We start from the raw sequence: 54496 nt of genomic DNA on the forward strand, positions 1-54496 counted from the left end.
GCGGCAAGAAGAGCTGCCGCTAACCGGTCTGCAGGAGAGGATGGCGGCGCGCCCGGTCAACGAGCCGGGCGCGCCGCCTTCGTAAGGCACGCCGGACATTAACCCTTGCCCGTTATAGCAGCGCGCATGCTCCGCGTGCTCATCCTCTCGACGCTGTTCCCAGATGCGTCGCGCCCCAATTTCGGCATCTTCGTCGAGCGCCAGACGCGCTCGCTGGTCGAGCGGGGGGATGTCGAGGTCCGCATCGTCGCGCCGCGCGGCCTGCCGCCCGGCCCGCTTGCCCGCCTGCCCCGCTACGCCGCCCTTGCCGCGCTGCCGGAGCGCGAGGACTGGCACGGCCTCACCGTCCACCGGCCGCGCTTCGTCAACCTTCCCGGCACCGGCGGGCGCTTCCATGCCCGAGCCATGGTCGCGGCGCTCACCCCGCTGCTCGCCGAGATCCGCAAGGACTTCGCCTTCGACGTGATCTCCGCCGAGTTCTTCTTCCCCGACGGCCCCGCCGCCGTGGCGCTCGGCAGGCGCTTCGGCGTGCCGGTGTCGATCAAGGCGCGGGGGTCCGACATCCACGACTGGGGCCGCCGCCCCGCCACCTCCGCCCAGGTCATCGCCGCCGGCCAGGCCGCGAACGGCGTGCTCGCGGTCAGCGAGGCGATGCGCCAGGACATGATCACCATGGGCATTCCCGGCGACAAGATCGAGACGATCACCACTGGCGTCGACCTCACCCGCTTCGCCCCGCGCGACCGCGCCGCCGCCAAGGCCGCGCTCGGCGTGGCCGGCCCGCTGATCGTCTCGCTCGGCGCGCTGATCCCGCTCAAGGGGCATGACATCGTCATCGACGCCGTCGCCACGCTCCCCGGCGTGCAGCTGTGGATTGCCGGCGAGGGCGGCGACCGCAAACGGCTTGAGGCGCAGATCGCCCGGCTGGGGCTGGGCGACCGCGTGAAACTGCTCGGCTCGGTTCCGCCCGACCGCGTCGCCGCCGCGCTCGCCGCCGCCGATGCGATGGCGCTCGCCTCGGAGCGCGAGGGCCTCGCCAATGCCTGGCTCGAAGCGCTGGCGAGCGGCACCCCCGTGGTCATCCCCGATGTCGGCGGCGCCCGCCAGGTGGTCACCGCTCCCGCCGCCGGCCGGATCGTCGCGCGCACCCCCGCCGCCTTTGCCGCGGCGCTGGGCGAGATCATCAGCGATGCGCCTGCCGCGGCGGCCGCCCGCGCCGTCGCCGAGCCCTTCACCTGGGCCGCGAACAGCGCCAGCCTCCAAGGCTTCCTCTCCCGCCTCGTCCGTCCCTGAGGGAGCAACCGAGGGAACCGCCGCGCCTCGCCCGCTGTTTGTGTCCGGGGCGTGACGGAGAGAACGACGATGGAACCCTTTCGCAATCTGCCGGAGCCGCCCGCCGATGCGCCGCCTGTGGTCTATTACATCCTGCCGCAGGAAGAGGCCCCGATCGGCCCCGGCGACCTCGAGATCGAATTCGAGTTCGATCCTGAATCGGATGATGACGACGAATGATCCATTTCCGCGTTGACTAGCCCGCGTCGCTCCCTGACATTCGTGACAGTGCAGTTACTATGGGCGGAGACGAGCTGATGGCGGGCAAGAAGGACAAGAAGGCCGCGGAGACCAAGCCGGACAAGACCGGCTTTCTTCCCAAGACCATCGCCGGGATGAAATTGCCCAAGCAGCTGCGCAAGCAGCTCGATGCGCTGGCCAAGCATCCGGTGGTGAACGACCTGCTCGCCGCCGGTCTCGTTGCGCTCGCCGCCCGGCTAAAGCCCGAGGCCAAGGCGGAAGCCGCCGCAGAGCCTGCTCTCGCTCCCGCACCCGCCGCCACTCCGGCTGCCACAGCCGCCAAGCCGGTGGTGAAGCGCGTGCGCAAGCCGGCCGCCGCCGCCGCAAAGCCCGCCGCCAAGGCGCCCGAGAAGACCGAGGCGAAACCCGCCGCGGCCAAGGCGCCCGCCAAGGCTGCTCCGGCAAAGGCGAGCAAGCCGGTCGCTGCCAAGGCCGAAGCGCCCAAGGCACCCACCGCGAAGCCCGCGGCAAAGGCGCCCGCCAAGCCCAAGGCGCCCGCCGCCGCCAAGGCCGCAGCCACGCCGTCCGCCGCCAAGGAAGCCCCCGCGCCCGCTCCCAAGCCGCGCAAGCCCGCCGCGGCCAAGGCACCCGCCGCCAAGCCGCGCGCCACCACGCGCCGCGCCAAGCCGACGACGCCCAAGACGACGCGCTGACCTTCTGCTAGGCGCAGCGCCGAATCAAAGGGGGCAGTTGAATGAAGCCGAAGCAGCCGCACGCCGACGCACCGGCGCACGGGCTCGAGCGCATGGCGTTCTTCTCGGACGCGGTGTTCGCGATCGCGATCACGCTGCTGGTGATCGAGATCCATGTGCCCGAAGTCGCGGCGCCTTATACCGACATGGCGTTCCTCGAGGGACTGAACGAACGCATCCCCAATTTCATCGGCTTCTTCGTCTCGTTCTTCGCGATCGGCGCCTTCTGGGCGAGCCACCACCGCGCATTCGACTGCGCGCGCCACTGGAGCACGAAGCTCTACCTGCCCAACCTGCTGCTGCTCTGCGCGATCGCGGCGATGCCCTTCTTCACGGCCTTTTCCGCCGAGCATTTCGGCTACCGCGTGCCCACCGCCTTCTACTGCGGCTGGATGGTGGTGATCTCGATCTGCAACATCCGGATCCAGCGCATCCTCACCAGCCCACCGGTGGTGGGCGAGCATGTCTCCGAGGAGCATCGTCGGATGATCCGCCAGCGCGGGCAGTCGGCGCTGCTCGGTTCGCTCACCGCATTCGTGACCAGCCTGTTCCTGCCCTTCCTCGGCCAGGTGATGCTGATCACGATCCCGCTATGGCGCCTGGTGTTGGTCCGCCTCGCCCGCGCGCCGAAACAGGCCTAGCGCTTCGCCCAGGCGGCATATTGCCGCGCGGTCAGGTCGACCAGGTCGCCCTGCGCCAGGTTCATGTCGATCAGGTGCAGCCCCCAGTCCTTGAGGATCACATTGCCCACCTTCACGTCGCCCGCGATCGTGTCGGTGCGCGGATCGGCGGGATCGGCATTCACGGTGACCGCGAGATAGTTGAACCCGTCCTGCTTGACGCACTGCGCCGACAGTAGCCCCGGCACGCTGACGAACGGCGTGGTCACCGGCGCGCCGCCCTTGCTCCAGGCGTCGCCGGGGGATTCGACCAGCATGTTGCCGCCGGCGTTGAGATAGGCGTGCGTATCCGCCTTGCCCCCGCCCAGCGCCGCCGGGTTGGTGCATCCTGCCTCGGTGCCGGGCCGGTCGCCCTGGGCGAAGCGGCTCGCCTTGGTCGGCGGGCTGTCGGCACGGAAGCTGGCATAGGTGACGACGCAGCCGGCCTGGTCGGCGCTGCGGCACAGCGGGATCGTCGGGAACACGCCGCCGACATCCTTGCCGATGGGCACGGGCACGGAGCTGCCGATCAGCATCGCCGAGATCAGCTGCTTCTGGGCAGGCTTGCCGTCGATCGCCGTCGCAACCAGGCGGGTGAGCACCAGCGAGCCCTGGCTGTGCCCGACCAGCACCACGCCGCGGCCCTTGTTGTCGTGCGCAAGATAGTCGTCCCACGCCGCCTTCACGTCGTTGAACGCCATTTCGCGATCTACCGGCACGGCGGCGCCGCCCATGATCCCGCGCAGCGCGGTGAGCGTCACCTGGCGATAGACCGGCGCGAACACCCGGCAGTTCTTCGCGAAGCGCGCGATCTGGAACTGGGCTACGCGCTTTTCTTCCGGCCCGGGCACCATGTCGCTGTTGGGCGTCTTGTCGAGCGAGATGGTCGGGTAGACGTAGAAGCAGTCGAACTTGGGGTCGCTCGCCGCCTTGAAGGGCTCGACCAGTTGCTTGCCGTCCGCCGCGACCAGCGTGGCCGAGAGGTCCGCCGCACACGCATCCGCGCGGCCGGGGCGGCAGAGCCAGTTGTCGGGGTTGCGATAGTCCGGCGTGTCCTGCGCGGCCATCGCCAGCGCGAGCGCGAGAATCATCATGCGAGCCTCTCCCTTTGGAGAGGAGCTTAACTGCGGCTGGCGATCAGTCCAGCGGGTAGAGCGCGCCGGCGATCCAGCGCAGCTCGGCGCGCAACACGCCCCAGGCGCGGGCGGCGGCGCGGCTGTCCATCGCCTCCACGCCGATGCCCCTGGCGCCCAGCGCCTCGACCAGCGCGCGCGGCGGGCGCACCAGCGTCGCGCCGGTGCCGAGCAGCAGGAATTCGGCGCGCGGATCGAGCGCCAGCAGGGGCGCCAAGTCAGCCTCGGCCAGCTCGGCGATCGGCGGCGGCGACCAGCCATCGGCGCGCTCGGGGGTGATCAGCAGCCCCTCGTACACGCCCTCGTCGACGCGGAACCCGCGTCCGGAGAAGCCGGAGATCACCGGCCCCTCTGCACTGGCGCGCTTCACTTCCATTACGAGCGCCCCTGCGCCTGCACGTCAGAGCCCTTCGCGCGGGCCCACGCGCTCGGCGCCGCTCGCCGCGTTCGGCTTCTCCTCCCGCGGGCCCGGCTTCAGGCCCAGCGAGATCAACAGAGACGACGAGACGTAGATCGACGAATAGGTGCCGACGACGATGCCGAGCATCATCGCCGCGGTGAAGCCGCGCAGCACCTCGCCGCCGAAGAGCAGCAGCGATGCGAGCGCGAGCATGATCGTCAGCGAGGTCATCACGGTGCGCGGCAGCGTCTCGTTCACCGAGAGGTCGATCAGCTCGCTCATGCCCATCTTGCGATATTTGCGCATGTTCTCGCGGATACGGTCGTCGATCACCATCTTGTCGTTGATCGAATAGCCGATGATCGTCAGCACCGCCGCGACGATGTTGAGGTCGAACACGAGCTGCGTCAGCGCGAAGAAGCCGAGCGCCATCAGCACGTCGTGGATGATCGCCACCGCGGTAGACACGCCGAACTGCCACTCGTAGCGGAACCAGCTGAAGATCGCGATGCCGATGATCGCGAGCACCACCGCCAGCACGCCGTTGCGCACCAGCTCGCCCGAGACCTTGCCCGAGACGGTGGAGTAGTTGGTGAACTGCGCGTTGAACTTGGTCTTCAGCGCGGCCTTCACCGCCTCGACCATGGTATTGGTCGCCGCCGGATCGCTCGAAGGCGGCACCGGCAGGCGGATGGTCACGGTGTTCTTGTCGCCGAGCTGCTGCAGCGCCGCTTCGCCATAGCCGAGATGGTTGACTGTCGCGCGGACCTGGTCGAGCGGCGGCGGCGAGGGGAATTTCTCCTCGATCGAGACGCCGCCGACAAAGTCGACGCCCATGTTGAGGCCGTGCAGGCCGACCAGCGCGACGGCGCCGATCGTCAGCAGCATCGTGATCGCGAAGGCGATGTGGCGGACACGCACGAACCCGATGTTCGTGTTGTCCGGGATGATCTTGAGGAGCCGCATGCGCGTCGCTTCCGTTAAATGTGGATTTCGGTCGGCCGATTACGGCGCAACCAGATGGAGACGAGCATGCGGGTGAACACCACCGCGGTGAACACCGAGGTAGCGATGCCGATGATCAGCACGACCGCGAAGCCGCGCACCGGGCCGGAGCCCAGGATCATCATGATCACGCCGGCGATCGCGTGCGTCACGTTCGCCTCGAAGATCGTGCGGCTGGCTTCCTTGTAGCCCAGCTCGATCGACTGGGTCACGCTGCGCCCGCGCCGCCGCTCTTCGCGGATGCGTTCGTTGATCAGCACGTTGGCGTCCACCGCGGTGCCGATCGTCAGCACGAAGCCGGCGATGCCGGGCAGCGTCAGCGTCGCATTGAGCAGGCCCATCACCGCCAGGATCACCAGCACGTTGATGATCACCGCCAGCGTCGCATAGATGCCGAAGCGGCCATAGGTGAGGATCATGAAGGCGATCACTGCCACGACCGCGATGATCGACGCCGTGATGCCGGCGCGGATCGAATCGGCGCCGAGCTCCGGGCTCACCGTCGATTCCTGCACCACCTTCAGGTCCACCGGCAGCTTGCCCGATCGCAGCGCGATCGCGAGCTGGTTGGCGCTGTCGACGGTGAAGCCGCCATTGATCACGGCGCTGCCGCCGAGGATCGGCTCGTTGATGTTCGGCGCGGAGATGACCACGCCGTCGATGATGATCGCAAACGGCTTGCCGGTATTTTCCTGCGTCACCTTGGCGAAGCGCTTGGCGCCCGCACCGTTGAGCTGCAGCGTCACGCCGGGCGCGCCGCTCTGCTGGTCATAGCTCTGCTTGGCATCGACCAGCATGCCGCCGTCGATCATCACCTGGCGCTGCACGGCGACCTTGCCGCCGGCCTGATAGGGCATGATCACATCGCCGGCCGGCGCTTCGCCGCGCTGCACCGCGTTCGGATCGGCGCCGGTATCGACCAGGCGGAACTCTAGCTTGGCGGTCTTGCCGACCAGGTCCTTCAGCGCCTTCGGGTCCTGCAGGCCGGGGACCTGCACGACGATGCGATTGGTGCCTTCGCGGATGACGGTGGGCTCGACCGTGCCGAGCGCGTTGATGCGCGTCTCGATGACCTGGCGGGCATCGCCCATCGCGGTGTCGATCGCCTCGTTGAGGCCGGCCTCGGTCGGCGTCAGCACGAACTGCGAGGAATTGACCACGGCGACGTCCCACTGGCGCTGGCCGGTGGTGCCGACGCCCGAGCCGGTGATCGCCAGCAGCTTCTCGCGCGCCGCGTCCACCTTGGACGGGTCGCGGACCATGAAGCTGACCTTGCCGCCCTGGATCGAGATATCGCCGATATCGACCTTCGGGTCCTTGCGCATCTCGACTTTGACCTGCTCCTGCATCTGCGTGAGCTTGGCCTGGCGCACATCATCCGTGTTCGCCTCGAACAGCAGGAAGCTGCCGCCGGCCAGGTCGAGGCCGAGGTTGATCGCGGGCTTGGGCACCCAGCTCGGCCAATGGTCGCGCGCGCTCTTGGGGAAGAAGCTCGGCACCGACAGCGCGATCATGATCGCGATGCCGACGAGGATCGTCGTGATCCTCCAGCGGGGAAAGTCGAGCATCAGTCGTTCGCAGGCTTGGCGCCGCCGGCGGGCGCGACGCTGGTGAGCGTGGCCTTGATCGCGCGGACCTTGACGTTCGGCGCGAGCTCGAGCTCGACTTCGTTCTCGTCGACCTTGGTCACCTTGCCGATCAGGCCGCCGCCGGTGACGACCTGGTCGCCCTTCTTCACGGCGTTGATCGCGCCCTGGAGGTCCTTCATCCGCTTCTGCTGCGGGCGGATCATCAGGAAGTAGAACGCCACGAAAATGAGGACGAGCGGCGCAAGGCCAAGGACGCCGCCCATCGGGCTGGCCTGTGCCGCTGCGCCTGCGGCCTGTGCATGTGCTGGGGTGATGAGCATGGTGTCCTGGGATTGGCTGGTGGTCGGCGCGGAATCCGCACCGTTCAAGCGCGGCGCGCTAACATGCGACATGGGCATGCGCAACTATTGTCACCAGTGGGTTGCATCCCGCGCCGCACCGGCCTAGAGGCCGCAACCTCGGTCGGGGCGTAGCGCAGCCTGGTAGCGCATCACACTGGGGGTGTGGGGGTCGCAGGTTCGAATCCTGTCGCCCCGACCATTACAACAAATCCCACACCAATCCCATAGCGGCTGCCGCCGGCGCCGCCCGAATCGGCGCGCGCGGCCGGAACGCGTTGCTTGGCAAATCGCGAGCGGGATGCGACGAGGGGCGCTTCGGCCCCGGCCCCGGCACTTCGCGGAGACATCATGCGCATCTGGATCACCGCCTCCCTGCTCTCGGCGATCGTGGCTGCGGCCGCCGCCACGGCACTCGCGGCGGACAAGCCGGGCGGCTATCTCTCGGCCGGCGAGTTCGACGTCACGCAGGTGCTCGAGCCCGCGCCGCGCGCCGGCGATCCGCGCTACGAGACCGACCGCAAGATCTTCCGCGCGACTCGCGCCCTGATCGGCAGCGATCGCTGGGCGCTCGCCACCCGCGATGTCGAGCTCAACACCCCCGCCCTGCTGCGAGACTTCAGCTGCGCGGTCGGCACCGATCTCACGCCCGAGAACGCGCCCAGGCTCGTCCGCCTGCTGGTCCGCGCCGGCACCGACACGGCAGCGCAGAGCGGCCACGCCAAGGACGTCTACAAGCGGGGCCGCCCCTTCACGATCGATCGCGGCCAGATCTGCCAGCCCCAGTCCGAGCTGTTCGACAAGCAGGCGAACCGGATGAGCTACGATTATCCCTCGGGCCACACCACGCGCGGCTGGACCTACGCGCTCGTCCTCACCGCCGCCGCGCCGGACCGTGCCCAGGCGATCCTCCAGCGCGGCCGCGCCTATGGTGACAGCCGCTTCATCTGCGGCGCGCATAACGAAAGCGCGGTCGAGGCCGGCTTCCTCTCGGCCTCGGCGACGATGGCGCTGGTATCGACCAAGCCCGACTATCAGGCCGATCTCGCCGCCGCCCGCGCCGAGCTCGATGCCGTCCGCGCCTCGGGCAGCAAGCCCCAGGGCTGCGAAGCGGAGGGAGCGCTGATCGCCCAGCGCGTCATGCCGCGGCTCGACCGGGCGCACTGAGCGCCAACATGCACGCCCGCGCGCGGCTGCTGCTCTTCGCCTTCGGCGACTTCGCGTTCAATCTCTACTGGCAGAGCATCATGCTCTTCCTGCTGTTCTACTATACCGAGGCGCTGGGGCTGAAGGTGGCGACCGCGGCCGCGGTCTACACCATAGCCTCGGTGTGGGACGGGCTGGCCAATTTCCTCGCCGGCGCGGTGGCCGACCGGCGCGAGCCCGGGCGCGGCTATGGCCGGTTCCTGATGCTCGGCAGCATCCCCCTCGGCCTCGCCTTCGTCCTCACCTACGTGCCGCCGCTCGCCGCCGGCTGGTGGGGCATCGCCAGCATCTTCCTCGGCCATTTGCTGTTCCGCACCGCCTATGCCGCGGTCAACGTGCCCTATCTGGCGATGAGCGCGCGGGTGAGCCGCGACAGCCGCGACCGCGCCTTCCTGGCGGGCATGCGCATGCTGTTCGGCACGATGGCCGCGGTGCTGGTCGCGCGCGGCACGCTGCCGCTCGGCGCCCTGCTCAGCGGCAGCGTGGTGCCGGCGCATGCCTATCTCGGCGCGGCGATCCTGTTCGCGCTCCTCGGCACCGCGATCCTGATGCTGGTCGGCGCCTTCTACCGCGAGCAAATGGTGCCCGTGCGGACCGCCCCGCCCTCGATCGCCGCCAGCCTAAGCAGCCTCGCCACCAACCGCGCCTTCGTCACGCTCAATCTCGCGATGATGGCGATGATCGTGGCGGTGACGATCCTCAACAAGTCGGTGCTCTATTATTTCAAGTACTTCGTCGGCGACGACGTGGCCGGGCAGAGCGCGCTCGCCTGGATGGGCGTGGTCGGCGCCGCGGCGGTACCGCTCTGGATGCTGCTCCAGCGGCTGCTCGGCACCCGCGGGCTATGGTTCCTTGCCGCCGGCCTGTGCATGGCGGGGCTGGTCTTCTTCGTTGGCGTCCATATCGACCGGGCCGGGCCAATGCAGCTCTTCCTCGTCGCGATGCAGGCGGTGATCGTCGGGCTGCACTTCGCCTATTGGGCGATGCTGCCCAACACCGTGGAATATGGCGAGCGCGCCACCGGGCTGCGCGTCGAGGGCGCGGTGTTCGGCATGGCGGCATTGCTCCAGCGCATCGCGATCGGGCTGGCGACCGCGCTGCTCGCCGCCGGGTTCGACGCGGCCGGCTATGTCGCCAATGTCCAGCAGAGCGCCGCGACGCTGGCGACGATGCGCGGCACGATCGCGCTGGTGCCGCTGGGCTTCCTGGCGGTGTCGGTGGTGGTGATGTGGCTCAACCCGCTGGGCAAGGGCGCGCATGCGAAGATCGTGAAGGATCTGGAGGAAAGGGGCGGCTTATGAATTCCTCCCCGAGCTTGTCTCGGGGAGGGGGACCGCCGCCGAAGGCGGTGGTGGAGGGGCTGGCGGGCGCCGCCGCGTTCCGCGGCAGCCCCTCCACCATTCGCTATGCGAATGGTCCCCCTCCTCCAGCAAGCTGGGGGAGGAATTGGGAAATCACGCCACCAGCGTGAACTGCCCCTTCACCCCTTCCGCTTCGGCAGACGGCGCGATCCACAGGTCGAACAGCCCCGGCTCCACCGTCGGCTTGTTGTCGCGCCCGATGAACAGCAGCTGGTCGCGACGCAGCTTGAAGGTCACCGTCGCGCTCGCCCCAGCTGCCAGCGCCAGCTTGCGGAACGCCTTCAATTCGCGCACCGGCCGGGTCACGCTCGCCACCCGGTCGCGGATATAGAGCTGCACCACTTCCTCGATCGCATGCGCACCCGAATTGGTGATCTTCGCCGAGACGCTGATCTCGTCGTTCCACCCGAGCGTCGCCGGTACCGACGGGTCCGAATAGCCGACCTTGCCATAGGTCAGCCCGTGCCCGAACGGGAACAGCGCCGAGTTGGGAATGCCGCGATAATGCGCCTTGTAGGGCTGAAGCGGCCCCTCGGGATTGGGCCGCCCGGTCTGCTTGTGGTTGTAATAATAGGGCTGCTGACCGGGCGAGCGCGGGAAGCTGCACGGCAGGCGGCCGGCCGGGCTATAGTCGCCGAACAGCACGTCGGCGGTGGCGTTGCCGCCCTCCGAGCCCAGGAACCAGGTGACCAGGATCGCCGGCGCCGCCAGCACCGCGCCGTCCAGCGCCAGCGCGCGGCCGTTCTTGAGCACCACCACGATCGGCTTGCCCGTTTTCGCCACGGCTTCCGCAAGCGCCATCTGCGGCGCGGGAATGACGATCTCGGCGCGCGACTGCGCCTCGCCCGACATGTTCTCCGCCTCGCCGATCGCCAGCACCACCACGTCCGCCGCGTTGGCCGCCGCCACCGCCGCGTCGATCCCGCCGGCCAGCGGCGCCTCGACGCCCGAGCCGAGCGTCACGCTCACCGCATTCTTGTCGGCCACTGCCGCGCGCACGCCGCTCGCCAGGTCGATCGCCTGCGCGTTGTCGCCATAGACCACCCAGGGCCCGTTGATGTCGTGCTTGCCCTCGGCGAACGGCCCGATGATCGCGATCTTCTTGCCGCGCTTGGGCAACGGCAGCAGGTCACCGTCATTCTTGAGCATCACGATCGACTTGCGCCCGGCCTCGCGGGAGAGCGCAATCGCCTGGCTCGTGCGCGAGCGCGCCTTTTCGCGCTTCACGTCGATGCGGCGGAACGGATCCTCGAACAGGCCGAGCTTCGCCTTCATCGCCAGCACCCGGCGCACCGACTCGTCGACCCTCGCGATCGGCACTTCGCCCTTGGCGACGAGATCGGGCAAATGATCGCGGTAATAGCCGCTGGTCATGCTCATATCGACGCCGGCCAGGAAGGCGATCTTCGCCGCCTCGTGCGCATCGGCGGCGAAGCCATGGTCGATCATCTCCATGTCGCCGGTATAGTCCGACACCACAAAGCCCTCGAAGCCCCATTCGTCGCGCAGCAGCTTGCGCATCAGCCAGTCATTGCCGGTCGAGGGCACGCCGGAAATCTCGTTGAACGAGGCCATGCCGGTCAGCGCGCCGGCGTCGATCGCGGTCTTGAACGGCGGGAGGTAGACTTCGCGCAGCGTCCGCTCGGAAACGTCGACGGTCGAATAGTCCAGCCCGGCCTCGGCCGCGCCATAGGCGGCGAAATGCTTGAAGCACGCCAGCATCGCGTCGTTGGCCTTCAGGTCCTTGCCCTGGAAGCCGCGCACCCGTGCCGCCGCGATCAGCTCGCCGAGCAGCACGTCCTCGCCCGCGCCTTCCATCGTCCGGCCCCAGCGCTGGTCGCGCGCGATGTCGACCATCGGCGCGAAGGTCCAGTCGATGCCCGCGCCGGCGCCCTCGAACGAGGCCATGCGCGCGGTCCTCTCGGCCAGCTCGGGCTCGAACGAAGCCGCCTCGCCCACCGGCACCGGGAAGATCGTGCGGTGGCCATGGATCACGTCGGCGGCGAAGAGCAGCGGGATCTTGAGCCGCGACTTGGTCATCGCCGCGCCCTGCATCCGCCGCGCCATCTCGGCGCCGTTGCCGTTGAACACGCCGGTCAGCCGCCCCTTCTCGACATCGGCCAGCTGCTCCTCGAAGCTGGGTCCGTTGCTTGGCGGGTTGAGCGCGGTGGCGACGCCGCCGCCCCAGGCCGCGGGCAGCAAGGTGAGCTGCCCGGCCTTTTCCTCCATCGTCATCTTCGCGATCAGCGAATCGATGAAGGCGGGCACCGGCAGGCGGCCGGCTTCCTGCAAGATCGCACGTGCCGGGCTCGCGGCCCAGGCCGCAACCGCACCGGCCCCCATCAGCGCCGCGCGTCGCGAAATCCTGGTGTCGAACATGTCCATTCCTCTCCTGATCCCGTCGCCCAGCTAGAACGGGCATTGTCGCAATGCTGCCCGCGCGTGAAACTTTTTTGCTTGTCGCGGTCAACCGTAACCGGTTACATAACTCGGGCACGGCTTGCATTGCAATCGCCGAAGCGGTCTGGAACGCAGGAATACGCTGCGAGCGGCCGGGGAAGAAGGGACTGAAATGGGCGAGGCCACCATCCGCGATGTCGCACGCCGCGCCGAAGTTTCGGTCGCATCGGTGTCGCGCGCGCTGAACGGCCTCGACAATGTCCGGGCCGAGACGCGCGAGAAGGTGATCAAGGCCGCCGCCGATCTCGGCTATGTCCCCCACGCCGGCGCGCGCAGCCTCAGCCTGGCGCGCGCGCATGCGATCGGCGTGGTGCTGCCCGACCTCCACGGCGAGTTCTTTTCCGAATGCGTGCGCGGCATGGACCGCGAGGCGAGCCGGCGCGGCTATCTGCTGCTCCTCTCCAACATGCACAATGACGGCGACCAGGCCGCGGTGGCGCTGCGCGCGATGCGCGGCCGCGTCGACGGGCTGCTGGTGATGGCGCCGCACATCGATCCCGAGACGCTCGAGCGCGCGCTGCCGCCGGCCTTGCCCTCGGTGATGATCAACAGCCACCGCGAGCTTCCCGGCCGCCCGTCGCTCCGCCTCGACAACCGCGCCGGCGCCGAGGCGATGATCGACCATCTCGTCGCGCGCGGCTATCGCCACATCGTCCACATCGCCGGCCCGGAGGGTAATGTCGACGCGCAGGAGCGCGCCGAAGGCTATCGCGCCGCCTGCGCCCGTCACGGCCTGGCGCCGCGGATCATCGCCGGCGACTTCAACGAGGAAGCCGGCGAGGCCGCCGCGCAGCAGATCCTCGCCAGCTCCACGCTCACCGACGCGGTGTTCGCCGCCAACGACATGATGGCGATCGGCTGCCTCCACGGGCTGCGCCTCGGCGGCAGGCGCGTGCCCGAGGATGTCGCCGTCGCCGGTTTCGACGACGTCCCCCTTGCCCGCTTTCTCGCGCTCAGCACGGTGCGCGTGAACATCGCCGAGATGGGCGCCCGCGCCGTCTCGCGCCTGATCGACATGCTCGACGGCAAGGATCAGCTCCGCGCCAGCGAGACCCAGACCCCCGAGCTGGTGATGCGCGCGACCACTGCGCCCCGCGCCGGAGCCGCGAATGCATGACGGCGGCTCCTTTCTTTTCGGCGCGCCTTTTTTCGGCGCTTGCCTGTAACCGGTTCCATGGCCCCCTTCTCCATGGTTACACCCCCCTTGGGGGCGGCGCCCCGGGCGCTGCCCCCGGCTTTTTCGGGACGGATTTCTTGAAGGCGGGGCGCAATCGCCCCCTGTTCTGGTGTATGAGGTAGTGACATGATCGACCGGCGCGCGCTCCTTTCGCGGTCTTCGCTCCTGCTGGCGGGCTCGGCAGTGCCGGGGGCGGCGATCGCCCAGGCCCGCACACCGGCGGCGCGCACGCTGCCGCCCTTCTATGCCGATATCGAGGAGCGCACCTTCCGCTGGTTCTGGGAAACCGCGCGCCGCGATAACGGCCTGGTGCCCGATCGCTATCCTTCGCCCAGCTTCTGCTCGATCGCCGCGGTCGGCTTCGCGCTGACCGCCTATCCGATCGGCGTCGAGCGCGGCTGGATCACGCGGGCCGAGGCGCGCGACCTGACGCTGACCACGCTGCGCTTCTTCTGGGAGACTCCACAGGGCCCCGAGCCCGAGGGCAAGATCGGCCATGCCGGCTTCTTCTACCACTTCATCGACATGATCAGCGGCGCGCGCTTCCGCGACGTCGAGCTCTCCAGCGTCGATACCACGCTCTTCCTGATGGGCGCGCTGTTCGCCGGCCAATATTATGACCGGGAGGACGCGCGGGAGCGCGAGATCCGCGACCTGGCGCACAAGCTCTATGCCCGCGCCGACTGGAACTTCTTCCGCAGCGACGGCCGCAAGGCGGTGTCAATGGGCTGGCACCCCGGCCGCGGCCTGATCGAGCGCAACTGGGATGGCTATAACGAGGGAATGTTCGTCTACATCCTGGGAATGGGCGCTCCGGAGCACCCGCTGCCAGTGGACAGCTGGGAGGCATGGACGGCGCCGTACGAGCGCTTCTGGCGCGGCGAAGGACCGATGCGCCACCTCGCCTTCGCGCCGCTGTTCCCTTTGCACTACAGCCATATCTGGATCGATTTCCGCGGCATCCGCGACGCGGCGATGCGCAACGCCGGGTTCGACTATTTCGAGAACAACCGGCGTGCGACGCTCTCCAACCAGGCCTATTGCATAGCCAATCCGATGGGCTGGGATGGCTATGGCGCCCAAAGCTGGGGCCTCGCCGCCTGCGACGGACCGGGCAATTTCCGCCTCGATTACAAGGGCGAGCGCCGCGAGTTCTTCGGATATAGCGCGCGCGGCCCGATCGACGAGCCGGATGGCCGCGACGATGGCACGATCACGCCGAGCGCTTCGCTCGGCTCGCTCCCCTTCGCGCCGGAGATCGTGATTCCCACGGCGCAGGCGCTCCGCCGCGAGCATGGCGACCTGCTCTACGGCAAATACGGCTTCCATGATGCCTTCAACCCCAGTTTCCGCTGGATCGACAAGCCGGTCGAGCGAGGCCGCGTAGATCCGGCCAAAGGCTGGTACGGCACCGACTATATCGGCATCGACCAGGGCCCGATCCTGCTCCAGGCGGCGAACTACCGCAGCGACTTCGTCTGGCAGCGCATGCGCAGCTGCACACCGATCCGGAAAGGGCTGAAGGCAGCGGGGTTCACGGGCGGGTGGCTCTCCTAAACGGTCACTCCCCCATCCGTCATCCCGGCGAGCCGGGATCTCGGGCGGCTCTTCCCCCGCCATTGAATTGCTCGTCATCCCCGCGAAGGCGGGGATCCAGAGTCATGAAGGACATCGCTCTGTCACCCTGGATCCCGCCTTCGCGGGGATGACGGCTATTTGACGCGGATCGCCCGCGTCCGCTTCGAAACCCCATTCTCGTCGAACGCCTCGACCGCCACCCAATAGCCCACGCCCTTGTTCAGCGCCCGCAGCTCGAGCGCAGTCCCCTGATCCGCCCAACGCTGATAGGTCAGCGTCAGCCGATCCGGCCGCACGCCCCACAGCACATTGTAGCCCACCGCGCCCGCCACCGGCTTCCAGGTCACATGCGCGTCGCGCGCATCGCCGTCGCGCACCGCGGCCACCCCCGCAGGCATCGCCGGCGCCTTGCCCCCCGCATTCCCGAACACCCGCAGGTCGCTGATCGCCAGGTTCGCGCCGCCGACATGGCCGTGAACATAGCGCACGAACCGCGCCCGTACCGGCGCCGGCAGCTGGAAATAGGCGTTGGGCCGGTCGCGCCGCGGCGCCTCGGTCCGCGCCAGCGGTGTCCAGGCCTTGCCGTCGAGCGAGGACTGCAATTCGAATTCGGTATAGATGTCCGGCGCATCGCCGAACCGTTCGGACTTGTAGTCGGCAAAGTTCACCTGCACCGCGCGCAGCGTCTTCGCCGCGCCCAGATCCACGGTCAGCGTCTCGCCCGGCTTGTTGGCGCCCGCCACCCAGAAGCTGCGCGGATTCTCGTCGGTCACCCGGTCCGCGGAGAACGCGCCGAGCGTCGAGCTCGCCAGCGCCGCCTTCCGGTACGAAAGCAGCATCCAGCCGGTGAACAGGCTCTCGGGGTCCTCGACCTTCGCGGTCGGCGTATAATGCGGAAAGTCGCCGAAGCGGGTCGAGACCGCCATCTGCCCGTCCGGCCAGAATTTCGCCGGCCACATCCCGATCCGCCGCTCGAAGGTCCAGTTGTTGCCGATCCACGGCGTGCCCGTGTTCCACCAATTGCCGTGCACGTCCTGGAAAGTCGAGCCATGCCCCGCGCCCTGCACGAACCCGCCGGGCTTGTACGCCACCGGATTGTACGGCGCATAAGCGAACGGCCCGAGCGGCGTGTCCGAAACATACGTGCCGTTGGCATAGGCGTTATATTCGGTGCCCGGCGCGCCATACTGGAGATAGTAGCGCCCGTTCACCTTGGTCATCCAGGCGCCTTCCATGAAAGGCTTGATCGGCGTGCCGTCGGGCAGCGTGCCCGAATGGTCCTGGCCGAAGCGCTCCCAGCCATGATCGTCGGGATGCAGCGCCAGCATCGGCCTGGGCTTGCCCTTGTAGAGCAGCTTGCCGTCTTCGAACGCGATCTCGATCCCGTAGAGCGGGAAGACGTTCGACGAGCCCCAATAGAGGTACCATTTGCCGTCATCGTCCTTGAAAAGCGCGGGGTCCCAGGGGCCGGGCGGTACCTTGTCCTCGCCCTCCGCCGGAACGTGCCCCTCGCCCACCGAATCGACCAGCTCGGGCATCCGCCGCACCCAGAAATCGAGCGTGCCGCTGTCGGGATCGCTGGTCGACAGGATCGATTCCGCCCGCGTCATCGAAGGCTGGATCAGGATGCGCGCGCCATCGGCCCATACCGCGGGCGCGACGATCGAATTGAACGGCCAGCGGCTCGGCGTGACGAAGGTCCAGTGGGCGAGGTCGGAGGACGACCAGTATCCGTCCGCCAGCGTCTGGAAGAGGTAGTATTTGCCCTTGAAGGTCACGACCGCAGGATCCGCACCGGTGCGGTACGACACGCCCTGGTTTACCTGCTCGAAATTGTATCGGTAATCGATGTCGATCGGGTTGGCGTAGGTCTGCCGGGCCTCCTGCGCCTGCGCCTGCGCCTGCGCAGCACTCGCCACTACCAAGCCCGTCAGCAGAACCCCGAACCGCATCGCACTTCCTTAAAAAAGAAAAGGGGGAGGAGAGCCGAAGCCCGCCTCCCCCTCAAATCACACGTTCAAACCAGGCTTAGAACTTGTAACCCAGGCGGAACTGGATGCGGCGCGGCAGCGTGACCGTGTTGTTGCCGATCCGGCCCGGCTCCAGCGGATCGGTCAGGCTGAAGAAGCCGTCGAAATCCTTGAAGTTCTTGTTGTTGAAGGCGTTGAGCACGTCCACCGCGGCCTCGACTTGGCCGATGCCGTGGATCTTGAAGCGGTTGCCCAGCGTCAAATTGACTTCGCAGAAGGCGAACAGCCCCTCGATGCAATTCTTCTCCGGATAGGCCGTGGTCAGCTTGAGCTTGCCCACGTCGAAGCCCTGCGTGGCATCGGTGACTAGATAGCCCTGCCCGCTACCCAGCGTGGTCAGCGTCGAGAAGGTGAAGCCCAGCGGCAGGTCGACCATGCCCGAGATCACCACCCGGTGGCGCTCGTCGCCCGGCCGGGTGCGCCAGCCATAGGCGTCCGGCGTGATGCCATCGAGGCTGAACAGGTCGTTGCCGTTCTGCTCGGCCTTGGACAGCGTATAGGCGACGTTCAGGCCCCAGCCCGATGCCTTGGTGTAGTTCTTGTCGAGCGTGAAATAGAGCGCCTTGTAGCGCGTATCGAGCCCGTCATAGCCGATCAGCACGTTCGCATAGCCGAACGGCGTCACGGTCGAGGTGTCGCAGCAATTGCCGAGGCCGTTGTTCTGCCGGGTGGCGAACAGGTTGGTATAGCCGTTGCGGCCGCGCTGGTACGAGCCGGTGATCGACGCCTCGAACACCCCGAAGCGCTGGCGCACGCCCAGGCTGAACTGGTCGTTGACCGGCGGCTTCGCATCGTTCTTCACCGCGAACAGCTCCGGCAGGCCGGCGCCCTGGGCGCTGGCCTGGAGCGCGAGCAGCCCAGCGCGGGTGGCATAGGCCGGGTTCCACGCCACGGTCGGCAGGCCCGAGCGCGGCGCGCCGGTTGCCGAGAAGCGGAACACGCCCACCGGGTTGAGCACGCGCGAGAGCTCGTCAACCGTGTTGTTGAAGTTGTTGCGGTCGTAATAGCGGCCCCAACCGCCGAAGATCACCGTCGAGCGATCGCCCTTGATGTCGTACGAGAAGCCGACGCGCGGCGCGAACGCGCCCGCGAACGGCTTACGGTCGTGCCCGTCGGTGATGTAGTTCTCGGGGTCGAAATAATAGGTCTTGGGCAGCGAGCGCAGTGCCGCCGCGGCGCTGGCCGGCGTCACATAGTCGTTGTTGAAGCCGTTGGTCTCATAGTCCCAGCGCACGCCGAGGTTGAGCTGGAGCTTCGGGGTGAGGTTCCAGTCGTCCTGCACATAGACGCCGACCTGGGTGTTCGACGCCTGGATCAGCGAGCTGCCCAGGCCGAGGCGCGCCTCGCTCGGGAAAGCGAAGCTGAGGTCGTCGGTCGGATCGAGCGGCGTGCCGTTGTTGCCGTTGTCGGTATAGGTGTAGTGCGGCTGGACATAGCTGTGGTCATCGAAGGTGATGTCGGTCACCTGGACGCGCAGGCCCGCCTTGAACACATGCCCCGCCAGGCCCGACCAGGTGAAGTCGTTGCGGAAGGTGTAGCTGTTCTGCACTTCGTTGCGGGTCGAATCCTTGCCGCCCGCGATGATCACGCCGGCATATTCATATTGCGGCAGCTCGGGGTGCAGCGAGGTCGGGTTGAACGTGTAGTTCAAGTAGCTGGCGTTGAATTCGTTGACGAAGTTGTCGCCGTTATACGCCCATTTGAACTGGTAGGTGTCGACCCGGTTCTTCTTGTTCTCGGCCGCCTCGTAGGAGACGTTGTTGCCGAAGGCTTGGATGTCGCTCTCGTCGCGGCGGCTGAACGACAGGTCGAAGGTCTGGCGGTCGTCCGGGGTCAGCGTCAGCTTGCCGAAGTAGAAGTCGCTGCGGAACGGGCTGACGAACGCGCCTTCCAGCGTGTGGATGTCGCGGCCAAGCGAGGCCGATGCCGCCGCTTGCAGCGCGGGCGTGCCGCCGGCGACGACGTTGAACGCGCGGTCCTGGTCATTGCCTTCATAGGCGCCGAAGAAGAACAGCTTGTCCTTGATGATCGGGCCGCCCAGCGCCGCGCCATATTGCTTGCGCTCGAAGGCGGGCTCGGCGCGGTTGTTGCGCTTGTCGAGATACGCCTTCTCGCTCAGGCTCTTGTCGGTGTACTGGCCGAACACCTCGCCGTGGAACTCGTTGGTGCCCGACTTGGTGATCGCCGTGACGATCGCCGCGCCGGCCTGCTCGTACTCGGCCTTGTAGTTCTGGGTGAGGACGCGGAATTCCTGCACCGCGAGCTGGCCGAACGGGTTGCCGCGGCTGTTCTGCTGGCCGGCGACGCCGCCCTCGCGCAGCTGGTTCTTCAGGCTGACGCCGTCGATGAACACATTGACCTGGCTGGCGGTCGAGGCGCCCGACGAGAAGCTCTTGTCGGTCTCGCTGTCGTTGTAGCGCACGCCCGGGGCGAGCGCGGTGAACGACAGGAAGTTGCGGTCGGTCTGCGGCAGCCGTTCGATCTGCGTGGTCGAGACGTTGGTCGCGACTTCGCTGGTGCGCACTTCGCGCACGCGCGTGCCGGTGACGACGATCTGGCCGCCTTCGGCCGGCTCGGCCGCGGCGGCGGGTGCGCCGCCCAGCGTCAGGTCGAGGCTCGCCGATTCGCCGATGCCGACGATCACCGTCTGGCTGACCGTCTCGCTGCCGGACGTGGCGATCACTTCATACTGGCCCGGGCGCAGGCCGTTCAGCACATATGCGCCGCTCGAATCGGCCACGGCGCGCGCGGTCTGGTTGGTGCCGGTGCTGCGTGCGGAGACCTGCGCGCCGGCCACGCCGGCACCGTCGGCGCCGATCACCTGGCCGCGCAGGCTGGCGGTGCTCACCTGGGCCGACGCCATCGTCGGCAGCAGCACGGCGCCGGTGGCAACCAGCGTTGCCGCTGCCATCGCCGAAACCGAGATCCCGCGCTTCAGGGCACGGCTATTCTTCTTGATAATTCCCACTGTCATTCCTCCCCAGCGAGGTTGTAACCGGTTACAAACTTCGGCGGCGGTTGTTCTGTTCTTGGTGTTCGCCGGAAACTCCCATGAAACCGGTTTCATGAAACTGTCAATCCTGCGGATGGGTCAGCGTTGTCGGGAGTGTTTTTGCTGCACTGCGATGTGTCGCGGATGCAACAGTGGCGCCGATGCATGTTCGATCCGGCGCGCCTCTTGCGGGCCATGCCACCGTCTCCCCATATCCTTCCCATGAGCGAAACAAATGCGTGGCACGGCACAACGATCCTCTCCGTGCGAAAATCCGGTAAAGTGGTGATTGCGGGTGACGGCCAGGTCTCGGCCGGCAACACCGTGATGAAGCCCAATGCGCGCAAGGTGCGCCCGCTGGGCGACGGCAAGGTGATCGCGGGCTTTGCCGGCGCCACCGCCGATGCCTTCACCCTGTTCGAGCGGCTCGAGGCCAAGCTCGAGCGCCACAACGGCCAGCTGCTCCGCGCCGCGGTCGAGCTCGCCAAGGACTGGCGGACCGACAAGTACCTCCGCAACCTCGAGGCGATGCTGATCGTCGCCGACAAGGACGTGACCTTGGTCGTCACCGGCAATGGCGACGTGCTCGAGCCCGAGGGTGGCGTGGCGGCGATCGGCTCGGGCGGCAATTTCGCCCTCGCCGCGGCGCGCGCACTGGTCGACTACGAGACCGATGCCGAGAAGATCGCCCGCGCCGCGATGAAGATCGCCGGCGAGCTTTGCGTCTACACCAACGACCGTCTCACCGTGGAAATGCTCGACAGTGACAATTGATACCCGAGTGAAGTTCCGCATGGAGTATGATCCCGGCCGCAACCGCATCCTGGTCGAGATCCGCGATTTCTGGACGATCGAGACGGTGCGCGATTTCGCCGCCGCGGCCGGTGCCAAGGCGCAGGAAGTCCGCGCAGTGCGCAATGATTACGATGTCCTGATCGATTCGCGCGACTTTCCGGTCCAGGCGAACGACGTCGCCGACCTGCTGCCCAGCATCGCGGAGGCGGGGCTGACCCTCACCTCAGGCCGCGCGGCCTCGGTCGTCGGCAGCGCCCTGAACAAGCTCCAAGCCGAACGCACCCAGACGCATCCCCGCATGCGCATCTTCATGACCATGGACGGAGCCGAGGCCTGGCTGGCCGAGGCTCCCGCCGTCCAGGTCCAATCCGAGAACCGAAGCTGACATGAACGAGAATCTCACCCCCAAGGCAATCGTCGCCGCCCTCGACGCGCACATCATCGGCCAGAAGGACGCCAAGCGCGCCGTCTCGGTCGCGATGCGCAACCGCTGGCGCCGCCAGCAGCTCTCGGCGGACCTGCGCGACGAGGTCACGCCCAAGAACATCCTGATGATCGGGCCGACCGGCTGCGGCAAGACCGAGATCAGCCGCCGCCTCGCCAAGCTCGCCGATGCGCCCTTCGTCAAGGTGGAGGCGACCAAGTTCACCGAGGTCGGCTATGTCGGCCGCGACGTCGAGCAGATCGCCCGCGACCTGGTCGAGGAAGCGATCCGGCTCGAGAAGGAGCGCCGCCGCGCCGCGGTGAAGGACAAGGCCGAGGAAGCCGCGATGCAGCGCCTGCTCGACGCGCTCACCGGCAAGGACAGCTCCACCGCCACGCGCGAGGCGTTCAAGCAGCGCTTCCATGACGGCTCGCTCGATGCCAGCGAGATCGAGATCGAAGTCGAGCAGGCCTCGCAAATGCCCTTCGACATCCCGGGCGCCGCTCCGCAGATGATCAATCTCGGCGAGATGATGAAGGGCCTGGCCGGCTCCCCGCTCAAGCGCCGCAAGATGAGCGTGCGCGCGGCCTGGGAAAAGCTCGTCGAGGAAGAGGCCGACAAGCGCCTCGACCAGGACGAAGTGAGCCGGGTTGCCCTCGCCGATGCCGAGGCGAACGGCATCGTCTTCCTCGACGAGATCGACAAGATCGCCGTTTCCGACGTGCGCGGCGGCTCGGTCAGCCGCGAAGGCGTCCAGCGCGACCTGCTGCCGTTGATCGAGGGCACCACGGTCGCGACCAAATACGGCCCGATGAAGACCGATCACATCCTCTTCATCGCCAGCGGTGCGTTCCACGTCGCCAAGCCAAGCGACCTGCTCCCCGAGCTCCAGGGCCGCCTGCCGATCCGCGTAGAGCTGACCGCGCTGACCGAGGAGGATTTCGTCGCGATCCTCAGCGACACCAAGGCGAGCCTGGTCCAGCAATATGCCGCGCTGCTCGGCACCGAGGGCGTGCGGATCGACTTCACCGATACCGGCATCCACGCCGTCGCCAAGATCGCGGCGGAAGTGAATGCCGAGATCGAGAATATCGGCGCCCGCCGCCTGCAGACGGTGATGGAGAAGCTGCTCGAGGACATCAGCTTCGGCGCCGAGGACCGCAAGGGCGAAACGCTGGTGATCGACGCCGCCTATGTCGACAGCCAGCTCGCCGCCGTGGCGCGGAACACCGACCTGAGCCGGTACGTGCTGTAACCCGAAATTCCTCCCCGAGCTCGTCTCGGGGAAGGAGACCATCGCGCAGCGATGGTGGAGGGGCCGCCGTCGCAGACGGCGGACTGCGTCCGCCGCCCCTCCACCGCCTTCGGCGGTCCCCCTCCCCCAGCAAGCTGGGGGAGGAACAAGAAGGTCACTTCCCCTTCTCGTACGGCGTGAATTTCCCGAAGGCGCAGAACGGCCCAGGGATGCTAGCGCCCGGATCGAGCACCCGGAAGCGGTCGTTGCGGCAGAGCTGGCCGCCATGCACCTCGACGATCAGCGTGGCATAGGGCCGCAGGCTGGGGCAGCTGCTCGCCAAATCGTTGCGCCACAGCGTGCGGCCCACCGGCTTGTAGAGGATCGTGCGGTCGTCGACGATCTGCGGCCCGTCCGAATCGGAAACGCTGATGCAGTCGCGCGGCGCGCCGGCGACGCGGCCGGCCAGCGCATCGGCCAGGTCCTTCTGCGCCTCGGCCTGCTGGCTCGCCTGCATTGCGCTGCTCGCCGCGCAGCCCGCCAGCGCCAGCATCGCCCCAATCGCCCCAATTGCCACGCCTCGCATCGCGCCTCTCCTCACTTGCTGTAGGGGGTGAACGTGCCGAGCACGCACGAGCCCGTCCGCATCTGGCCCACCCGCGCCCGCGTTGTGACCACGTCGCCGCGGCACAGGTCGCTGCCCATGCTCACCACCACCATGATGTCGTCATGCGCCAGCCCCGAACAGGTGCCGGTCACGTCGTTGCGCCACACCTTGTTGCGGCCCTCGACATAGAGGATCGTGTGCGGGAAGCCCTTGGTGGTGCCCATCTGGTCGCGCGCGATGCAGTTGCGTGGCTTGCCCGGCGACAGGCCGGCAAGCTGGTGCGCGATCCGGGCCTCATCGCTGGCCGCGGTCTTCTGGGGCAGCGCCGCATTGGCCGCGCAGGCGGCCAGGATCACGAGCGGCATGGCGAAGCGGAACATCCTCTATTCTCCCGTCGCCCCCGACATCGCCAGGACTATACCGCGTCGCCGATCAGAATGCATCCTTCGCCGCGCGGCGCTCGGCGAGTTGCTCCGCGCTCTCGGCGCGCAGGAACGGATTGGTCTCCAGCTCCGCCCCGATCGTCGTCGGCACGGTCGGCTCACCCGCCTCGCGCAGCGCATCGACCTCGGCCATCCGCGCCTGCAGCGCCTCGTTGTCCGGCTCCACCGTCAGCGCGAAGCGTCCGTTCGCCTGGGTATATTCATGCGCGCAATAGACCACCGTCTCGGGCGGCAGCGTGCGGAACAGCTGCATGTTGCGGAACATCTGCTCCGCCGTTCCTTCGAACAGCCGGCCGCAGCCCATCGCGAACAGCGTGTCGCCGACGAACAGGATGCCGTCCTCGGCGAAGTGATAGGCGATGTGCCCCGCGGTGTGCCCCGGCACTTCGAGGACCTGGGCGACGTGCTGGCCGACCTTGATCTTGTTGCTGCCCCCCGCGAGCCAGTCGGCCCCCGGGATGCGCGTGCCCTCGCCCGACGGCGCGATGATGATCGCCCCGGTCTCGGCCTTGAGCTCGGCATTGCCGCCGGTGTGATCGGGGTGCCAATGCGTGTTGAGGATGGCGTTGAGCTTCCAGCCGCGCTTCTTGATCTCGGCAAGCACGGGCGCTGCCACGCCCGGATCGACCACTGCGGTCTTGAACGTGCGCTTGTCGTGAACCAGCCAGATATAATTGTCGCTCATCGCGGGAATGCGAACGATTTCGAGTGGCATTGGACCCTCCCGCTATCTTTGTAGCCCTTTGCCCGACATTTGCACCAATTCTGCGTAATTTACGATCAGGCCAGCCGGTTGTAGCGCCCCTTGCGGATGCGCGCATAGCCGGTGGCGAGCGTCGTCGGCTGGCAATGCGAGAGCTCGGCCGCTTCCGCCGCGATGCATACCGGCACGCCCGGCCCGATTTCGGGGAAGCGCCGCATCTCGCCGGGCTGGAGCACCACGCGCTGGGGCAGCGCGCCGCGAAAGTCGATCTGGCAGGCGCCGCCGGTCGACGCGATGCACTTGGCGCTGGTCGCGCTGCCATCGGCCTCGACGTCGAACGCCACGTCGACCCCCACGCGCTCGGGCCCGTGGCACCCCGCCAGGGCCAGCGCCAGCATCCCCAAACCCCATCGCATACGCCACGCTCCAACTGTATTATTGATTTAATACAGTCAGTCATCACATGCGGACGCAAGTTCCTCCACCAGCCGCGCCACCAGCGCCGCCGCGCCCATTGCCCTCACCCGCGCCACGCCGGTGCCGGCCCAGAGCGGCGAATAGTCGCCCCGCCCGTCCGTCTCGGCATGTGCGCGCAGCGGCGCCAGCGCGTTGGAGCCATAGGGAAAGGCGGGCACCTCCCCGCGGATCGGCCCCAGCTCGCGCATCAGCCGGTTGACGATCCCCTGCGCCTCGCGGCCGGAGAACAGGTTGGTGAACGCTGTCGCTGCCTCGGTGCCGAGCAGCGCGCGAAACGGCGCTGCGATGCTGCTCTCCGGCGTCGCGAGGAAGGCGGTGCCGATCTGCACCGCGACCGCGCCCGCCGCCAGCGCCCGCGCGACATCCGCCCCGGTGACGATCCCCCCCGCCGCGATCACGGGCGTCGCGATTGTCTCGGCGAGCAGCTCGGCCAGCGGCACCGGCCGATGCGCGCCGCCCAGGAACCAGCCCGAATGCCCACCCGCCCCTGCGCCCTGTGCGATCACCGCATCGACCCCGCGCGCGGCCAGCCAGCGCATCTCCTCGGGCGTCGTCGCATTGCCGAATATCCGCGCGCCCGTCCCGCGCACCCGCGCGAGCAGCGCATCCTCGGGCAGCCCGAAATGGAAGCTGACGATCTCCGGCCGCGCCGCCTCGACCGCCTCGCACAACGCCGCATCGAACGGCCGGCGCAGCGGCGGCGGTGGCCCCGGAGCCACCCTTTCCTCGGCGTAATAGGGGGCGAGCAGCGCGCGCCAGGCGCTGTCGTCGGGCGCCGGCTCGGGCAAATGGTGGCAGAAGAAATTGAGGTTGAGCGGCCCGTGCGCCCCGGCCCGCACCTCGGCGACCTGCGCCGCCAGTTGCGCCGGCATCAGCATCGCGCAGGGCAGCGATCCCACCGCCCCGCCCTGCATCGCCGCGATCGCCAGCGCCGGACCGCCGGCGCCGGCCATCGGCGCCTGCACGATCGGGGCGCGTGCCCCGAGCGCCTCGAGAAAGCCTACCAAGCGCCCGTGTTGGGCATCGATGCCCAAGGCTCGGCCGGGGCGAGCGGATCGCCCGCCTGGAGCAGCTCGATCGAGATGTCGTCGGGGGTGCGGACGAACGCCATGTGGCCGTCGCGCGGCGGGCGGTTGATCGTCACGCCTCCCTCGGCCAGCCGCTGGCAGGTCTCGTAGATATTGTCGACGCGGTAGGCCAAATGCCCGAAATTGCGCCCGCCCGTGTACACCTCGGCCGGGCTGCCATCCTCGGCCGGCCAGTTCCAGGTCAGTTCCACCTCGGCATCGGCGCGCTGGCCCTCGCCCTTGCTGTCCTCGTCGGCGGCAAGGAAGATCAGCGAGAACCGCCCCTTCTCGCTGTCCATCCGGCGGACCTGCTTGAGGCCGAGCAGCTCGAAGAACGCGATGGTGGCGTCGGGATCCGTCACGCGGATCATGGTGTGGAGATAGCGCATGCGCGCGGAGATAGGCCTTCTGCTCCCCTCCCTGCAAGGGAGGGGTTGGGGTGGGTTGCGCCCCCGGCGAAGGCCGGGGGCGCCCAGCCAGCGGTAGCCGAAAACAGAAAAGGCCGGGCATCGAGCCCGACCTTCTCTAACCCACCCTTAGCCCCTCCGTTGCAGGGAGAGGAATCACATCACTTCTCCGTCGCAGAAAACTGCTCGAGCGCCTTGCGCGCCGCCGTCGCGACCGCGCCGCCCGGCGCCAGCTCGATCGCGCGGTTCCACGCCGCGCGCGCATCGGCTTCGTTGCCGCTCGCCGCGGCGATATTGCCGGCCTCGAGCTGCACCGAGGGATCGTCGCCGGCGCGACGCAGCGCCTCGGTGATGTCGCCCGCCGCGCGCGGCAGGTCGCCCGCGCGCCGCGCCAGCGTCGCCGAGAGCAGCCAGGCGAGCGGGTCGTTCGCGGCGTAGGTCGTCGCCTTGTCGATGTCGCTGCGCGCCGCGTCCATGTCGCCGAGCGCGACCATCGCGCGGGCCCGGTCGAGATGCGCCTCGCCCAGGTCGAGGCCGCCGAGCGTGCCCGTCGCCAGCGCCGCGTCGATTGCCGCACGCGCCTTGGCCGGCTCGCCGCCGGCGATCCAGGCATTGCCCGCCGAGGCCCAGTAATTTGGCGCGCGCGGATCCTTGCCGGTCTCGGCCTCGCGCGCCGCGTCCTCGAACGCGCCGGCCGCCGCCGCCCATTTGCCCTGGTTGGCATAGGACACCCCCAGGCACTGGCGCGCGAGCACGCCGCCGCCCTCGGTACGCCACATCGTCGCATCGACCTGGCCCTTGGCCGGATCGCTGGTCGCCAGGTCCATGCACTGGGTGAAGCGCGGTGGCTCCTTGCCCGGCGCCGCAGGGGCAGGAACGGTCTGCAGGGCGAAGATCAGGAGGGGGAGCATAGGGCCAGGACTTCCTCGAGCGCGCGCACGATCAGGGCCAGGTCCTGCTCGCGCGAAAAGCGGTGTTCGGCGTCCTTGACCAGCAGAGTCTGCACCATGTCTGAACGGATCACCGCCGCCAGCCGCGGGGCGTGCTCCCAGGGCACTTCCTTGTCCTTCTGGCCCTGGAGCAGCCGCACCGGCCCGCCCCAGGCGATCGGCTGGACGAGCACGCGGTTCGCCTCGCCCGACGCCCAGAAGGCGCGGGTGGTGACGGTCGGCGCATCGCCATAGTCGTTGGGCTGCTCGATCCGCCCGCTTTGCAGCAGCGCGAGCTTCTGCTCCATCGTGAAGCCCCAGTCGGTGAAGTCGGGCGCCGCCGCGATGCCGATCATCCCGGCGACCAGCTCGGGCCGCGCCTTGGCGATCATCGCCATGATCCAGCCGCCCATCGACGAGCCGACCAGCACCGCCGGCCCGCGCACCACTTCCTCGATCATCCGGATCGCATCGTCGCGCCAGGTCGCGAGCGTCTCGTCCTCGAAATTCCCCTCACTCGCGCCGCAGCCCGAATAGTCGAAGCGCAGGAAGGCGCGTCCGTTCGCCCTCGCCCAGGCCTCGAGGTGCAGCGCCTTGCTGCCCTGCATGTCCGACGCGTAGCCGCACAGGAACAGGATGGTCGGCCCCTTGCCCGGCGTGTGGTGGTAGGCGAGGCGGGGACGCGGCGGCGCTTCGGGAGCGGGGGTTTCTTCGGTCATGACGGAGGGATAGCCGTCGGCGAAGGCGCTTTAAACCCTCTACCGCTCTAGCGGGAGAGGGACGCCGACCCCGGCGAAGGCCGGGGGTGGCAGGGTGAGGGTCAGTGAGAGCGGCAAATGCAGCGCCCCCGGCTCGCTCACACCCTCACCCTTCCGCCGCTACGCGGCTCCCTCCCTCTCCCGCAAAAGCGGAGAGGGAACGAAGGTCAGATCCCGCCCGAAAACGTGTCGCACTTTGCCGGATCGCCGCTCTCCAGCCCCTTCTTCAGCCACGCCGTGCGTTGCGCCGAGGTGCCGTGGGTGAAGCTTTCCGGCACCACCTGGCCCTGCGACTGCTTCTGCAGCGTATCGTCGCCGATCGCGTTCGCCGCGGTCATGCCTTCCTCGATGTCGCCCGGCTCGATCCGGTCCTTGTTGCGCGCCGCCCACACGCCGGCATAGCAGTCCGCCTGCAGCTCGAGCCGCACCGACAGCGCATTGCCGTCCGCCTCGCTCGACTGCGCCTGGCGTCGCGAAACCTCGCCCGACACGCCAAGCAGGTCCTGGATATGATGCCCCATCTCGTGCGCGATCACATAGTCGCGAGCGAAGTCGCCCTTGGCGCCGAAGCGCTGCTCGAGCTCCTGGAAGAAGCTGGTGTCGAGATACACGCGCTGGTCCGCCGGGCAGTAAAAAGGCCCGACCGCAGACGATGCCGAGCCGCAGCCCGATTGCACGCTGTCTTCGTAGAACTTGATCGTCGCCGGCTGATATTGCTTGCCCTCGGCCTTGAAGATCGCCGCCCAGGTGTCGTCGGCGGATCGCATCACCCGGCACGATTCGAGTCGCGTCGGCGACTGCTCGCACACCTGCCGCCCGCTCTGCCCCGCGGTCGGCGACTGGCCGCCGCCGCTAGTGCCCAGCATCCCGCCGCCACCCATCGCGAAATAGACGAGCGCGATCACGCCGATGATTGCGATGCCGCCGCAGCCCATGCCGCGGCCAAGCAGCAACGGCAGCAATCCGAGCAGCCCGAAGCCGCCACCGCCTCCGCCGCCGCCACGGCCCGCATCCTCGGCAAAGTCGGTGGGGTCGATATCGTCGAGCCGCATAGGTCCTCGCTGCGTTGAACTACCGCAACAATGCCCCACACGGCTCCGCGTTGCATCTGCCTATTTCCGGGGACCGGCGCCGCGACGGCGCCGGTCCCCGGAAGCCGCTAGGCGGTTGCGCACCCGCGCGATCGCCTAGCGGTCCGTCGGCTTACCAATAGCCATAGGTCAGGCCGAGCGCGTCGGTGACCCTGACATACCAGGCGCGATTGTCGCCGAGATCGCGGGCATGCTCGGTCGGCGGAATATCGTCGAGCCGCATCCCGCCATTGACCACGGTCAGATCCGCCGCATCGAGTTCGACAATAAGATTCTGCATGCCCTTCCCCTTTCGCAAATCATGTATCGATCGATCCAGATCAGATCGACTCCGGCATCATAACTTGCGGCATCTTGCAGATGACAGCCGCATCTCTCCCGATTCGGTTCGACAATAGAGAAATTTTGTTTCGAGAACGCATCGAATTACTTTGCACAAGCCGCGCCAAGCCGTGGACGAAGCCCCGTGGAGAATCCCGCGGCCAAGATGGCCTCCAATTCATTTGCCTAGGCCGCCGGCTTGGGCCACAGCTCCCGCCATGGCCGACGCCGAGTCACGCCCCCGCCGTCAGGCACCCGGCCTTCCGCTTCCGGACACGGTCGCGCTGGTGCTCCAGGGTGGCGGCGCGCTCGGCGCCTATCAGGCGGGCGTGATCGAGGAACTCCACACCGGCGGGATCGAAGTCGACTGGGTCGCCGGCATTTCGATCGGCGCAGTCAACGCCGCACTCTTCGCCGGCAACCCGCCCGAGAAGCGCCTTTCCGCGATCCGGACCTTCTGGGACCAGGCGACCTCCGCCCTCCCCGATTTCTCGCTCCCCTTCGGCGATTCCGCCCGCGAGCTCAGCCATGAATGGGCCGCCGGCATGGTGATGCTCGGCGGCGTCCCCGGCTTCTTCCGCCCGCGCCTGCTCGCCCCCGCCTTCGCGTCGCCGGGCACGCCCGAGGCGCTGAGCTTCTACGACACCGCGCCGCTGCGCGAGACGCTCGACACGCTCGTCGACTGGGAGCTGCTCAACACCGGCCCGGTCCGCCTCTCGGTCGGCGCGGTCGACATCCAGAGCGGCAATTTCCGCTATTTCGATACGCGCGACGAGAAGCTCGACGCGCGCCACATCATGGCTTCGGGCGCGCTGCCGCCGGGCCTGCCCCCGGTCGAGATCGACGGCGCCTGGTATTGGGACGGCGGCCTCGTCTCGAACACCCCGCTCACCCACATCCTCGATCGCCAGGATTCGGACACGCTGATCTTCCAGGTCGATCTCTTCCCCGCCGCCGACGAGCTGCCGCGCACGATGACCGACGTGGTGGCGCGCGAGAAGGAGATCCGCTTCTCCAGCCGCACCCGCACCGTCTCCGACGAGCGCATGCGGCTGCGCCAGGAGCGCCAGATGGTCTGCCGCCTGCTCGACAAGCTGCCGCCCGAGCTGCTCGCCGATCCCGAGGTCCAGGCGATCCGGCAGCGCGTCTCCGAATATCCGGTCAGCCTCGTCCAGCTGATCTACCGCGCCAATGCCTGGGAAGGCGGCGCGCGCGACTTCGAATTCTCGGCGCGCTCGATGCACGAGCATTGGCAGGCTGGCCGCACCGCGGTCGCCGAGACGATGGCGAACGCGCAGATCGTCGCCAGCAACATCCTCGACGGCAACACCGCCGCGTTCGATCTCACCCAGCGTTAGGAGTCCCCCATGTTCCTCAAGGGCAAGTCCGCGATCATCACCGGTTCCACCTCGGGCATCGGCCTGGCCTATGCCAAGGCGCTGGCCGCCGAGGGCGCGAGCGTGATGATCAACGGCTTCGGCGACACGCAAGCGATCGAGACCGAGCGCGCCGCGCTCGAGGCGACCAGCGGCGCCAAGGCGCTCTACGACGCCGCCGACATGACCAAGCCCGACCAGATCGATGCGATGGTCAAGCGCTGCCATGACGAGCTCGGCGGCCCGCACATCATCATCAACAATGCCGGCATCCAGCACGTCGCCCCGATCGAGGATTTCCCGCCCGAGAAGTTCAACGCGATCATCGCGATCAACATGTCCTCGGCCTGGCACATGACGCGCGTCGCGGTGCCGTTCATGAAGGCGCAGAAATGGGGCCGCATCCTCTCGACCGCGAGCGCCCACAGCCTCGTCGCCAGCCCCAACAAGAGCGCGTACGTGATGGCCAAGCACGCCATTGCCGGCCTCACCAAGACGATCGCGCTCGAAGTCGCGACGTACGGCGTCACCGTCAACTGCGTCTCGCCCGGCTATGTCTGGACGCCCCTGGTCGAGAACCAGATCCCCGACACGATGAAGGCGCGCGGCCTCACCCGCGAGCAGGTGATCAACGACGTGCTGCTCGACGCGCAGCCGACCAAGCAGTTCGTCACCTCGGAACAGGTCGCCGCGCTGGTGCTTTTCCTTTGCCGGGACGAGGCGGCGCAGATCACCGGCGCCAATTATTCGATCGACGGCGGCTGGACCGCCGCCTGATCGCGGCTAAAGGTTAGGCATGATGAAGGGGATCCCCGCCGCCGCGTTGCTCGCGCTCGGCCTCACCGGCTGCAACGTCTATCGCGAGGCGACGACGAGCGAGCCGCCCGCCGGCTGGAGCTGGCGGCGGGTGACCACCGATGCCGATGCCACGCGCATCCGCAACTGGCGCAAGGCCTGGGACGATGCGCTCGCCCCCGCCCGGGCCGAGGCGCCGGCGGCGATCGCGGCGGACCCCAAGCTGTTCGACCCCGATGTCGCGCTGGCGCAGGCGATGCCGCCCGCGGGCACCTATCGCTGCCGCACCTTCAAGCTCGGCTCGCAGCATCCGGTGACGCGCTATTTCACGGCCTATCCCGCCGGCACCTGCCAGATCGCCCCGCGCGGCGACGCGATGCATTTCCTCAAGACCGACAGCGAGCAGCGCCCCGACGGCCTGCTCTATCCCAACACCGACGCGCGGGTGATGTTCATCGGCGTGCTGGTGCTCGGCGACGAGACCGCGCCGCTGCGCTACGGCGTCGATCACAGGCGCGACATGATCGGCTATGTCGAGCGCATCGGCGAGGCGCGCTGGCGCCTGGTCTTCCCCTATCCCGGCTTCGAGTCCAAGCTCGACGTGGTCGAGTTGGTCCCGGCGGGCTGAGATCAACAAGATTCCCCTCCCTGCAAGGGAGGGGTTAGGGGTGGGTTGGAAAAGGTCGGGCTCGATGCCCGGCCTTTTCTGTTTCGGCTACCGGCTGGCTGGGTTCGCTGCGCTCGCAACCCAACCCCCAGCCCCTCCGTTCCAGGGAGAGGAAGCAACAGACGCCCGCGCGTCGGTTAGACCACCAGCCCGAACGTCTTCACGATGAACGCATAGAGCGCCGGCGCCTTCGCCTTCACATTCTCGCGCCGGAACGGCGGCCGCGCCGCCACCCCGTGCAGCACCACGCTCGCGGTCATCGCGAAGAACTCGAACGGGTTCTTGAGCATGTACGCGGTCTCCGGCCACAGCCCGCTCGCCTTGGCCTCCGCATAGAAGCGCAACACGTCCGGGTTCTGCTGCCCGCCCGGCATCTTGAGCAGCTGCCAGCGGTGGATCAGCTCATGGAGCAGCACCGGGTTCTCGGGCGGCTGCGTCTCGCGCGCGAAGAACACGCCGCGCGGCCCCGCGCGCGTCTTCGTCCCCGCTTCCTTGTCCACCGTGATCACCTGCTCGGCGAAGAAGCTGCGCGCCTCATCCGAAACGTTCAGCGCCTTGACCAGCGCGATCTGCGCGGCGAGCGAGGCGGCGATTGCGGGCGTCTGCTCGCCGCCCTGCCAGTCGATGGCGAAGTCCTGCGCCGCACGCGCGGGAAGCGGCAGGAGCAACAGCGCGGCGCCGCTCAGCAGGCTCCGGCGCGAGAGGTTTGACAGGCCCCGATCCCCAAGCGACATTCATTCCTCCATGCAGGGGGGAACCATATGCTCCGGACACTTCTTCTCGCAACAGCGATGAGCTTTACCACGCCCTCCGCCGCCGATCCGGTGCACGACGCGACCCAGGCCGCGCTGCCCCAGCTGCTGGAATATTACCGCGACTTCCACGCCAACCCCGAGCTCAGCCTGCACGAGGTGAACACCGCCGCCAAGCTCGCCGAGGAAGCGCGCAAGGCCGGCTACAAGGTCACCGAGAAGGTCGGCGGCACCGGCGTCGTCGCCGTGCTCGAGAACGGCCCCGGCCCGGTCGTCCTCATCCGCGCCGACATGGACGGCCTGCCCGTCACCGAGGCGACCGGCCTGCCCTTCGCTTCCACCGTCCGCACGACCAATGACGAAGGCATCGAGACCGGCGTGATGCATGCCTGCGGGCACGACACGCACATGGCGAGCTGGATCGGCACGCTGCGCAACCTCGCCGCGATGAAGGCGAAGTGGCACGGCACCGTGATCATGATCGCCCAGCCCGCCGAGGAGCGCGGCATGGGCGCCAAGGCGATGCTCGACGACGGCCTGTTCACCCGCTTCCCCAAGCCGCAATTCGCGCTCGCCTTCCATGACAGCGCCAGCCAGCCCGCCGGCCAGATCGGCGTCACCCCCGGCTATGCGCTGGCGAATGTCGATTCGGTCGATGTGCTGGTGAAGGGCGTCGGCGGCCACGGCGCCTATCCGCAGACCACCAAGGACCCGATCGTCCTCGCCGCGCGCATCGTCACTTCGCTGCAGACCCTGGTCAGCCGCGAAGTCGATCCGCAGGAAGCCGCGGTGGTCACCGTCGGCATGATCAAGGGCGGCTCGACGCACAACATCATCGGCAGCGACGTGACGATGCTGCTCACCGTGCGCAGCTTCAAGCCCGAGGTGCGCAAGCTGCTGCTCGACGGCATCGCCCGCATCGCGAAGGGCGAGGCGATCGCCGCCGGAATCCCCGAAGACCGCATGCCCGAGATCAAGGTCCGCGACAATTTCACTCCCGCCACCTTCAACACCCAACCGCTCAGCGACCGGATGAAGACGCTGTGGACCGCGCGCTTCGGCAAGGACCGGGTGGTCGAAACCCGCGCGGTGATGGGCGGCGAGGATTTCAGCCGCTACTGGCTCGCCGACAATTCGATCCAGAGCCTGATCTTCTGGGTCGGCGGCGTCCCCGCGGACAAATGGGCGGCGTCGGACCAGGGCAAAAAGCCGCTCCCCTCGCTTCACAGCGCCTATTGGGCGCCCGACGCCGAACAGGTCATCGGCACCGCCACCGAGGCGATGACCGCGGCTGCACTGGATATCCTAAAGAAATAGACGGTCCGGCTCTAATCGAAATAATCGTATCGGCTGATCAGGTCCGGCATCTCCTCGACAATGACAAGCGATTGGTCCGGGGATGCCGGTGGCGTGTCCGCCTGGCCCAGCAGTAGAAACGCCTGCCCGTCATAGCCGAAGGTCACGGCGCGACAGCTCCCGATCGATCGGATTACACCGGAGCCGCGCCCGTCGAAGCAATCGACCGAGAGATGCACGACTTCGCGCAACAATGTCGGATCGCCCAGATCGACGACGTGCGGCTCGCGTAGTTCGGAGCTCAAGCCCGCCCATGGCTCGGCGCCAGGGTCGCGCCAATCGATCGCATGATGAAAGCAGTCTCCTTGCTGGCGCAGGCTCTCGCAGACAATCTCCGTCACAAGCGTCAGGCAGGCCTGCACACGCGGATCCTTCGGGTCAGTCAAATCAAATGCCGGAAAGACGCCAAACCCCATCATCCGCCGACAATGGGACGCAGGAGAAACTTCTTCAATTGGGAATATGGGGCGCCGTAGAATCGCACGGCCTCTTCCCACTATCATTATTTACCCCGGAACCGGGATTGCGGCAAGCCGGGGTCGCTGTTGCATGTAGCTGCCCTCGATTCGCACCTGAGGAGCACAGCGCATGATCTATTATCACGGCACCCGCGCCGACCTTAACATCGGCGACCTGATCGCCGCCGGCTACACTTCCAACTACGGCGCGCAGAAAGCCAACCCCTGGGTCTATTTCGCCGCTACGCTCGAGGCGGCGATCTGGGGCGCCGAACTGGCCAAAGGCGAGGGCCGCGCGCGGATCTACATCGTCGAGCCGACGGGCAACTTCGTCGACGATCCCAACCTCACCGACCAGAAATTCCCCGGCAACCCTACCCTCTCCTACCGTTCGCGCGAACCGCTCCGCGTCACCGGCGAAGTCACCGAATGGCAGGGTCACCCGCCCGAACAGGTCCAGGCAATGAAGGACGGCATTGCCCGGCTCGAGGCGCAGGGCATCCAGGCAATCGACTGACCGCCGGCGCGCCGCATCCGATCCCGGCCGGATGCGGCGCCTAGCGCCCGATGACGAACCAGCCGATCGCCGCGCCGGCCTGGATCGCGGCGATCAGCATCAGGTAGGTCGAGAAGGGCTGCTTGCGCGTCTTGTGGCGGAACAGCCGCCGCGCCGCGAAGGCGCCCGGCGAGCCGCCGAGCAGCGCGAGCCACAGCAGGTCCGCCTCGGGTACTCGCCGTGCGCCGGCGATCGCGCGGCGCTTGTCCTGCCGGAAGCGCAGCACCGTCCACAGATTGACGAAGACGATCCAGGCGAGCGCGGCGATCAGCATCCCCGCGCCCTAGCCCGGCGACTATGCTCCCGCCAGCGCGCCGATCTCGGCGAGCAGCGCCTCGCGCATCTGCTTGCCGCCCGCGTCGGACATGCCCTCGCCCGCGCCGAACCGCGCGAACACCAGGCGCCGCCCGCCTTTCTGCGCCCAGCCGACGAACCAGCCGAGCAGGCTGCCATCATCGAGCCCACCACTGCCGGTCTTGCCCTGCACCGCCCAGCCGCCGCTCCCGGCGAACTTCGGGATGATCGCCTCGGCGTGGGCATGCGCCCGTGCCGAGACCAGCTTGTGCGCCAGCATGTGCCGCAGGAACGCCACCTGCTCGTCGGGCGAGATCTTCAGCGAGCTGCCCAGCCACGCCCGGGTCAACCCGTCGCGCTTGCCGGGATCGCCGCTGAGGTCGCGATTGCCGTAGCCGAAGCGATCGACATAGGCCTGGAAGCGCTGCATCCCCAGCTTGCGGGTCAACTCCTGCGAATACCACACCACCGAATCCGCTTCCCAGCGCGTCGGGTCGGTCCGCGCACGCTCCACGTCGCGGTGGGCGACGTCGCGCTTGGGATCATAGTCCCAGGCCGGGCGATGCGCGTCGGTCAGCACGCCCGCATCGAAGCCCATCAGCGCGAGTGGCACCTTGAAGGTCGAGCAGGGCGAGAAGCGCGTCGCGCACGGCCCCGAGCGGTGCAACGCCCGCCCGCTCGCCGCGTCGAGCAGCACGGTGGCGCGCAGCCTCCGCGGCGCCGCTGCCTCCGCAATCCCTCCCGGAATCCCCGCCAGCGCCGCGCCTGCGCCCAGCAGCAACGTCCCGCCAAATGTCCGCCGATCGAGCTTCATTTCCCATCTCCTCATCGAGTGCGGCGCAAGAAGTAAGGCGCGGAAACGCCCGCGCACAAAGGATCAAAGCTGGCGCGAGCCATTAGCTTTTCTTATGACGGTTTCCCGATGGTCCGCCCCCACCTCCCCCTCAACGCGCTGCGCGCCTTCGAGGCATCGGCGCGCCATCTCAGCTTCACCCGCGCCGCGATCGAATTGTGCGTGACCCAGGCGGCGATCAGCCACCAGGTGAAGGGGCTCGAGGAGCGGCTCGGCGCCCAGCTCTTCCGCCGCCTGCCGCGCGGGCTCGCGCTCACCGACGAGGGGCTCGCGCTGCTCCCCGCGCTCGGCGACAGCTTCGATCGCATCGCCGAGCTGGTCGAGGGCATCGCCAGCGGCAGCGCCGCGCAGCTGCTCTCGGTCGCCGCGGTCGGCACCTTCGCCACCGGCTGGCTGCTGCCGCGGCTGCCCGCTTTCCACGCCGCGCATCCGCGCATCGACCTGCGCCTGTTCACCAACAACAACCGCGTCGACCTTGCCGGCGAGGGGCTCGACTATGCGATCCGCTTCGGCGCCGGCGCCTGGCACGGCACCGAAGCGGTGCCGCTGATCGAGACGCCGCTCACCCCGCTCTGCACGCCCGCATTCGCCGCGCGCCTGTCCACCCCAGCCGATCTGCTCGCGCTGCCGCTGCTGCGCTCCTATCGCGCCGACGAATGGCCGCGCTGGCTGGCCCAGGCCGGCATCGCCCCGCCGACGCTGCGCGGCCCGGTGTTCGACAGCTCGCTGGCGATGGCCGAGGCCGCGATCCTCGGGCTGGGCGTCGCGCTCGCCCCGCCGGCGATGCTGGCCCGCCACCTGGACGAGGGCCGCCTGGTCCGCCCCTTCGATCTCGAAGTATCGACCGGGCGCTACTGGCTCACCTGGCTCCAGTCGCGCGTGCCAGGCCCGGCGATGCTCGCGTTTCGCGAATGGATCGTCGCGCAGGCACCACCACCCCCGCCTCGTTGAACAGCCGCAGCGCCAGCGCGCGGTAATAATGGCAGATCTCGAGCAGCTCGGCCGCGGACAGTTCCAGCCGCTCGCCGAGCGGAACCCGGCGCAGCGCGGCGCTCCCGGCACCCCGCCATGGGATCGTCATCGCCCCGCCGTCGCGCGCGTCGCCGCGCCGCACCAGCCCGCCGCAATGGAACAGGCAATCGCGCGTCCGCCCCAGCGCGAGCAGCCGCGCCCGGTCCGGATCGGCGACGCCGAGCAGTTCCCGCAGCCGCGCGACCTTGTTGGCGGTGTTGCGCTCGCGCTCGGGCAGGGCAATGCCCCGCGTCGCCGCCAGCGCCTGGAGCAGGTGCTGCAGGAAGCGGTCGAGCTCGCGCAGCCCGTTGCCGATCACCTTGGCGCGGTACCGTCCTGCGATCGCGCGGGGAACGCCAGCATCGAGGCCCAGCCCCTGGCCGAGGAAATGCGCGCCATGCTCGAGCGTCGCATAGGCGCGGGCAAGCTCGCCCCGCTCCGGGCTCAGCAAAGCTTCAGGTCTTGGGCGCAGGTCTGTCCGCGCGCATCGGTGCGCAGCGCATAGGTGACGCGCTGCGCCGGTTCGAGCCGTTCGAGCCCGCAGGTGGTCAGCGCGCTGACATGGACGAACGCGTCATCGCCGCCCCGGTCCGGCCGGATCACGCCGAAGCCGCTCGGGGCGTGATAGAAATACACCGTGCCGCTCAGCATGATGCCGCCTTCCGCGCGGCGATGGCCTGCTCCACCGCGGTCAGGCCTTCGGCGCTGGCAATGGCGAGGTCGAGCGGGCGCCCGCCCAGCGTCTCGTCGAAGCCGTTGAGGAACGCCGTCGCGGCATCGCGGCCCAGTGCCTCGAAGGCGAGCCGCGCGGCGCGGCCCTGGCGCTCGGCGCTGCCGGGATCGAGCCGCACCGAAGTGAAGCGCTTGCGAAAGCCGTTGGTGCGCGTGCGCTCGGGCGGTGCCGCATCGGGCGCCGCCGCGGAGGGCGTTTCGCTGGTTTCTGGATTCATGGGGGCTCCGCAACTTGTAAGCGGGAGCGCACAGGTCTCTCAGCCGCGGGCGCCTACATATCGGAACTGCCCGCGATGGCTCGATCTAGCACGCCGTCGCAGCGAGGGATAGCGGATCTCAACCCTCTCGCGCTTTCGCGGGAGGGGGAAAAGCTAGCCCATCGCCACCGCGTCCACCGCATCCTCACGCTTCTCGGGGCGGATATAGATCGAACTCAGCTTGGGTTCCTGCGCCTTCAACCGGTGCTCGAGCCGCTCGATCAGGCTCTCCGCCTCGCCCATCGGCAGCGTGTCGGAAAAGTCCGCGCTCACTGCCACGAACACCTTGTCGGGCGCGGTGTGGATCGTGCGGACATGATTGACATGGGTGATGCAGGGCTCCGCCTCGAGCAGCGTGCGGATCGCACTGATCATCTCGGGATTGGCCCGCTCGCCGATCAGCAGCCCCTTGGATTCGCGCGCGAGCAGCATCGCCACGCCCGCCAGGATCGCGCCGATCACGATCGAGGCCCAGCCGTCGATCCGCGGGTCGCCCCAATGGTGGCTCGCCCATACGCCGCCGGCCGCGACGATCAGGCCGGCCAGCGCCGCCGAATCCTCGAACAGCACGATGAACCCCGCCGGGTCCTTCGAGGCCTTGATCGCCTGCCACCAGCCATGGTCGCCCTTGCTCTGGCCGAACTCGCGCATCGCGATCCACCAGCTCGTCCCTTCCAGCGCGAAGGCGATGGCAAGGACGATATAGTTGATCAGCGGGTCGCGCAGCGGCTCGGGCGTCTGGATGTGCTTCCAGCCTTCATAGACCGACACGCCCGCGCCCAGCCCGAAGATAAGGATCGCGACGATGAACGCCCAGAAATAGAGCTCGCGGCCATAGCCGAAGGGATGGTCGCTGTCGGGCGCGCGCTTGGCGCGGCGCTGGCCGTAGAGCAGCAGCCCCTGGTTGCCGGTATCGACCAGGCTGTGCACGCCCTCGGTGAGCATCGAGGAAGAACCTGAAATCGCGGCCGCCACGAACTTGGCGACCGCGATTCCAAGGTTTGCGGCAAGTGCCGCATAGATGACGATGTTTCCGCGCCAGCCAGACGCGGGCGAGGCTGCCATGTCCGGACTTTAGCCCAGGCCGATCTTCGACAGGATATTGCCGATCAGGCCTTTGTCCTCGCCGCCCTTGGCAAGCTTGGCTTCGGCCTTGGGATCATAGCCCGAGCTTTCGGGAAGCTCGTTATGGCCGTGGCTGTGCACCGGCTGGGTCGATGCGGGCGGGTCCGACGCGTCCATCGACTCGTCGAGTCCGCGGTCGAGCCGCGCTTCCTTGCTGTCCGGGTTGCGGTAGAGCCGCTCGGCAATCGATTCGTCTGTGCCGGCGTCCGCCGATTGTGCGGCAGGGCGCTTGGTTTCGTCGTCGGGCCCCGGTGCCACCGACATATGGTCCAGAGCCGGGTCGATCGGGTTCGCGTCCATTTTCACTCTCCTGAGCGTTGCTGGGTTGTAACGAACGCCTTCCGATTCCCGTTCCCGCGCAGACATCTGTTGGACGCAAAAGCAAACGGCCCGGCGAGTTTCCCCGCCGGGCCGTGCTTTCGGTTTCCGTTGCCGGAACCTAGTTCCGCTGGCTGCCGAACAGGCGCAGCAGGAACAGGAACATGTTGATGAAGTCGAGGTAGAGCGTCAGCGCGCCCATCACCACCGCCTTGCCGCGCATGTCGGTGTTGCCGACATAGGCGTACATGCTCTTGATCTTCTGCGTGTCATAGGCGGTGAGGCCGGCGAAGATCAGCACGCCGATCACGCTGATCGCCAGGCTGAGCGGGCCCGAGCCGATGAACATGTTGACCACCATCGCCACGATCAGGCCGATCAGGCCCATGATCAGGAAGGTGCCCATCCCGCTCAGGTCGCGCTTGGTGGTGTAGCCCCACAGGCTGAGGCCCGCGAAACCGGCGGCGGTGCCGAAGAACACCTGCGCGATCGACGTGTCGGTGTAGGTGACGAAGATCGTCGAGAGCGACAGGCCGACCAGGAAGGCATAGACCCAGAACAGGGTCTGGAGCGTGCTCGTCGACAGGCGGCGGATGCCGAAGTTCATCGTCAGCACCACGGCCAGCGGCGACAGCGCGACGATGAAGCCGAGCGCGGACAGGCCGGCCGGCGCGCCATTTTCGTTGAGCGAATAGAGCGACTGCACCCAGCCGGTCTTGGCGAAGAGCAGCGCGACCACGCCGGTCAGCAGCACGCCCGACAGCATGTAGTTGTAGACGGACAGCATGTACGACCTGAGCCCCGCGTCGCGCGCCTCCGCGCTCGCGCCGGCGGCCGCATAGGGCCCGTCCATCTGGGGATCCTGCCAGTTAGCCATTTGAAACTCCTTTGCCCGGCCCGTGCCGGCATGGGTGTAATATCGCGCTCATACGGGGTGTTTTCAAGCGAAACCGCCCGCGTTACGGACGGGCATGCTCCGCTTGTTCGTCGGCCTGCGCCCGCCCGCGGCAATCCGCGCCCAGTTGCTCGCGCTGATGGGCGGGATTCCCGGCGCACGCTGGCAGGATGAGGGGCAGCTCCACATCACCTTGCGCTTCATCGGCGAGATCGACGAGCGCGCCGCCGAGGATGCCGCGCTCGCGCTCGCCCAGGTCCATTGGCCGCCCGTCGAGGTCGCGCTGGACGGGGTCGGCACCTTCGACAGCCGCGGCAGGATCAACGCGCTCTGGGCCGGCGTCCGCCCGAAGGAGGCGCTCGCCGGGCTCCACCGCAAGATCGACCAGGCGCTGGTCCGCGCCGGCCAGCCGCCCGAACACCGCGCCTATCTCCCGCACATCACCCTCGCCCGAATGAACGCCCCCAGCGAAGCCGTGGCGCGCTTCGTCGAGGCGCATGCCGGCCTGGCGAGCCCGCCCTTCACGCTCGGGCATTTCTACCTGTTCGAAAGCCATCTCGGCCACGAAGCCGCGCGCTATGAGGTGGTGGAGCGGTACGGGCTGCAAATATAGCCGTCACCCCGGCTCGAGGCCGGGATGATGAAGAAGAGGCAGCGCCTACCCCCGCTTCCCCTCCAGCACCGCGCGCACCTTCCGCGCCAGCTGCTCGCGCGTATAGGGCTTGGAGAGCAGCTCCACCCCGGCGTCCAGCCGCCCGTCATGGACGATCGCATTCTCGGTATAGCCCGAGGTGAACAGCACCGCGAGCGCGGGCAGCCGCGCCCTAGCCAGCCGGGCCAGCTCGGGACTTTTGAGCGCGCCGGGCATCACCACGTCGGTGAACAGCAGGTCGATCGCCACCCCGCTCTCGACCACGCTCAGCGCGCTCTGCGCATCGTTGGCGCGCAGCACCGTGTAGCCGAGCTCGGTCAGCAGCTCGACCACCGTCGCCTGCACCTCGGGATCGTCCTCGGCGACCAGGATCGTCTCGCTGCCGCCGCGCAGCGGCACCGTCTCGAGTGGGCCGACCACCACTTCCTCGGGCTTGCGCACCCGCGGGAGATAGAGCTTCACCGTCGTGCCGTGGCCGATCTCAGAATAGATCTTCACATGCCCGCCCGATTGCTTGACGAAGCCATAGACCATCGACAGGCCCAGCCCCGATCCGTGCCCCTCGGGCTTGGTCGAGAAGAACGGCTCGAACACCTGCTCGATCAGTTCGGGGGCGATGCCGCTGCCGGTGTCGGTCACCGCGAGCATCACATATTGCCCCGCCGGCACGTCCTCGAGCTTGTAGGTATAGTCGTCGTCGAGCGAGGCGTTGGCCGCCTCGATCGTCAGCTTGCCGGTCCCCTCCATCGCGTCGCGCGCGTTGATCGCCAGGTTGAGGATCGCATTCTCGAGCTGGGTCGGGTCGGCCTGGCAGTTCCACAGGCCCCCGGAGGTGATCACTTCGATCCCGATCGCCTCGCCCAGCGCGCGGCGCAGCATGTCGTCCATCCCGACCAGGAACTTGCCGACGTTGAGCACCCGCGGCTCGAGCGGCTGGCGCCGGCCGAAGGCGAGCAGCTGGCTGGCGAGCTTCGACCCGCGCTGCACCCCGGCCAATGCATTGGCGACGCGCCGCTCGGCCCGCTCCTGCCCGTCGACGTCGCGGGCCAGCAGCTGGAGGTTGCCCGAGATCACCTGGAGCAGGTTGTTGAAGTCGTGCGCGACGCCGCCGGTCAGCTTGCCGATCGTCTCCATCTTCTGCGCCTGCTGGAGCGCCGCGAACACCGCCTCGCGCTCGCCGATCGCCTCGGCGACGCGCGCCTCCAGCCGGTCGTTGAGCAGCTGCAGCGCCGCCTCGACTTCGGTGCGCCGCGCGATCTCGCGCTCGGCCGCCTCGAACAGCCGGGCATTGTCCATCGCCAGCGCCGCCTGCCCGGCCAGGCTCGCCAGGCTGTCCTCCTGCGCATCGCTGAACCTGCCGGCCTCGGCATGGCCGTAGAACAGCCCGCCGATCACTTCGCCCGCCGGCGTCTTGACCGGCACCGCCAGGTAGGAGCGCACCGGCAGATGCCCCTCGGGCATGCCCTTGCGCGGGGCGTTGTGGCCGTAGCGCGGGTCCTGGGTGATGTCGTCGGAGCGGACGATGCCGGTGCCGTCGAAGGTCGGCGCGAACACCTGGGTGTTGCGCGGCATCGGGAATTTCTCGAACTCCGATCGCGGCACGCCCGAGATCGCGTAGAGCATGTAGCTCTCGCCCTTGGCGTCGCGGACATTGTAGAAGAATGCGCCGAACTGCGCCCCGCTCAGCGCCACCCCGGCATCGACCGCAGTCTGCGCCACGCGCGCCGCGTCGAGGTCGCCGGTGATCGCGCTGCCCGCCTGGTTGACGATCTCGAGCGTGCGCGACTTCTCCTCCAGCGCCTCGCGCGCTTCGCGCTCGCGCTCGGCGGTGTGGAAATGCTCGGTGCGGTCGGCGCTGATCCCGAAGATCCCCGCCACCTTGCCCTCGGCGTCGCGGATCGGCGTCATCGTCAGGTCGACGCGGATGTCGATCTTCTCGCCATTGCCGCGCATGCCCTGCACGTGCATCCCGTTGCGCGCCACCGCCTCGCCGGCATAGGCGCGCTCGAAATAGCGCCCCACTTCCGCCCACACCTCGGGCCAGCTGTCGCGGTACGACCGGCCGAAGATCCGCCGGTTCTCGTCGCGATAGGCGCTCAGGATCGCGTCATTGTAGAAGAAGATGAAGTCCGGGCCCCAGGTGACGAACGCCCGCTGCGGCGAGGCGAGCATCAGGTCGAGCGCCTGGCGGAGCGCGGGCGGCCAGGCGCTGACGGGGCCGAGCCCCGGCGCCGTGAAGTCCGGCGCGCGCAGCATTTCCCCGGTTTCCCCGCCATGGTTCGGCCAGGCGGCGTTGGCTGTTGCCATTGATGCGTCCCTCAGGCCCCCGCCCGGACCGCGGTTTATACATGCTCGGCGGGCGAGGAAAAGATGCCAGCGCGCCCGATCGCACCGCGCGCGGTTGTATTCGCGGCGCCGCCGGGGCAGGCCTGCGCGCATGGCCAGCGAGACGGATATCGAAACCATGCTGCTCGGGCCGGTCCTGCCCGACCGCGCCTGCGGCGACTGCACCGCCTGCTGCACCGTCCTCACCGTGAACTCGCCCGATTTCAGGAAGCCGGGCGGAGAGCCCTGCCAGTATCTCGCCGCGCACGGCTGCGGCATCCATGCCGAGCGCCCCGCCATCTGCCGGAGCTGGTTCTGCGTCTGGCGACGCGTCGCCGCGCTGCCCGACGACGCCCGGCCGGACCGCTCGGGCCTGCTCGTCTCGCTCAATTTCGAGCGCGAGCCGCGCAACTGCCTCGAGGCCGTCTCGATCAGCGTCCGCGCGATTGCCGGCCGCGACAAGGTCGACAAGGCGATGGCGGCGACGGTGCTCGACAGCCTGTGCACCCAGCTCGTCCCGGTCTGGTTCAGCGACGGGGACGACAAGATGCTGATGCATCCGGAGCACCAGGTCGCGCTGCACGTCGTCTCGGGCGATCCCGCCCCCGCGCACCTGCAGGGCGAAGTCGCCGCCTGGCGCGAGCGCTACGCCGTCTTCGCGCCGAAGGGCTAGCGGAGCCGCGCGACCAGCGCCTCGGCCGCCGCGCTGACATCGTCCCAGGTCATGTCGAAGTCGCTATCCTCGCCATAATAGGGATCGGCGACCGAGCTGCCCTCGCGCCCCGGCACCAGGTCCATCAGCAGCCCGACCTGCGCCGTCGCATCCGCAGGCGCGATCGCGCCCAGATCGGCGAGGTTCTGGCGGTCGAGCGCCAGCACATAGTCGAAGCGCCGGAAGTCCTCCGGCCGCACCTGTCGCGCGCGCAGCCCCGAAATGTCCGCCCCGTGCCGCCGCGCCGCCGCCCGTGCGCGCGGATCGGGGGGATCGCCGGCGTGCCAGTTGCCCGTTCCGGCCGAGTCCACGACGACGTCCACGCCTTCACGCGCGGCCGCCGCCCGCAGCGCGCCTTCGGCGAGCGGCGAACGGCAGATATTCCCCAGGCAGACGAACAGGACCGCGGGCATGCTCACATCGCGTGGAACACGCCGCAGGCGATCCGCCCGCCCGAATTGCCCGAGGGGTCGGTCTTGTAGTCGTCGGCATTGGCATGGACGACCAGCGCCGCGCCGTCCTCGTCGAGCAGCCCGGCATAGGTGCCGCCGGGCAGCACGAAGATCGTCCGGTCGCGGCCATCCTCGCCCACCGAGAGGTTGGGCAGGTCGCCGGCATGCGGGCCCATCGGGTTGTCCTTGCCATGCTGGTGCGCGGTCGGGTTCCAGTGGCCGCCGGCGCTGGCGAAGTCGGGCCCCTCGCACTTGCCGACCGCGTGGACATGCGTGCCGTGCACGCCCTTGGTCATGCCGTGGACCTCGACCATCACCCGGATCGCGCCGTCGACTTCCTCGGCGATCGCCTTGCCGACATCGGTGCCGTCGGCCATCTTGAGGTCGGCCTGGGCGCGGTAATGCCCCGCCATGTAGCGCGCATCCTTCTGGGGGCTCGCGCACCCCGCCACCGCCAACAGTCCAGCCGCCACCAGCACAACGCGCATCGCCCACACTCCGGATAAATGTTCCCGTGACGTAATGGCTGTGCGGGCGGCCGGTTCCAAGGGGTCAGCGCAAACATTCTCCGTCGGCCTTGCCCGAGACGCTGCCCACCCCGAGGATGATCTTCGCGCGCCGCTCGAACGTCAGCGCCTGCCAGCGCCCCGAATTGCCCACCGCGGTGCGGCTCTTGAGGAAGGTCAGGTGGAGCAGCTCATATTGCTCCGGGTCGATCGCGCGCTTGTCGAGCATGCAGTGCCAGCGCTCGAGATTCCACGCCCAGTCGCGCTGCACTCCGTCCTGGTCGATCGTCCGCGACAGCGCGCCATACCATTGGAAGATCGCCGCCAGCCGGTCCCAGCGATCGCCCTCGGGCATCGCCGCCAGCTTCCTGCGCAGCCGCGCCAGGTCCTCGTCGAGCGGGAAGCCGCCCTGCTGCACCTTGGTGTCGACCGCCCAGCGCACCTTGCGCAGCGTGATCGGCTCGCCCGGGAACACGCGCAGCAAATCCTGCCGCACCGCCTCGAGCAGCACCAGATAGGTGTCGAGCTGCACCTGCAGCATCGTGTCGCTCTCGAACAGCGCGTTGAACTCGCCCCAGATCACCGGGTTGAGCTTTCCCGCCGCGTCGTGCGCCGCCAGGATCTTCTCGCGGCATTTCGGCTTCACCGGTACCGCCAGGCAGTCGCGCGAGAAGACGGTCTTGCCATAGGCCGGCATCAGCGCCTTGCGCTCGCGCCCGAAATGCCTCTTGCGGCCCTTCTTCCAGGCCTTGAGCAGCGGCTGCAGGCTGCCCGTGCCGAAATTCCACTGCGACATGCCGACCGAGACGAGCTGGCTGTCGAAATTGCCCACCGGATCGCCCCAGCAGCCCTGGGTCTCGGGAACCGAGGTCTCGTGCATTTGCGCGAAGATCGCCGCCCGGTCGAGCCCGATCGCCCCCAGCCGCGCGGCGCTGTCGGCATCGATCACCAGGAAGGGCGCATCCCCGACTTCGCGGCAGGCGGGCCGCGGCGGCGGCACCGGCGCGGTCACGGGAGCCGGGACGACGGGCGAGGGCGGCACTTCCTGCGCCATCGCCGCCACCGGCGCGAGCAGCGCCACCACACCCAGCCAGATACTCCGCATCGCCCACCCCTGTTTGCCAAGGGCGGGAGCCTAGGCAAGCCGGCGCCCGCCCGCAACGCAACTCCCGAGCCGTTTCCTACGTTATCGTAACGCCGCCGCCTGCGGCCTTTTCCCTACGGAAAATGGCGCGGCGCGCCTGCGGGTTGTGGCCGATGGCAAGGGCGCCGGAAGACGCCCAGCATCGGCGAGAAGAGGAGTCGCCGCAATGCCCGTCAAATTGTCCCCGGTCGCCTATGCGATCATCGCCGCGCTGCTGCTGTCGGCGCCGATCCTGACGATGCAGACGCATCACGACGCCGCGCCCGAGCGGATCGCGATGGTCGCCATCCACGACTAGCGCCGCCAGGCGCAAGCGCGCCGCCTCAGCCGAACAGGCTGATATGCCCGCGCCGCCCCCAGAAGCAGCCCCGCCGGCGCGCCCGGCGTGCGGCAGGAATCGCCTGCTCGACTTCCCATAGCCCCCGCGCCTCCGCGTCGAGCGCCGCGAGCAACGGCGCCTCGTTCAGCCCGAGCAGCCGCGCATAGCTGCGCAGCGCGCCGGCGGCATAGACGTGCGCGCGGAACGCCGCGAACTCGCCCGCCTCGATCGCTTCGACGCGCCGGCGCGGCAGCCGCGTCGCCACGCTCACCGCGGCGAGATCGAGCCCCAGCGCCTCGCGCCGCAGCCTGAGCCGCTTTCCAATAGCGGAGTCTTGCGCCGCGCGCGGCGGCGGCGTTAACCATGGACCTGGACCTTGCATTCGCCCGGCGCTCCCGCGCATCGCGGCGCGCGGCAAGCCGCGGCCTACCCGTTCCGGCGGTCCATGCTGCAAATCGCGCCAAGGCCTTGCATTCCTGCCGTTCCTGCTACTCAAAATGACGAATAACCGGACGTTAAGGCTATCCGCCGGCGTCGCGGCCCGCGAGTATCGGACGCAAGCAATGCCAACCCATTTGCCCCTCGATCCTCCCCCGATCCGCTTGATGACGCGGCTGCTTGCGGAGTTGCAGACCACGATCCTCTCCCAGGCGATCCGGCTGTTCGAGGACGATATCGATCGCATCACCATCTTCGCGCTGATCATGCGCGACACCTATGGCTTCGATCCCGCCGACCAGCGCCCGCCGCACAGCATCTCCGCCCATTCGCTCGCGATGTCGCTATCGCGCCCCTACGAGACGGTGCGCCGCCACGTGAACGCACTGGTCGATGCGGGCTGGTGCACGCGCGGTCCGGACGGCGTCCGCGCCAGCCCCGCCGAGCTCGAATCGCCCGAAGTCGTCGCCTTCCTCACGCTGATGCACGATGCCGCGGTGCGCTTCGTCGCCGATCTTGCGCATTGCGGCGTGCCGATGCCGGAAGTCGGCGCGGCGCGGCCCTATCATCATGCCGCGGGCGTGCAGGCCGCGATCGACATGATGCTCGCGGTGATCGACAGCAATCGGCGCACGCATGGCGACTGGCTCGAGCTCGTCGTCTTCTCGACCATCTATTGCGCCAATTCGCGGCTGATCAGCGCCGATCGCGGACTCGCCCGCCGCTATGCCGACGGCCGCGCGACGCCGCCGTCCGATCTCTGCCCGCCGGTGCGCACCAGCGCGGTGGCGCGCGCGCTCGGTCTGCCCGAGGCGACGGTGCGCCGCCGCGTCGCCAGCCTGTGCGCGGACGGCCGGGTCGAGCGGCTCGGCAAGAAGCTGATGGTCTCCGAGACCTGGCTCAATCGCCCCGAATCGGTGGCGACCAGCACGCAGAGCTTCGCGATCGTCCGGCTGCTGCTGGCCCGATTGGGCGCCAATGGCTTCCCGCTCGAGGACCCGTCGCGGGCCTATCTGGCGAGTCGTCCGGCGATTCCGGCCTTCGACTAGGGCATCTTCGTCAAAATGGGCAGCGGGCCGCTTGAGCCCGCCCCTTCCCGCCGCCTAGCGGCGGGGGCAATCGGCGACATGGCGGCTTGACGCCGCCGCCAGCCGCACGGCCCACTCGCATGCAGCGCGGTGGGTCAGGCAGATCGCCGGCTCCCTCCGGCGGTCACCATCGGTGGGCGCGGGCTCCCAGCCCGCGCCCTATCCGGGATCCGCGATCCAGCGTCGAAATCGCCACCGCCGCGCCTCGGGTCACGACTTGTCGCGCCCAGCGAAAAGCCCCTCCCCGAGCATGCTCGAAGAGGGGCCTTTCAGGTCACAGGTCAGGCAGGCACCCGGCTCAAGGCGCCGGGTTCCAGCCGACCGCACCGTTCCACTGCGCGAACACCTTGGCGCGGGTGTTGATCCCCGAAAGGTCCGCGGTGCTGCTGCCATAGGTGGTGTTGCGCCCGGTCATCGACAGCGCCGTGCCCGTCGCGGTCAGCGAGCCGCTCTCGCGCCAGCCTTCGCTGTTGCTCGGCAGCAGGTTCGGGATCGGGGTGATCCACCAGCCCGCCGTCGCGACATGCCCGCCCATCTTCACGCCGACATAGGCGACATTGTCGCAATATTGCGTGGCGTTGCTCGCCGATCCGCCGCCGAGCACCAGCATCGTCTGGCAATAGCCGCCCGCCTGGTAGACGCCGCCCGAGCGCGCCAGATAGGTCGATCCCGCCGGCACCGTCGCCTCGGAGGTCAGCGACCCGCCGAGCACGACGAAGCCCGGATAGCCCTTGGCCGAGCGGGCCTGGAAGATGTACCCGCCCGAGGTCGGCGCCGACGGGTCGAACACCGTGCGCAGCTCCGAATTCTCGATCGCCATCGCATAGGGATAGCCCCAGATGAAGTCGACATCGCCGGCGATCAGGCTGTTGTAGATCCACACCCAGCCCTTCATCTGCAGCGTGTCCTGCGTGCCGATGAAGTTCATGTCGGTGCCGATGAAGCGCGATCCGTTGATGTTCGCCGAGTTGTAGTAGATCACCTCGGCCTGGCTGTTCTGGTTCGCGTCCTTCACATGCGTGTTCTGCATCGTGAAGTTGCTGAACTTGAGCAGGTCGCCGCCCTCGATCAGCAGCACCGCGCGGCCGCCGCCCAGCGACAGCCGGTTGCCCAGCGCCGAGGCGCCGCCGATATTGGTCAGCGTCGTGTTCGGCGTCGCGCGGCTGCCGCCCACGCCCGGGTTGAACGCTTCCCAGTTGTTGTTCTGCACCACCGTGCCCGCGCGGCTCTCGCCGGTGATCGTCAGGTTGTTGACGTTGCGCAGGAACAGCTGCTCGTCATAGGTGCCGTTCTTGATCGTGATCGTCTTGGCCGCCGCGTTCGCCGCGGTGCCGCAGCCGCTGCAGCCCACCGTCATCATGTAGTTGAGCGCGCCCTGCACGGTGCGGAAGTCCGCTGCGCCGTCGTCGTCCACCGTCACCGCGGTGGTCGAGGTCGGGGCCGACTTGGTCTTGAACGTCCAGCCCGTCGTCCCGCTCACGCCCGGGAAGGTCGCCTGGCCGGCGATGCCGCCGTTGAACACCGACTTGTCGATCTGGACGTAGTAGGACGTGTCATAGGCCAGCACGCCGTCGTGCAGCTTGATCGTCGCCACCTTGCCGTTGATCTTGATCGGCCGGTAATAGGTGAAGCGATACTGGGTCAGGCTCGCAATGCCGTTGCCGATCTTGTCGATCTCGGTGTTGGCATTGCCCAGCGCGACCTGCGTCTCGGCGCCCGCGACGACCGCGTCCGACGAGGTGTTGACGGTGTCGACCAGCGTGCCGTCGCTCTTGTAGACGCGGATCGATCCGGTGCCCGTCGCCACCGGCGTCGTGTCGAAGGTGAGCTTGAGCAGCGTGTCCCTGTACGCCGCGGTGTCGCCGGTCGCGGGCGAGAGCCCTGCGGTGATCGGTCCGGGGGTCGCCGCGGAACTCGGTGTCGGGCTCGGCGTCGAGACCGATCCGCTGTCGCTCCCGTTGCATCCCGCCAATGCCATTGCCATGCCCAGCATCACGCCAGGCGTCACCGCTCGCAGCTTCATTATGCCTCTCCCCTAAGGATGGCCGGAGTTCGCTCCGGTCCATTTTCCGGGAAACATCTTGATACCGGTGTCAGCCACAGTCAAGGCGAAGATGCAGCGCGCATTGCCCGGCTAACCCACAGCAATACTGGGGAGAAAGCGGCATCTCCGCCGTGCGCCGCCCCCGTTTCGGGACAAATACCGCCCGGAAATGCCATGCCACCGGTGACATTTCGGCGCGATTCCCCTGCGAATCGCGGCCGCGCTCAGATCCCGTCGCGGAAATGTCCCGCCGGACGCGTCGGGCGCGGCACGCTCTCGTCGGTGCTGCGGCACAGCCGCTCGGGCCCGGCCAGGCAGATCTGGCAGCCGCGGCTCGCCGCCACCCCGTTCGAGAGCTGGGCGAACAGCCGCAGCGCCTCGGGGCTCTTCACCGCGTCGCTCACGCTCGCATAGTCGCTCAGCGCGCCGAAGGTGGCGGTGCTGTTGAGGTCCATGCAGCAGATGCCGAGCTTGCCGGTCGCGAAGATCGCCAGCGAGTTCATCGTGGTAAAGCCGCATTTCTCGGTATCGTTCACCACCCGGCGCTCGACCTGCCAGCGCGGATCATATTCGAGCAGCAGATTGGCGTAGCTGCCTAGCGGCCGGCCGGACATGAACGCGGTCTGCGTCGCGCCCTTGACGTCGATCCAGCTGAGCAGCGGCAGCCGCACGCTGTCTTCGTGGTTGGCGTCGGCATAGCCGCTGGCGATGCGCTCGGCGCTGTTGACGTGCGCCTGCGCGCGCGCCTCGACCGGGGCATTGGCGGCGAGCTCGGCGGCGATCGCCTCCCATTTGCGGACATGCGCCAGCATCCGCTCGGGCGAATCGGGGAAGGCCGAGTGCGTCTGCGGATCGACATTGCGGTCGGACAGCTTGTTCGACACCATCTGGTACATCCGCACGTCCGACGGCGCGCGCTCGGCCACCATCTGCCGCAGCAGCCCGGTCACCCGCGCCACCAGCGTGTCATAGTCGCCGATCTTGCCGCTGCGGGTCAGCTCGTACGATTCCTGGCTGTCATTGTGCAGCGAGACCGCGAAGCCGGTCGGATAGTTGTTCGAGAGCTGCTTCAGCTTCTTCTCGACCAGCGTCATGCCGTGCGTGGTGAAGAACACCGGGAACGGCACCTCTCGCTCGCGCAGATAGGCGAGGATCTCGGCGATGTTCGGGTGGAGCAGCGGCTCGCCATAGGCGTTGAGCTGCATCGATCCGACCACGCAATTCTCGGCCAGGTCGTCGATGATCGCCTTGATCTGCTCGAGCGGCAGCCAGGTGCGCGCATCCTCGCGGAACATGTCGGGGCAGAAGGTGCACTTCTGGTTGCAATGGTTGGTGATCTCGAGCCAGACGATCTCGAGATAGGGCTTGCCGCCGCGCATCGGATAGGGGCGCTGCGCGGGATTGGCGGCGCGCAGCTGCTGCGCGATCTCGGCCGCTTCGGCTTCGTCGAGGAACGCGAACGTCCCGTCCGCCAGCGCCGCGGTCATCCGCGCGATCGCGGCATCGACGATCTTCGGCACCATCGCCAGCGCCCAGCGCGTGCGCGGGCGCTCGAACAGCTTGAACTCGCCGCGGATCTTCAGCACCGCCGCGAGCAGCGCCAGCTCCTCCGCCAGGTCCAGCTTGTCGCGCTCGCCGATCGGCAGCGTCAGCGCGACGCACAGTGCGTCGAGCGCCTGCACGCCCTTGCCGGCCCCGGCGAGCAGGCGCACGCGGGCGCGGTGCGCCTCGACGTCCAGCTCGGCGCGCGCGATCGCGGCATCGGCCGCCGCCAGCGTCGCGGCGTGCGGCACGGCGCTTCCCCAGAACGGCGCGAGGTCGCTCGGGCAGCCCGCCCAGCGGCAGCGCGCGATCCAGGCGGCATGATGGACCGCGGGCGGCTGGCTGAGGTCGCGCATCACTTCGGCCAGCAGCACTGCCGCCTGCTCGTGCGCGCCCGCGGCCGACAGCATGCCGACCAGGCACAGGATCGAGCGCGGGGTCAGCAGCATCGTGTCGGGCTTGCCGCCGGCGAACAGCGCGTGGAGCATTCGGTCGTACATTGCTGCGGCATGGTCCGCCGGCATCGCCGCCAGCGCGGCATAGGCCGCGGGGCTGAACGCATCCTCGCTGAACGCCGCGATCAGCGCGGCGATCACCTGGTCGTGGAGCTGCGCGAGCAGCGCGCCGCCATCGTCGAAGTCGAGCTCGGCAGCGGCCGCCAGCGCCGCCGGCGCCGCGGCGATGCCCTCGCCCAGCCAGTCGGTGGCGAGCGCCAGGAACAGCGCCTCGTCCTGCTGTTCGCCAAGGGGAGAAAACCGGCTCTGATACATTCGCAGCTCCTGGAAACGCCGATGCGGCGCCCGCGCAGACCGGCGCGGCTTTCCCCTTTTATAGAAAGCCCGCGCGCCGCCCGGGCCACGCGCGCCAGGATTTGGCGGCGGCGGCGCGGGCGTTCGTCGCACATTCGATATTTCAAGTGGCTCCAGGAACTCGATTTATGCCAGATCGTTACGCAGCGAACGCTGGTCCCCGGGCCCGCAGGGCGCCGCCAGATGGACGATGTGAGACAGCGTGACGGATTTCGACAAGGTTGACCTGACCAACTGCGATCGCGAGCCGATCCACCTCCTCGGCGCGATCCAGCCGGGCGGGTTCCTGATCGCCGTCAGCACCGATTGGATCATCGCGCGGGTGTCGAAGAACATCCGCGACCTGCTCGGCTTCGACCCCGAGCAGCTCATCGGCTCGCCGCTGCCCGAATATGTGCCAGCCGCGCTGGTCCACGATCTGCGCAACAAGCTCTCCTACCTGTCCGCGCCGGACATGGTCGAGCGGCTGTTCGGGCGCGAGATCGGCACCTCGGGCCAGCTCTACGACATCGCCATCCACATGTCGGACGGCCAGATCCTGATCGAGGCCGAGCCCGGCACCGCGGTCGGCGAGGATTCGACCAATGCCGTCCGCGCGATGATGTCGCGGCTCGATCGCACCCCCGATCTCACCGCCTTCTACCGCGAGGGCGCACGCCAGGTGCGGGCGCTGCTCGGCTATGACCGGGTGATGGTCTACAAGTTCGCCGAGTCCGGCTCGGGCGCGGTCGTGGCCGAGGCCTGCAAGCCTGGCATCGGCAGCTTTCTCGGCCTGAACTATCCCGCCAGCGACATCCCGCGCCAGGCGCGCCAGCTCTACATGCGCAACCTCGTCCGGGTGATCCGCGACGTCAATGCCGAGCCGGTGCCGATCGTGCCGGCGGTCGATGCGGCGGGCCGGCGGATCGATCTGTCGCTGTCGATCCTGCGCTCGGTCTCGCCGATCCATATCGAATATCTCAAGAACATGGGCGTCGGCGCCTCGCTGTCGATCTCGATCATCGTCGACGGTCAGCTCTGGGGGCTGTTCGCCTGCCACCATTATTCGCCGCGTTTCCCGACCTTCGAGCGTCGATCGGTCTGCGAGCTCTTCGCCGACATGTTCGCGATGCGGCTCGAATCGCGCGAGCGGCGCCAGGTCGCCGAATATGAGCAGCGCGCCCGCGACATCTCCGATCAGCTGCTCGGCGCCGTCGCCTCGGACGAGACCCTGCTCCAGGATCCGGACTGGCTGGGCGACATCCTGACCAGCGCGATCCCCGCCGACGGCGTCGGCGTCTGGATCAACGGCAACTATGCCTTTTCCGGCGTCGCCCCGCCGACCGAGGATTTCCGCCGCATCGTCCGCGCGCTGAACGGCCTCGCCGCCGGCCGGGTCTTCTCGACCGACCATATCGGCGGGCTGATCGACGGCGCCAACGCCTTTGCCGATCAGGCCGCGGGCCTGCTCGCCATCCCGATCTCGCGCTCGCCGCGCGACTATGTGATCCTGTTCCGCAAGGAGCTGAAGCAGTCGGTCCGCTGGGCCGGCGATCCGCACAAGCCGATCGAATATGGCCCCAACGGCCCCCG

The 54496-nt window shown here is 68.3% G+C and carries 58 protein-coding genes and 1 tRNA gene (2 of these 59 cut by a window edge); 24 read left to right on the forward strand and 35 right to left on the reverse strand.

Features of this window, described 5'->3' with window-relative positions:
- The 5 genes from ABLE38_RS20800 to ABLE38_RS20820 all read left to right on the forward strand — a co-directional run.
- On the forward strand, positions 1-23 hold the final stretch of the coding sequence (locus ABLE38_RS20800) for a glycine zipper 2TM domain-containing protein (protein WP_348976169.1). 337 nt of this gene lie to the left of the window's left edge; only the last 23 of its 360 coding nucleotides appear in the window; the start codon falls outside the window, past its left edge; its stop codon occupies positions 21-23.
- 103 nt (positions 24-126) lie between these two features.
- Positions 127-1293, forward strand: a complete 1167-nt coding sequence (locus ABLE38_RS20805) for a glycosyltransferase (RefSeq protein WP_348976170.1) — start codon at positions 127-129, stop codon at positions 1291-1293.
- Positions 1294-1362: 69 nt separating this feature from the next.
- Complete coding sequence (locus ABLE38_RS20810; protein ID WP_348976171.1) at positions 1363-1512, forward strand: hypothetical protein; 150 nt, start codon at positions 1363-1365, stop codon at positions 1510-1512.
- Positions 1513-1589: 77 nt separating this feature from the next.
- Positions 1590-2225: a hypothetical protein gene (locus tag ABLE38_RS20815; protein ID WP_348976172.1), complete on the forward strand. Its 636-nt coding sequence runs from the start codon at positions 1590-1592 to the stop codon at positions 2223-2225.
- Positions 2226-2266: 41 nt separating this feature from the next.
- On the forward strand, positions 2267-2905 hold the full coding sequence (locus tag ABLE38_RS20820) for a TMEM175 family protein (RefSeq protein WP_348976173.1): 639 nt from the start codon (positions 2267-2269) through the stop codon (positions 2903-2905).
- On the opposite strand, the gene ABLE38_RS20825 is transcribed toward ABLE38_RS20820, so the two are convergent.
- Genes ABLE38_RS20825 through yajC form a run of 5 tightly spaced genes read right to left on the reverse strand, consistent with a single transcriptional unit; the run spans position 2902 to position 7370 of the window.
- Entirely contained in the window at positions 2902-4017 is a 1116-nt protein-coding gene (locus ABLE38_RS20825; protein ID WP_348976174.1) for a DUF3089 domain-containing protein, read from the reverse strand. The two genes, ABLE38_RS20820 and ABLE38_RS20825, sit on opposite strands and share 4 nt — an antisense overlap.
- A 43-nt stretch (positions 4018-4060) precedes the next feature.
- Complete coding sequence (locus ABLE38_RS20830; RefSeq protein ID WP_348976175.1) at positions 4061-4432, reverse strand: MTH938/NDUFAF3 family protein; 372 nt, start codon at positions 4430-4432, stop codon at positions 4061-4063.
- A gap of 24 nt (positions 4433-4456) precedes the next feature.
- A complete protein-coding gene (gene secF, locus ABLE38_RS20835; RefSeq protein WP_348976176.1) occupies positions 4457-5422 on the reverse strand; it encodes a protein translocase subunit SecF in 966 nt (321 codons plus the stop codon).
- A 14-nt stretch (positions 5423-5436) separates the two neighbouring features.
- Positions 5437-7029, reverse strand: coding sequence for a protein translocase subunit SecD (secD, locus tag ABLE38_RS20840; protein ID WP_348976177.1), 1593 nt, complete (start codon positions 7027-7029; stop codon positions 5437-5439).
- Positions 7029-7370, reverse strand: a complete 342-nt coding sequence (gene yajC / locus ABLE38_RS20845) for a preprotein translocase subunit YajC (protein ID WP_348976248.1) — start codon at positions 7368-7370, stop codon at positions 7029-7031. The genes secD and yajC overlap by 1 nt, the downstream gene beginning before the upstream one ends.
- Before the next feature lie 143 nt (positions 7371-7513).
- Here yajC and ABLE38_RS20850 point away from each other — a divergent pair.
- From ABLE38_RS20850 to ABLE38_RS20860, 3 genes are all read left to right on the forward strand, one after another.
- Positions 7514-7590 (forward strand) — tRNA-Pro (locus ABLE38_RS20850).
- Positions 7591-7739: 149 nt separating this feature from the next.
- Complete coding sequence (locus ABLE38_RS20855; protein ID WP_348976178.1) at positions 7740-8555, forward strand: phosphatase PAP2 family protein; 816 nt, start codon at positions 7740-7742, stop codon at positions 8553-8555.
- Between the two features lie 8 nt (positions 8556-8563).
- Positions 8564-9895, forward strand: a complete 1332-nt coding sequence (locus ABLE38_RS20860) for an MFS transporter (RefSeq protein WP_348976179.1) — start codon at positions 8564-8566, stop codon at positions 9893-9895.
- A 153-nt stretch (positions 9896-10048) separates the two neighbouring features.
- Here ABLE38_RS20860 and ABLE38_RS20865 read toward each other — a convergent pair whose 3' ends face one another.
- Positions 10049-12334, reverse strand: a complete 2286-nt coding sequence (locus tag ABLE38_RS20865; protein ID WP_348976180.1) for a glycoside hydrolase family 3 N-terminal domain-containing protein — start codon at positions 12332-12334, stop codon at positions 10049-10051.
- Between the two features lie 193 nt (positions 12335-12527).
- On the opposite strand from ABLE38_RS20865, the gene ABLE38_RS20870 reads away from it, so the two are divergent.
- Both ABLE38_RS20870 and ABLE38_RS20875 read left to right on the forward strand, forming a co-directional pair.
- Positions 12528-13532, forward strand: coding sequence for a LacI family DNA-binding transcriptional regulator (locus ABLE38_RS20870; protein ID WP_348976181.1), 1005 nt, complete (start codon positions 12528-12530; stop codon positions 13530-13532).
- Between the two features lie 186 nt (positions 13533-13718).
- The gene (locus tag ABLE38_RS20875; RefSeq protein WP_348976182.1) at positions 13719-15149 is read left to right on the forward strand and encodes a glucoamylase family protein; all 1431 of its coding nucleotides are present in this window, start codon (positions 13719-13721) and stop codon (positions 15147-15149) included.
- Between the two features lie 155 nt (positions 15150-15304).
- On the opposite strand, the gene ABLE38_RS20880 is transcribed toward ABLE38_RS20875, so the two are convergent.
- Entirely contained in the window at positions 15305-17122 is a 1818-nt protein-coding gene (locus ABLE38_RS20880; protein WP_348976183.1) for a family 43 glycosylhydrolase, read from the reverse strand.
- Between the two features lie 76 nt (positions 17123-17198).
- Complete coding sequence (locus ABLE38_RS20885; RefSeq protein ID WP_348976184.1) at positions 17199-20174, reverse strand: TonB-dependent receptor; 2976 nt, start codon at positions 20172-20174, stop codon at positions 17199-17201.
- A 240-nt stretch (positions 20175-20414) separates the two neighbouring features.
- Between ABLE38_RS20885 and hslV the strand changes: the two genes are divergently transcribed.
- From hslV to hslU, 3 genes are read left to right on the forward strand one after another with little or no spacing between them, the layout of a single operon-like run.
- On the forward strand, positions 20415-20966 hold the full coding sequence (gene hslV / locus ABLE38_RS20890) for an ATP-dependent protease subunit HslV (protein WP_348976185.1): 552 nt from the start codon (positions 20415-20417) through the stop codon (positions 20964-20966).
- 7 nt (positions 20967-20973) lie between these two features.
- Entirely contained in the window at positions 20974-21372 is a 399-nt protein-coding gene (locus tag ABLE38_RS20895) for a hypothetical protein (RefSeq protein WP_348976186.1), read from the forward strand.
- Between the two features lies 1 nt (position 21373).
- Positions 21374-22666: an ATP-dependent protease ATPase subunit HslU gene (hslU, locus tag ABLE38_RS20900; protein ID WP_348976187.1), complete on the forward strand. Its 1293-nt coding sequence runs from the start codon at positions 21374-21376 to the stop codon at positions 22664-22666.
- Between the two features lie 154 nt (positions 22667-22820).
- On the opposite strand, the gene ABLE38_RS20905 is transcribed toward hslU, so the two are convergent.
- The 10 genes from ABLE38_RS20905 to ABLE38_RS20950 form a co-directional block, all read right to left on the reverse strand.
- A complete protein-coding gene (locus ABLE38_RS20905) occupies positions 22821-23231 on the reverse strand; it encodes a DUF6491 family protein (RefSeq protein ID WP_348976188.1) in 411 nt (136 codons plus the stop codon).
- Positions 23232-23242: 11 nt separating this feature from the next.
- Positions 23243-23632: a hypothetical protein gene (locus tag ABLE38_RS20910; protein ID WP_348976189.1), complete on the reverse strand. Its 390-nt coding sequence runs from the start codon at positions 23630-23632 to the stop codon at positions 23243-23245.
- 52 nt (positions 23633-23684) lie between these two features.
- Complete coding sequence (gloB, locus tag ABLE38_RS20915) at positions 23685-24410, reverse strand: hydroxyacylglutathione hydrolase (RefSeq protein WP_348976190.1); 726 nt, start codon at positions 24408-24410, stop codon at positions 23685-23687.
- Positions 24411-24475: 65 nt separating this feature from the next.
- Entirely contained in the window at positions 24476-24796 is a 321-nt protein-coding gene (locus ABLE38_RS20920; RefSeq protein WP_348976191.1) for a hypothetical protein, read from the reverse strand.
- A 54-nt stretch (positions 24797-24850) separates the two neighbouring features.
- The gene (locus tag ABLE38_RS20925; protein WP_348976192.1) at positions 24851-25882 is read right to left on the reverse strand and encodes a nitronate monooxygenase; all 1032 of its coding nucleotides are present in this window, start codon (positions 25880-25882) and stop codon (positions 24851-24853) included.
- Positions 25876-26331, reverse strand: coding sequence for a VOC family protein (locus tag ABLE38_RS20930; RefSeq protein ID WP_348976193.1), 456 nt, complete (start codon positions 26329-26331; stop codon positions 25876-25878). The genes ABLE38_RS20925 and ABLE38_RS20930 overlap by 7 nt, the downstream gene beginning before the upstream one ends.
- 179 nt (positions 26332-26510) lie before the next feature.
- Positions 26511-27260 carry a tetratricopeptide repeat protein gene (locus ABLE38_RS20935; protein WP_348976194.1) on the reverse strand — a complete coding sequence of 250 codons (750 nt, stop codon included), beginning with the start codon at positions 27258-27260 and terminating at the stop codon, positions 26511-26513.
- The gene (locus tag ABLE38_RS20940) at positions 27245-27997 is read right to left on the reverse strand and encodes an alpha/beta hydrolase (protein WP_348976195.1); all 753 of its coding nucleotides are present in this window, start codon (positions 27995-27997) and stop codon (positions 27245-27247) included. The genes ABLE38_RS20935 and ABLE38_RS20940 overlap by 16 nt, the downstream gene beginning before the upstream one ends.
- 206 nt (positions 27998-28203) lie before the next feature.
- Positions 28204-29088, reverse strand: a complete 885-nt coding sequence (locus ABLE38_RS20945; protein WP_348976196.1) for a neutral zinc metallopeptidase — start codon at positions 29086-29088, stop codon at positions 28204-28206.
- A 151-nt stretch (positions 29089-29239) separates the two neighbouring features.
- Positions 29240-29407 carry a hypothetical protein gene (locus ABLE38_RS20950; RefSeq protein WP_348976197.1) on the reverse strand — a complete coding sequence of 56 codons (168 nt, stop codon included), beginning with the start codon at positions 29405-29407 and terminating at the stop codon, positions 29240-29242.
- A gap of 259 nt (positions 29408-29666) precedes the next feature.
- On the opposite strand from ABLE38_RS20950, the gene ABLE38_RS20955 reads away from it, so the two are divergent.
- From ABLE38_RS20955 to ABLE38_RS20965, 3 genes are read left to right on the forward strand one after another with little or no spacing between them, the layout of a single operon-like run.
- A complete protein-coding gene (locus ABLE38_RS20955; protein ID WP_348976198.1) occupies positions 29667-30806 on the forward strand; it encodes a patatin-like phospholipase family protein in 1140 nt (379 codons plus the stop codon).
- Between the two features lie 9 nt (positions 30807-30815).
- Positions 30816-31601 carry a 3-hydroxybutyrate dehydrogenase gene (locus ABLE38_RS20960; protein WP_348976199.1) on the forward strand — a complete coding sequence of 262 codons (786 nt, stop codon included), beginning with the start codon at positions 30816-30818 and terminating at the stop codon, positions 31599-31601.
- Between the two features lie 19 nt (positions 31602-31620).
- Positions 31621-32247: a DUF4893 domain-containing protein gene (locus ABLE38_RS20965; protein WP_348976200.1), complete on the forward strand. Its 627-nt coding sequence runs from the start codon at positions 31621-31623 to the stop codon at positions 32245-32247.
- Positions 32248-32423: 176 nt separating this feature from the next.
- Here the strand turns inward: ABLE38_RS20965 and ABLE38_RS20970 are convergent, their stop codons facing one another.
- Positions 32424-33020 (reverse strand): hypothetical protein, encoded by a 597-nt coding sequence (locus tag ABLE38_RS20970; RefSeq protein WP_348976201.1) that lies wholly within the window; start codon positions 33018-33020, stop codon positions 32424-32426.
- Positions 33021-33047: 27 nt separating this feature from the next.
- On the opposite strand from ABLE38_RS20970, the gene ABLE38_RS20975 reads away from it, so the two are divergent.
- Positions 33048-34355: an amidohydrolase gene (locus ABLE38_RS20975; protein ID WP_348976202.1), complete on the forward strand. Its 1308-nt coding sequence runs from the start codon at positions 33048-33050 to the stop codon at positions 34353-34355.
- 11 nt (positions 34356-34366) lie between these two features.
- Here the strand turns inward: ABLE38_RS20975 and ABLE38_RS20980 are convergent, their stop codons facing one another.
- Positions 34367-34813, reverse strand: a complete 447-nt coding sequence (locus tag ABLE38_RS20980; protein WP_348976203.1) for a hypothetical protein — start codon at positions 34811-34813, stop codon at positions 34367-34369.
- A 169-nt stretch (positions 34814-34982) separates the two neighbouring features.
- Here ABLE38_RS20980 and arr point away from each other — a divergent pair, with 169 nt between their 5' ends.
- On the forward strand, positions 34983-35369 hold the full coding sequence (gene arr, locus ABLE38_RS20985) for an NAD(+)--rifampin ADP-ribosyltransferase (RefSeq protein WP_348976204.1): 387 nt from the start codon (positions 34983-34985) through the stop codon (positions 35367-35369).
- Between the two features lie 40 nt (positions 35370-35409).
- Here the strand turns inward: arr and ABLE38_RS20990 are convergent, their stop codons facing one another.
- Positions 35410-35682 carry a DUF1294 domain-containing protein gene (locus ABLE38_RS20990; RefSeq protein WP_348976205.1) on the reverse strand — a complete coding sequence of 91 codons (273 nt, stop codon included), beginning with the start codon at positions 35680-35682 and terminating at the stop codon, positions 35410-35412.
- Positions 35683-35703: 21 nt separating this feature from the next.
- A complete protein-coding gene (gene blaOXA / locus ABLE38_RS20995) occupies positions 35704-36516 on the reverse strand; it encodes a class D beta-lactamase (RefSeq protein ID WP_348976206.1) in 813 nt (270 codons plus the stop codon).
- A gap of 108 nt (positions 36517-36624) precedes the next feature.
- Here blaOXA and ABLE38_RS21000 point away from each other — a divergent pair, with 108 nt between their 5' ends.
- Positions 36625-37506 (forward strand): LysR family transcriptional regulator, encoded by an 882-nt coding sequence (locus tag ABLE38_RS21000; RefSeq protein WP_348976207.1) that lies wholly within the window; start codon positions 36625-36627, stop codon positions 37504-37506.
- On the opposite strand, the gene ABLE38_RS21005 is transcribed toward ABLE38_RS21000, so the two are convergent.
- The 6 genes from ABLE38_RS21005 to ABLE38_RS21030 all read right to left on the reverse strand — a co-directional run bounded on the left by ABLE38_RS21005 (position 37415) and on the right by ABLE38_RS21030 (position 40875).
- Entirely contained in the window at positions 37415-38017 is a 603-nt protein-coding gene (locus ABLE38_RS21005; protein ID WP_348976208.1) for a hypothetical protein, read from the reverse strand. The two genes, ABLE38_RS21000 and ABLE38_RS21005, sit on opposite strands and share 92 nt — an antisense overlap.
- Entirely contained in the window at positions 38011-38217 is a 207-nt protein-coding gene (locus ABLE38_RS21010) for a cold shock domain-containing protein (RefSeq protein ID WP_348976209.1), read from the reverse strand. Before ABLE38_RS21010 ends, ABLE38_RS21005 begins: the two co-directional genes overlap by 7 nt.
- Positions 38211-38516, reverse strand: coding sequence for a hypothetical protein (locus ABLE38_RS21015; RefSeq protein ID WP_348976210.1), 306 nt, complete (start codon positions 38514-38516; stop codon positions 38211-38213). The genes ABLE38_RS21010 and ABLE38_RS21015 overlap by 7 nt, the downstream gene beginning before the upstream one ends.
- Before the next feature lie 153 nt (positions 38517-38669).
- Positions 38670-39620 (reverse strand): cation diffusion facilitator family transporter, encoded by a 951-nt coding sequence (locus ABLE38_RS21020; RefSeq protein ID WP_348976211.1) that lies wholly within the window; start codon positions 39618-39620, stop codon positions 38670-38672.
- A gap of 9 nt (positions 39621-39629) precedes the next feature.
- Positions 39630-39980 carry a hypothetical protein gene (locus ABLE38_RS21025; RefSeq protein WP_348976212.1) on the reverse strand — a complete coding sequence of 117 codons (351 nt, stop codon included), beginning with the start codon at positions 39978-39980 and terminating at the stop codon, positions 39630-39632.
- Positions 39981-40119: 139 nt separating this feature from the next.
- Positions 40120-40875 (reverse strand): Bax inhibitor-1/YccA family protein, encoded by a 756-nt coding sequence (locus ABLE38_RS21030; protein ID WP_348976213.1) that lies wholly within the window; start codon positions 40873-40875, stop codon positions 40120-40122.
- A gap of 94 nt (positions 40876-40969) precedes the next feature.
- Here ABLE38_RS21030 and thpR point away from each other — a divergent pair, with 94 nt between their 5' ends.
- The gene (gene thpR, locus ABLE38_RS21035; protein ID WP_348976214.1) at positions 40970-41506 is read left to right on the forward strand and encodes an RNA 2',3'-cyclic phosphodiesterase; all 537 of its coding nucleotides are present in this window, start codon (positions 40970-40972) and stop codon (positions 41504-41506) included.
- 45 nt (positions 41507-41551) lie between these two features.
- On the opposite strand, the gene ABLE38_RS21040 is transcribed toward thpR, so the two are convergent.
- Positions 41552-43852, reverse strand: coding sequence for an ATP-binding protein (locus ABLE38_RS21040; protein WP_348976215.1), 2301 nt, complete (start codon positions 43850-43852; stop codon positions 41552-41554).
- A 130-nt stretch (positions 43853-43982) separates the two neighbouring features.
- Between ABLE38_RS21040 and ABLE38_RS21045 the strand changes: the two genes are divergently transcribed.
- Positions 43983-44543 (forward strand): YkgJ family cysteine cluster protein, encoded by a 561-nt coding sequence (locus ABLE38_RS21045; RefSeq protein ID WP_348976216.1) that lies wholly within the window; start codon positions 43983-43985, stop codon positions 44541-44543.
- On the opposite strand, the gene ABLE38_RS21050 is transcribed toward ABLE38_RS21045, so the two are convergent.
- From ABLE38_RS21050 to ABLE38_RS21060, 3 genes are all read right to left on the reverse strand, one after another.
- On the reverse strand, positions 44540-44995 hold the full coding sequence (locus ABLE38_RS21050) for a low molecular weight protein-tyrosine-phosphatase (protein ID WP_348976217.1): 456 nt from the start codon (positions 44993-44995) through the stop codon (positions 44540-44542). The genes ABLE38_RS21045 and ABLE38_RS21050 overlap by 4 nt on opposite strands.
- A gap of 2 nt (positions 44996-44997) precedes the next feature.
- Positions 44998-45522 (reverse strand): superoxide dismutase family protein, encoded by a 525-nt coding sequence (locus tag ABLE38_RS21055; RefSeq protein ID WP_348976218.1) that lies wholly within the window; start codon positions 45520-45522, stop codon positions 44998-45000.
- Between the two features lie 64 nt (positions 45523-45586).
- A complete protein-coding gene (locus ABLE38_RS21060; protein WP_348976219.1) occupies positions 45587-46645 on the reverse strand; it encodes a hypothetical protein in 1059 nt (352 codons plus the stop codon).
- Positions 46646-46850: 205 nt separating this feature from the next.
- On the opposite strand from ABLE38_RS21060, the gene ABLE38_RS21065 reads away from it, so the two are divergent.
- Positions 46851-46982, forward strand: a complete 132-nt coding sequence (locus ABLE38_RS21065; protein ID WP_348976220.1) for a hypothetical protein — start codon at positions 46851-46853, stop codon at positions 46980-46982.
- Between the two features lie 25 nt (positions 46983-47007).
- On the opposite strand, the gene ABLE38_RS21070 is transcribed toward ABLE38_RS21065, so the two are convergent.
- Entirely contained in the window at positions 47008-47709 is a 702-nt protein-coding gene (locus ABLE38_RS21070; protein ID WP_348976221.1) for a helix-turn-helix domain-containing protein, read from the reverse strand.
- Here ABLE38_RS21070 and ABLE38_RS21075 point away from each other — a divergent pair.
- Complete coding sequence (locus tag ABLE38_RS21075) at positions 47609-48490, forward strand: hypothetical protein (RefSeq protein WP_348976249.1); 882 nt, start codon at positions 47609-47611, stop codon at positions 48488-48490. The two genes, ABLE38_RS21070 and ABLE38_RS21075, sit on opposite strands and share 101 nt — an antisense overlap.
- Positions 48491-48827: 337 nt before the next feature.
- Here the strand turns inward: ABLE38_RS21075 and ABLE38_RS21080 are convergent, their stop codons facing one another.
- On the reverse strand, positions 48828-50552 hold the full coding sequence (locus tag ABLE38_RS21080; protein ID WP_348976222.1) for a hypothetical protein: 1725 nt from the start codon (positions 50550-50552) through the stop codon (positions 48828-48830).
- A gap of 245 nt (positions 50553-50797) precedes the next feature.
- A complete protein-coding gene (locus tag ABLE38_RS21085) occupies positions 50798-52885 on the reverse strand; it encodes a radical SAM protein (protein WP_348976223.1) in 2088 nt (695 codons plus the stop codon).
- A 241-nt stretch (positions 52886-53126) separates the two neighbouring features.
- Between ABLE38_RS21085 and ABLE38_RS21090 the strand changes: the two genes are divergently transcribed.
- Positions 53127-54496, forward strand: the 5' portion of a protein-coding gene (locus ABLE38_RS21090; RefSeq protein WP_348976224.1) for an HWE histidine kinase domain-containing protein. 1195 nt of this gene lie beyond the right edge of the window; only the first 1370 of its 2565 coding nucleotides appear in the window; its start codon is at positions 53127-53129; the stop codon falls past the right edge of the window.

It is taken from the genome of Sphingomonas sp. KR3-1 (assembly GCF_040049295.1).
Taxonomy (GTDB): domain Bacteria; phylum Pseudomonadota; class Alphaproteobacteria; order Sphingomonadales; family Sphingomonadaceae; genus Sphingomonas.

Bases quoted from the DNA above. Each gene is read 5' to 3' on its own strand.
- ABLE38_RS20965 (WP_348976200.1), top strand. From the start codon at position 31,621: ATGATGAAGGGGATCCCCGCCGCCGCGTTGCTCGCGCTCGGCCTCACC.
- ABLE38_RS20945 (WP_348976196.1), bottom strand. From the start codon at position 29,088: ATGCGGCTCGACGATATCGACCCCACCGACTTTGCCGAGGATGCGGGC.
- ABLE38_RS20935 (WP_348976194.1), bottom strand. From the start codon at position 27,260: ATGCTCCCCCTCCTGATCTTCGCCCTGCAGACCGTTCCTGCCCCTGCG.
- ABLE38_RS20955 (WP_348976198.1), top strand. From the start codon at position 29,667: ATGGCCGACGCCGAGTCACGCCCCCGCCGTCAGGCACCCGGCCTTCCG.
- ABLE38_RS20930 (WP_348976193.1), bottom strand. From the start codon at position 26,331: ATGCGCTATCTCCACACCATGATCCGCGTGACGGATCCCGACGCCACC.
- arr (WP_348976204.1), top strand. From the start codon at position 34,983: ATGATCTATTATCACGGCACCCGCGCCGACCTTAACATCGGCGACCTG.
- ABLE38_RS21020 (WP_348976211.1), bottom strand. From the start codon at position 39,620: ATGGCAGCCTCGCCCGCGTCTGGCTGGCGCGGAAACATCGTCATCTAT.
- ABLE38_RS20960 (WP_348976199.1), top strand. From the start codon at position 30,816: ATGTTCCTCAAGGGCAAGTCCGCGATCATCACCGGTTCCACCTCGGGC.
- ABLE38_RS20855 (WP_348976178.1), top strand. From the start codon at position 7,740: ATGCGCATCTGGATCACCGCCTCCCTGCTCTCGGCGATCGTGGCTGCG.
- ABLE38_RS21045 (WP_348976216.1), top strand. From the start codon at position 43,983: ATGGCCAGCGAGACGGATATCGAAACCATGCTGCTCGGGCCGGTCCTG.
- gloB (WP_348976190.1), bottom strand. From the start codon at position 24,410: ATGCCACTCGAAATCGTTCGCATTCCCGCGATGAGCGACAATTATATC.
- ABLE38_RS20815 (WP_348976172.1), top strand. From the start codon at position 1,590: ATGGCGGGCAAGAAGGACAAGAAGGCCGCGGAGACCAAGCCGGACAAG.
- ABLE38_RS20875 (WP_348976182.1), top strand. From the start codon at position 13,719: ATGATCGACCGGCGCGCGCTCCTTTCGCGGTCTTCGCTCCTGCTGGCG.
- ABLE38_RS20910 (WP_348976189.1), bottom strand. From the start codon at position 23,632: ATGTTCCGCTTCGCCATGCCGCTCGTGATCCTGGCCGCCTGCGCGGCC.
- ABLE38_RS20805 (WP_348976170.1), top strand. From the start codon at position 127: ATGCTCCGCGTGCTCATCCTCTCGACGCTGTTCCCAGATGCGTCGCGC.
- ABLE38_RS20905 (WP_348976188.1), bottom strand. From the start codon at position 23,231: ATGCGAGGCGTGGCAATTGGGGCGATTGGGGCGATGCTGGCGCTGGCG.
- ABLE38_RS21030 (WP_348976213.1), bottom strand. From the start codon at position 40,875: ATGGCTAACTGGCAGGATCCCCAGATGGACGGGCCCTATGCGGCCGCC.
- ABLE38_RS20870 (WP_348976181.1), top strand. From the start codon at position 12,528: ATGGGCGAGGCCACCATCCGCGATGTCGCACGCCGCGCCGAAGTTTCG.
- hslV (WP_348976185.1), top strand. From the start codon at position 20,415: ATGAGCGAAACAAATGCGTGGCACGGCACAACGATCCTCTCCGTGCGA.
- ABLE38_RS20920 (WP_348976191.1), bottom strand. From the start codon at position 24,796: ATGCTGGCGCTGGCCCTGGCGGGGTGCCACGGGCCCGAGCGCGTGGGG.
- blaOXA (WP_348976206.1), bottom strand. From the start codon at position 36,516: ATGAAGCTCGATCGGCGGACATTTGGCGGGACGTTGCTGCTGGGCGCA.
- ABLE38_RS20885 (WP_348976184.1), bottom strand. From the start codon at position 20,174: ATGACAGTGGGAATTATCAAGAAGAATAGCCGTGCCCTGAAGCGCGGG.
- hslU (WP_348976187.1), top strand. From the start codon at position 21,374: ATGAACGAGAATCTCACCCCCAAGGCAATCGTCGCCGCCCTCGACGCG.
- ABLE38_RS21055 (WP_348976218.1), bottom strand. From the start codon at position 45,522: ATGCGCGTTGTGCTGGTGGCGGCTGGACTGTTGGCGGTGGCGGGGTGC.
- ABLE38_RS20880 (WP_348976183.1), bottom strand. From the start codon at position 17,122: ATGCGGTTCGGGGTTCTGCTGACGGGCTTGGTAGTGGCGAGTGCTGCG.
- ABLE38_RS21040 (WP_348976215.1), bottom strand. From the start codon at position 43,852: ATGGCAACAGCCAACGCCGCCTGGCCGAACCATGGCGGGGAAACCGGG.
- ABLE38_RS21065 (WP_348976220.1), top strand. From the start codon at position 46,851: ATGCCCGTCAAATTGTCCCCGGTCGCCTATGCGATCATCGCCGCGCTG.
- ABLE38_RS21010 (WP_348976209.1), bottom strand. From the start codon at position 38,217: ATGCTGAGCGGCACGGTGTATTTCTATCACGCCCCGAGCGGCTTCGGC.
- ABLE38_RS20825 (WP_348976174.1), bottom strand. From the start codon at position 4,017: ATGATGATTCTCGCGCTCGCGCTGGCGATGGCCGCGCAGGACACGCCG.
- ABLE38_RS20950 (WP_348976197.1), bottom strand. From the start codon at position 29,407: ATGCAGAATCTTATTGTCGAACTCGATGCGGCGGATCTGACCGTGGTC.
- ABLE38_RS21070 (WP_348976221.1), bottom strand. From the start codon at position 47,709: ATGATCAGCGCGAAGATGGTGATGCGATCGATATCGTCCTCGAACAGC.
- secF (WP_348976176.1), bottom strand. From the start codon at position 5,422: ATGCGGCTCCTCAAGATCATCCCGGACAACACGAACATCGGGTTCGTG.
- ABLE38_RS21060 (WP_348976219.1), bottom strand. From the start codon at position 46,645: ATGCGGAGTATCTGGCTGGGTGTGGTGGCGCTGCTCGCGCCGGTGGCG.
- ABLE38_RS20970 (WP_348976201.1), bottom strand. From the start codon at position 33,020: ATGTCGCTTGGGGATCGGGGCCTGTCAAACCTCTCGCGCCGGAGCCTG.
- secD (WP_348976177.1), bottom strand. From the start codon at position 7,029: ATGCTCGACTTTCCCCGCTGGAGGATCACGACGATCCTCGTCGGCATC.
- ABLE38_RS21075 (WP_348976249.1), top strand. From the start codon at position 47,609: ATGACGCGGCTGCTTGCGGAGTTGCAGACCACGATCCTCTCCCAGGCG.
- ABLE38_RS21015 (WP_348976210.1), bottom strand. From the start codon at position 38,516: ATGAATCCAGAAACCAGCGAAACGCCCTCCGCGGCGGCGCCCGATGCG.
- ABLE38_RS20865 (WP_348976180.1), bottom strand. From the start codon at position 12,334: ATGTTCGACACCAGGATTTCGCGACGCGCGGCGCTGATGGGGGCCGGT.
- ABLE38_RS20830 (WP_348976175.1), bottom strand. From the start codon at position 4,432: ATGGAAGTGAAGCGCGCCAGTGCAGAGGGGCCGGTGATCTCCGGCTTC.
- ABLE38_RS21025 (WP_348976212.1), bottom strand. From the start codon at position 39,980: ATGGACGCGAACCCGATCGACCCGGCTCTGGACCATATGTCGGTGGCA.
- ABLE38_RS20860 (WP_348976179.1), top strand. From the start codon at position 8,564: ATGCACGCCCGCGCGCGGCTGCTGCTCTTCGCCTTCGGCGACTTCGCG.
- ABLE38_RS21080 (WP_348976222.1), bottom strand. From the start codon at position 50,552: ATGAAGCTGCGAGCGGTGACGCCTGGCGTGATGCTGGGCATGGCAATG.
- yajC (WP_348976248.1), bottom strand. From the start codon at position 7,370: ATGCTCATCACCCCAGCACATGCACAGGCCGCAGGCGCAGCGGCACAG.
- ABLE38_RS21000 (WP_348976207.1), top strand. From the start codon at position 36,625: ATGGTCCGCCCCCACCTCCCCCTCAACGCGCTGCGCGCCTTCGAGGCA.
- ABLE38_RS20990 (WP_348976205.1), bottom strand. From the start codon at position 35,682: ATGCTGATCGCCGCGCTCGCCTGGATCGTCTTCGTCAATCTGTGGACG.
- ABLE38_RS20940 (WP_348976195.1), bottom strand. From the start codon at position 27,997: ATGACCGAAGAAACCCCCGCTCCCGAAGCGCCGCCGCGTCCCCGCCTC.
- ABLE38_RS21085 (WP_348976223.1), bottom strand. From the start codon at position 52,885: ATGTATCAGAGCCGGTTTTCTCCCCTTGGCGAACAGCAGGACGAGGCG.
- thpR (WP_348976214.1), top strand. From the start codon at position 40,970: ATGCTCCGCTTGTTCGTCGGCCTGCGCCCGCCCGCGGCAATCCGCGCC.
- ABLE38_RS21050 (WP_348976217.1), bottom strand. From the start codon at position 44,995: ATGCCCGCGGTCCTGTTCGTCTGCCTGGGGAATATCTGCCGTTCGCCG.
- ABLE38_RS20980 (WP_348976203.1), bottom strand. From the start codon at position 34,813: ATGATGGGGTTTGGCGTCTTTCCGGCATTTGATTTGACTGACCCGAAG.
- ABLE38_RS20820 (WP_348976173.1), top strand. From the start codon at position 2,267: ATGAAGCCGAAGCAGCCGCACGCCGACGCACCGGCGCACGGGCTCGAG.
- ABLE38_RS20810 (WP_348976171.1), top strand. From the start codon at position 1,363: ATGGAACCCTTTCGCAATCTGCCGGAGCCGCCCGCCGATGCGCCGCCT.
- ABLE38_RS20975 (WP_348976202.1), top strand. From the start codon at position 33,048: ATGCTCCGGACACTTCTTCTCGCAACAGCGATGAGCTTTACCACGCCC.